The sequence below is a fragment of the Brevibacillus sp. HD3.3A genome, from assembly GCF_013284375.2.
GTDB classification, from domain to species: Bacteria; Bacillota; Bacilli; order Brevibacillales; family Brevibacillaceae; genus Brevibacillus; species Brevibacillus parabrevis.
The window spans coordinates 222,501-278,154 of sequence record NZ_CP085874.1 but is presented as its reverse complement, the minus strand read 5'-3'; the positions used below and the strand labels follow the sequence as shown (position 1 = coordinate 278,154).

Annotated in this window: 69 protein-coding genes, 1 rRNA gene and 2 other annotated features (2 of these 72 only partly in view); of the genes, 2 read left to right on the top strand and 68 right to left on the bottom strand. The window is 49.7% G+C overall.

Features of this window, described 5'->3' with window-relative positions:
• From HP435_RS01635 to rpsJ, 32 genes are all read right to left on the bottom strand, one after another.
• Positions 1-581, bottom strand: partial view of an energy-coupling factor transporter ATPase gene (locus tag HP435_RS01635; RefSeq protein ID WP_173599893.1) — the 5' portion only. The gene continues 292 nt to the left of window position 1, outside the view; the window shows 581 of its 873 coding nt (coding positions 1-581); its start codon is at positions 579-581; its stop codon lies off the left edge, out of view.
• Positions 557-1,408, bottom strand: a complete 852-nt coding sequence (locus HP435_RS01630; protein WP_122966798.1) for an energy-coupling factor transporter ATPase — start codon at positions 1,406-1,408, stop codon at positions 557-559. Before HP435_RS01630 ends, HP435_RS01635 begins: the two co-directional genes overlap by 25 nt.
• Positions 1,409-1,589: 181 nt before the next feature.
• Complete coding sequence (rplQ, locus tag HP435_RS01625) at positions 1,590-1,949, bottom strand: 50S ribosomal protein L17 (RefSeq protein ID WP_063231097.1); 360 nt, start codon at positions 1,947-1,949, stop codon at positions 1,590-1,592.
• 127 nt (positions 1,950-2,076) lie between these two features.
• Positions 2,077-3,021, bottom strand: coding sequence for a DNA-directed RNA polymerase subunit alpha (locus tag HP435_RS01620; RefSeq protein WP_005828801.1), 945 nt, complete (start codon positions 3,019-3,021; stop codon positions 2,077-2,079).
• 156 nt (positions 3,022-3,177) lie between these two features.
• Positions 3,178-3,579 carry a 30S ribosomal protein S11 gene (gene rpsK, locus HP435_RS01615; protein ID WP_005828803.1) on the bottom strand — a complete coding sequence of 134 codons (402 nt, stop codon included), beginning with the start codon at positions 3,577-3,579 and terminating at the stop codon, positions 3,178-3,180.
• Between the two features lie 16 nt (positions 3,580-3,595).
• Entirely contained in the window at positions 3,596-3,964 is a 369-nt protein-coding gene (gene rpsM / locus HP435_RS01610) for a 30S ribosomal protein S13 (protein ID WP_063231098.1), read from the bottom strand.
• Positions 3,965-3,985: 21 nt separating this feature from the next.
• Positions 3,986-4,099 (bottom strand): 50S ribosomal protein L36, encoded by a 114-nt coding sequence (gene rpmJ, locus HP435_RS01605; protein WP_003333770.1) that lies wholly within the window; start codon positions 4,097-4,099, stop codon positions 3,986-3,988.
• A gap of 34 nt (positions 4,100-4,133) precedes the next feature.
• On the bottom strand, positions 4,134-4,352 hold the full coding sequence (gene infA / locus HP435_RS01600; protein ID WP_003333772.1) for a translation initiation factor IF-1: 219 nt from the start codon (positions 4,350-4,352) through the stop codon (positions 4,134-4,136).
• 117 nt (positions 4,353-4,469) lie between these two features.
• Complete coding sequence (map, locus tag HP435_RS01595) at positions 4,470-5,216, bottom strand: type I methionyl aminopeptidase (protein ID WP_005828809.1); 747 nt, start codon at positions 5,214-5,216, stop codon at positions 4,470-4,472.
• A 7-nt stretch (positions 5,217-5,223) separates the two neighbouring features.
• Positions 5,224-5,868: an adenylate kinase gene (locus HP435_RS01590; RefSeq protein ID WP_063231099.1), complete on the bottom strand. Its 645-nt coding sequence runs from the start codon at positions 5,866-5,868 to the stop codon at positions 5,224-5,226.
• A 61-nt stretch (positions 5,869-5,929) separates the two neighbouring features.
• Positions 5,930-7,225 carry a preprotein translocase subunit SecY gene (gene secY / locus HP435_RS01585; protein ID WP_122966799.1) on the bottom strand — a complete coding sequence of 432 codons (1,296 nt, stop codon included), beginning with the start codon at positions 7,223-7,225 and terminating at the stop codon, positions 5,930-5,932.
• Entirely contained in the window at positions 7,225-7,665 is a 441-nt protein-coding gene (gene rplO / locus HP435_RS01580; RefSeq protein WP_007716272.1) for a 50S ribosomal protein L15, read from the bottom strand. The genes secY and rplO overlap by 1 nt, the downstream gene beginning before the upstream one ends.
• Positions 7,666-7,698: 33 nt before the next feature.
• Complete coding sequence (rpmD, locus tag HP435_RS01575; RefSeq protein WP_007716270.1) at positions 7,699-7,884, bottom strand: 50S ribosomal protein L30; 186 nt, start codon at positions 7,882-7,884, stop codon at positions 7,699-7,701.
• Positions 7,885-7,900: 16 nt separating this feature from the next.
• The gene (rpsE, locus tag HP435_RS01570) at positions 7,901-8,398 is read right to left on the bottom strand and encodes a 30S ribosomal protein S5 (RefSeq protein WP_047074695.1); all 498 of its coding nucleotides are present in this window, start codon (positions 8,396-8,398) and stop codon (positions 7,901-7,903) included.
• An 18-nt stretch (positions 8,399-8,416) separates the two neighbouring features.
• Positions 8,417-8,779 carry a 50S ribosomal protein L18 gene (gene rplR / locus HP435_RS01565; RefSeq protein WP_063231101.1) on the bottom strand — a complete coding sequence of 121 codons (363 nt, stop codon included), beginning with the start codon at positions 8,777-8,779 and terminating at the stop codon, positions 8,417-8,419.
• 32 nt (positions 8,780-8,811) lie between these two features.
• Positions 8,812-9,348, bottom strand: coding sequence for a 50S ribosomal protein L6 (rplF, locus tag HP435_RS01560; RefSeq protein WP_063231102.1), 537 nt, complete (start codon positions 9,346-9,348; stop codon positions 8,812-8,814).
• Between the two features lie 35 nt (positions 9,349-9,383).
• Positions 9,384-9,782, bottom strand: a complete 399-nt coding sequence (gene rpsH / locus HP435_RS01555) for a 30S ribosomal protein S8 (RefSeq protein WP_047074701.1) — start codon at positions 9,780-9,782, stop codon at positions 9,384-9,386.
• 27 nt (positions 9,783-9,809) lie between these two features.
• A complete protein-coding gene (locus HP435_RS01550) occupies positions 9,810-9,995 on the bottom strand; it encodes a type Z 30S ribosomal protein S14 (protein ID WP_005828830.1) in 186 nt (61 codons plus the stop codon).
• Positions 9,996-10,019: 24 nt separating this feature from the next.
• Positions 10,020-10,562 (bottom strand): 50S ribosomal protein L5, encoded by a 543-nt coding sequence (rplE, locus tag HP435_RS01545; protein WP_063231103.1) that lies wholly within the window; start codon positions 10,560-10,562, stop codon positions 10,020-10,022.
• A 26-nt stretch (positions 10,563-10,588) separates the two neighbouring features.
• Positions 10,589-10,903: a 50S ribosomal protein L24 gene (gene rplX / locus HP435_RS01540; protein ID WP_005828833.1), complete on the bottom strand. Its 315-nt coding sequence runs from the start codon at positions 10,901-10,903 to the stop codon at positions 10,589-10,591.
• Positions 10,904-10,952: 49 nt separating this feature from the next.
• On the bottom strand, positions 10,953-11,321 hold the full coding sequence (rplN, locus tag HP435_RS01535; protein WP_005828835.1) for a 50S ribosomal protein L14: 369 nt from the start codon (positions 11,319-11,321) through the stop codon (positions 10,953-10,955).
• Positions 11,322-11,362: 41 nt separating this feature from the next.
• Positions 11,363-11,629 (bottom strand): 30S ribosomal protein S17, encoded by a 267-nt coding sequence (gene rpsQ, locus HP435_RS01530; RefSeq protein ID WP_005828837.1) that lies wholly within the window; start codon positions 11,627-11,629, stop codon positions 11,363-11,365.
• 22 nt (positions 11,630-11,651) lie between these two features.
• Positions 11,652-11,849: a 50S ribosomal protein L29 gene (gene rpmC, locus HP435_RS01525; protein WP_005828838.1), complete on the bottom strand. Its 198-nt coding sequence runs from the start codon at positions 11,847-11,849 to the stop codon at positions 11,652-11,654.
• Entirely contained in the window at positions 11,839-12,273 is a 435-nt protein-coding gene (gene rplP, locus HP435_RS01520; RefSeq protein WP_063231104.1) for a 50S ribosomal protein L16, read from the bottom strand. Before rplP ends, rpmC begins: the two co-directional genes overlap by 11 nt.
• A gap of 2 nt (positions 12,274-12,275) precedes the next feature.
• Complete coding sequence (gene rpsC, locus HP435_RS01515; RefSeq protein WP_063231105.1) at positions 12,276-12,938, bottom strand: 30S ribosomal protein S3; 663 nt, start codon at positions 12,936-12,938, stop codon at positions 12,276-12,278.
• A gap of 13 nt (positions 12,939-12,951) precedes the next feature.
• Positions 12,952-13,284, bottom strand: a complete 333-nt coding sequence (gene rplV, locus HP435_RS01510; RefSeq protein WP_063231106.1) for a 50S ribosomal protein L22 — start codon at positions 13,282-13,284, stop codon at positions 12,952-12,954.
• Between the two features lie 29 nt (positions 13,285-13,313).
• On the bottom strand, positions 13,314-13,595 hold the full coding sequence (rpsS, locus tag HP435_RS01505) for a 30S ribosomal protein S19 (RefSeq protein ID WP_005828846.1): 282 nt from the start codon (positions 13,593-13,595) through the stop codon (positions 13,314-13,316).
• Between the two features lie 48 nt (positions 13,596-13,643).
• Positions 13,644-14,474 (bottom strand): 50S ribosomal protein L2, encoded by an 831-nt coding sequence (gene rplB / locus HP435_RS01500; RefSeq protein WP_063231107.1) that lies wholly within the window; start codon positions 14,472-14,474, stop codon positions 13,644-13,646.
• Between the two features lie 32 nt (positions 14,475-14,506).
• Positions 14,507-14,797, bottom strand: a complete 291-nt coding sequence (gene rplW, locus HP435_RS01495; protein WP_007716243.1) for a 50S ribosomal protein L23 — start codon at positions 14,795-14,797, stop codon at positions 14,507-14,509.
• Complete coding sequence (gene rplD / locus HP435_RS01490; RefSeq protein ID WP_063231108.1) at positions 14,797-15,420, bottom strand: 50S ribosomal protein L4; 624 nt, start codon at positions 15,418-15,420, stop codon at positions 14,797-14,799. Before rplD ends, rplW begins: the two co-directional genes overlap by 1 nt.
• A 17-nt stretch (positions 15,421-15,437) precedes the next feature.
• Positions 15,438-16,067 (bottom strand): 50S ribosomal protein L3, encoded by a 630-nt coding sequence (rplC, locus tag HP435_RS01485; protein WP_173599892.1) that lies wholly within the window; start codon positions 16,065-16,067, stop codon positions 15,438-15,440.
• A 150-nt stretch (positions 16,068-16,217) separates the two neighbouring features.
• A complete protein-coding gene (gene rpsJ / locus HP435_RS01480) occupies positions 16,218-16,526 on the bottom strand; it encodes a 30S ribosomal protein S10 (RefSeq protein ID WP_005828858.1) in 309 nt (102 codons plus the stop codon).
• A 352-nt stretch (positions 16,527-16,878) separates the two neighbouring features.
• Between rpsJ and HP435_RS01475 the strand changes: the two genes are divergently transcribed.
• On the top strand, positions 16,879-17,277 hold the full coding sequence (locus HP435_RS01475; RefSeq protein WP_122966802.1) for a globin domain-containing protein: 399 nt from the start codon (positions 16,879-16,881) through the stop codon (positions 17,275-17,277).
• A gap of 8 nt (positions 17,278-17,285) precedes the next feature.
• Here HP435_RS01475 and HP435_RS01470 read toward each other — a convergent pair whose 3' ends face one another.
• From HP435_RS01470 to HP435_RS01345, 26 genes are all read right to left on the bottom strand, one after another.
• Positions 17,286-18,218, bottom strand: coding sequence for a DMT family transporter (locus tag HP435_RS01470; RefSeq protein WP_173599891.1), 933 nt, complete (start codon positions 18,216-18,218; stop codon positions 17,286-17,288).
• A 161-nt stretch (positions 18,219-18,379) separates the two neighbouring features.
• A complete protein-coding gene (tuf, locus tag HP435_RS01465; protein ID WP_122966804.1) occupies positions 18,380-19,570 on the bottom strand; it encodes an elongation factor Tu in 1,191 nt (396 codons plus the stop codon).
• A gap of 119 nt (positions 19,571-19,689) precedes the next feature.
• Complete coding sequence (gene fusA, locus HP435_RS01460) at positions 19,690-21,768, bottom strand: elongation factor G (protein ID WP_063231113.1); 2,079 nt, start codon at positions 21,766-21,768, stop codon at positions 19,690-19,692.
• Between the two features lie 71 nt (positions 21,769-21,839).
• Positions 21,840-22,310: a 30S ribosomal protein S7 gene (gene rpsG / locus HP435_RS01455; RefSeq protein ID WP_063231114.1), complete on the bottom strand. Its 471-nt coding sequence runs from the start codon at positions 22,308-22,310 to the stop codon at positions 21,840-21,842.
• Between the two features lie 54 nt (positions 22,311-22,364).
• Positions 22,365-22,808, bottom strand: coding sequence for a 30S ribosomal protein S12 (gene rpsL / locus HP435_RS01450; RefSeq protein WP_005828873.1), 444 nt, complete (start codon positions 22,806-22,808; stop codon positions 22,365-22,367).
• A gap of 120 nt (positions 22,809-22,928) precedes the next feature.
• Positions 22,929-23,183 (bottom strand): 50S ribosomal protein L7ae-like protein, encoded by a 255-nt coding sequence (locus HP435_RS01445; RefSeq protein ID WP_122966806.1) that lies wholly within the window; start codon positions 23,181-23,183, stop codon positions 22,929-22,931.
• 138 nt (positions 23,184-23,321) lie between these two features.
• Complete coding sequence (gene rpoC, locus HP435_RS01440; RefSeq protein WP_063231116.1) at positions 23,322-26,948, bottom strand: DNA-directed RNA polymerase subunit beta'; 3,627 nt, start codon at positions 26,946-26,948, stop codon at positions 23,322-23,324.
• A gap of 29 nt (positions 26,949-26,977) precedes the next feature.
• A complete protein-coding gene (gene rpoB / locus HP435_RS01435) occupies positions 26,978-30,517 on the bottom strand; it encodes a DNA-directed RNA polymerase subunit beta (protein WP_122966807.1) in 3,540 nt (1,179 codons plus the stop codon).
• Positions 30,518-30,824: 307 nt separating this feature from the next.
• The gene (locus HP435_RS01430; protein ID WP_122966808.1) at positions 30,825-31,421 is read right to left on the bottom strand and encodes a class I SAM-dependent methyltransferase; all 597 of its coding nucleotides are present in this window, start codon (positions 31,419-31,421) and stop codon (positions 30,825-30,827) included.
• A gap of 97 nt (positions 31,422-31,518) precedes the next feature.
• A complete protein-coding gene (gene rplL / locus HP435_RS01425; RefSeq protein WP_063231119.1) occupies positions 31,519-31,881 on the bottom strand; it encodes a 50S ribosomal protein L7/L12 in 363 nt (120 codons plus the stop codon).
• A gap of 55 nt (positions 31,882-31,936) precedes the next feature.
• A complete protein-coding gene (rplJ, locus tag HP435_RS01420; protein ID WP_063231120.1) occupies positions 31,937-32,452 on the bottom strand; it encodes a 50S ribosomal protein L10 in 516 nt (171 codons plus the stop codon).
• Between the two features lie 25 nt (positions 32,453-32,477).
• Positions 32,478-32,641, bottom strand: a sequence feature (ribosomal protein L10 leader region).
• A gap of 42 nt (positions 32,642-32,683) precedes the next feature.
• On the bottom strand, positions 32,684-33,367 hold the full coding sequence (rplA, locus tag HP435_RS01415) for a 50S ribosomal protein L1 (RefSeq protein WP_122966809.1): 684 nt from the start codon (positions 33,365-33,367) through the stop codon (positions 32,684-32,686).
• A 90-nt stretch (positions 33,368-33,457) separates the two neighbouring features.
• Positions 33,458-33,883 (bottom strand): 50S ribosomal protein L11, encoded by a 426-nt coding sequence (gene rplK / locus HP435_RS01410; protein WP_005828886.1) that lies wholly within the window; start codon positions 33,881-33,883, stop codon positions 33,458-33,460.
• 183 nt (positions 33,884-34,066) lie between these two features.
• A complete protein-coding gene (gene nusG, locus HP435_RS01405; protein ID WP_063231122.1) occupies positions 34,067-34,603 on the bottom strand; it encodes a transcription termination/antitermination protein NusG in 537 nt (178 codons plus the stop codon).
• A 45-nt stretch (positions 34,604-34,648) separates the two neighbouring features.
• The gene (gene secE, locus HP435_RS01400) at positions 34,649-34,897 is read right to left on the bottom strand and encodes a preprotein translocase subunit SecE (RefSeq protein ID WP_063231123.1); all 249 of its coding nucleotides are present in this window, start codon (positions 34,895-34,897) and stop codon (positions 34,649-34,651) included.
• Entirely contained in the window at positions 34,897-35,046 is a 150-nt protein-coding gene (gene rpmG, locus HP435_RS01395; RefSeq protein ID WP_003392018.1) for a 50S ribosomal protein L33, read from the bottom strand. The genes secE and rpmG overlap by 1 nt, the downstream gene beginning before the upstream one ends.
• Before the next feature lie 293 nt (positions 35,047-35,339).
• A complete protein-coding gene (sigH, locus tag HP435_RS01390; RefSeq protein ID WP_005828894.1) occupies positions 35,340-35,990 on the bottom strand; it encodes an RNA polymerase sporulation sigma factor SigH in 651 nt (216 codons plus the stop codon).
• Between the two features lie 82 nt (positions 35,991-36,072).
• A complete protein-coding gene (locus HP435_RS01385; RefSeq protein WP_122966810.1) occupies positions 36,073-36,597 on the bottom strand; it encodes an NYN domain-containing protein in 525 nt (174 codons plus the stop codon).
• A gap of 1 nt (position 36,598) precedes the next feature.
• The gene (rlmB, locus tag HP435_RS01380; RefSeq protein WP_063231125.1) at positions 36,599-37,354 is read right to left on the bottom strand and encodes a 23S rRNA (guanosine(2251)-2'-O)-methyltransferase RlmB; all 756 of its coding nucleotides are present in this window, start codon (positions 37,352-37,354) and stop codon (positions 36,599-36,601) included.
• 3 nt (positions 37,355-37,357) lie between these two features.
• On the bottom strand, positions 37,358-37,759 hold the full coding sequence (locus tag HP435_RS01375) for a Mini-ribonuclease 3 (RefSeq protein WP_063231126.1): 402 nt from the start codon (positions 37,757-37,759) through the stop codon (positions 37,358-37,360).
• A gap of 17 nt (positions 37,760-37,776) precedes the next feature.
• Complete coding sequence (cysS, locus tag HP435_RS01370) at positions 37,777-39,183, bottom strand: cysteine--tRNA ligase (RefSeq protein WP_173599890.1); 1,407 nt, start codon at positions 39,181-39,183, stop codon at positions 37,777-37,779.
• Positions 39,164-39,829, bottom strand: a complete 666-nt coding sequence (cysE, locus tag HP435_RS01365) for a serine O-acetyltransferase (RefSeq protein ID WP_063231128.1) — start codon at positions 39,827-39,829, stop codon at positions 39,164-39,166. Before cysE ends, cysS begins: the two co-directional genes overlap by 20 nt.
• Positions 39,830-39,917: 88 nt before the next feature.
• Positions 39,918-40,179: a binding site (T-box leader), on the bottom strand.
• 25 nt (positions 40,180-40,204) lie between these two features.
• On the bottom strand, positions 40,205-41,671 hold the full coding sequence (gene gltX / locus HP435_RS01360) for a glutamate--tRNA ligase (protein ID WP_122966812.1): 1,467 nt from the start codon (positions 41,669-41,671) through the stop codon (positions 40,205-40,207).
• 82 nt (positions 41,672-41,753) lie between these two features.
• On the bottom strand, positions 41,754-42,227 hold the full coding sequence (gene ispF, locus HP435_RS01355; RefSeq protein WP_063231130.1) for a 2-C-methyl-D-erythritol 2,4-cyclodiphosphate synthase: 474 nt from the start codon (positions 42,225-42,227) through the stop codon (positions 41,754-41,756).
• A gap of 3 nt (positions 42,228-42,230) precedes the next feature.
• Positions 42,231-42,917, bottom strand: a complete 687-nt coding sequence (gene ispD / locus HP435_RS01350; protein WP_173599889.1) for a 2-C-methyl-D-erythritol 4-phosphate cytidylyltransferase — start codon at positions 42,915-42,917, stop codon at positions 42,231-42,233.
• Positions 42,918-42,955: 38 nt separating this feature from the next.
• A complete protein-coding gene (locus HP435_RS01345; RefSeq protein WP_173599888.1) occupies positions 42,956-44,044 on the bottom strand; it encodes a PIN/TRAM domain-containing protein in 1,089 nt (362 codons plus the stop codon).
• A gap of 287 nt (positions 44,045-44,331) precedes the next feature.
• Here HP435_RS01345 and HP435_RS01340 point away from each other — a divergent pair, with 287 nt between their 5' ends.
• Positions 44,332-44,727: a nucleoside triphosphate pyrophosphohydrolase family protein gene (locus tag HP435_RS01340; protein WP_063231133.1), complete on the top strand. Its 396-nt coding sequence runs from the start codon at positions 44,332-44,334 to the stop codon at positions 44,725-44,727.
• Positions 44,728-44,820: 93 nt separating this feature from the next.
• On the opposite strand, the gene pssA is transcribed toward HP435_RS01340, so the two are convergent.
• From pssA to HP435_RS01290, 10 genes are all read right to left on the bottom strand, one after another.
• The gene (pssA, locus tag HP435_RS01335; protein ID WP_063231134.1) at positions 44,821-45,549 is read right to left on the bottom strand and encodes a CDP-diacylglycerol--serine O-phosphatidyltransferase; all 729 of its coding nucleotides are present in this window, start codon (positions 45,547-45,549) and stop codon (positions 44,821-44,823) included.
• Between the two features lie 117 nt (positions 45,550-45,666).
• On the bottom strand, positions 45,667-46,743 hold the full coding sequence (gene disA / locus HP435_RS01330; protein WP_122966815.1) for a DNA integrity scanning diadenylate cyclase DisA: 1,077 nt from the start codon (positions 46,741-46,743) through the stop codon (positions 45,667-45,669).
• A gap of 9 nt (positions 46,744-46,752) precedes the next feature.
• Positions 46,753-48,120 carry a DNA repair protein RadA gene (gene radA / locus HP435_RS01325; protein WP_063231136.1) on the bottom strand — a complete coding sequence of 456 codons (1,368 nt, stop codon included), beginning with the start codon at positions 48,118-48,120 and terminating at the stop codon, positions 46,753-46,755.
• 102 nt (positions 48,121-48,222) lie between these two features.
• Positions 48,223-50,673, bottom strand: coding sequence for an ATP-dependent Clp protease ATP-binding subunit (locus HP435_RS01320; protein ID WP_122966816.1), 2,451 nt, complete (start codon positions 50,671-50,673; stop codon positions 48,223-48,225).
• Between the two features lie 73 nt (positions 50,674-50,746).
• Entirely contained in the window at positions 50,747-51,817 is a 1,071-nt protein-coding gene (locus HP435_RS01315; RefSeq protein WP_122966817.1) for a protein-arginine kinase McsB, read from the bottom strand.
• Between the two features lie 20 nt (positions 51,818-51,837).
• Positions 51,838-52,356 (bottom strand): protein-arginine kinase activator protein McsA, encoded by a 519-nt coding sequence (locus HP435_RS01310; RefSeq protein ID WP_063231139.1) that lies wholly within the window; start codon positions 52,354-52,356, stop codon positions 51,838-51,840.
• A 33-nt stretch (positions 52,357-52,389) separates the two neighbouring features.
• Positions 52,390-52,854 (bottom strand): CtsR family transcriptional regulator, encoded by a 465-nt coding sequence (locus tag HP435_RS01305; protein ID WP_063231140.1) that lies wholly within the window; start codon positions 52,852-52,854, stop codon positions 52,390-52,392.
• Positions 52,855-53,117: 263 nt separating this feature from the next.
• Positions 53,118-53,792, bottom strand: a complete 675-nt coding sequence (locus HP435_RS01300; protein WP_173598084.1) for an HAD-IA family hydrolase — start codon at positions 53,790-53,792, stop codon at positions 53,118-53,120.
• A 31-nt stretch (positions 53,793-53,823) separates the two neighbouring features.
• Positions 53,824-54,945: an MGDG synthase family glycosyltransferase gene (locus HP435_RS01295; protein ID WP_063231142.1), complete on the bottom strand. Its 1,122-nt coding sequence runs from the start codon at positions 54,943-54,945 to the stop codon at positions 53,824-53,826.
• Between the two features lie 259 nt (positions 54,946-55,204).
• Positions 55,205-55,654 (bottom strand): 23S ribosomal RNA (locus HP435_RS01290) (it continues 2,478 nt past the right edge of the window).

Here is a 55,654-nt window from a genome sequence, read left to right as displayed (position 1 = left end):
TGCTCCTGATGAATGCGGTAGATCGCTTCGAGGATCAAATTGCGCCCTTCTGGGTCCAAACCGGCTGTCGGCTCGTCCAAAACGAGAACTTTCGGCTGCATGGCCAGAACACCCGCCAGCGCTACACGCCGCATTTGCCCTCCGCTCATGTGAAACGGGGAGCGATCCTTGACTTTTTCGTAATCCAGACCAACGATCTCAAGAGCTTCCCGCACCCTGGCATCCACCATCGCTTCCGGCAATTCAAAGTTTGAAGGCCCAAAGGCAACATCCTTCGCTACCGTTTCCTCAAACAATTGATGTTCCGGGTACTGGAAAACAAGACCGATATCCCGCCTTTGCTCATGCGGCAATCGCTGCTTCGCGGTGATTACCGTGTCACCCAAGGTTATTTTCCCGGCGCTTGGCAAAAGCAAGCCGTTCAAATGCTGGATCAATGTCGACTTGCCGGAGCCTGTTTGCCCGATAATCCCTACAAAAGCCCCCGATGGAATCGTAAACGAGATGTCGTGCAAGGCTATACGCTCAAACGGTGTTCCTTTTCCGTAAACATGGCTTACCTGGTCAAAAGTAATCTGCATACGTGCTCCACCAGCTCCTCTTGGTGCAGTACAAACGGGAGATCAATTCCTTTGGAAGCCAGCACATGCCGAATCCGGACAGCGAATGGAACATCCAGTCCGACTTTCTTCAAACGCTCGACCTGATTAAACACCTCTTCAGGCGTTCCTTCCATCAGAACTTCTCCGGCATTCATCACGACGACCCGGTCTGAGTAGATCGCTTCATCCGGGAAATGCGTAATATTGATGATGGTAATCCCTTCGTCACGATTCAAGGTCTTCACCAGTTGCAGCACTTCCTGTCTGCCCTGGGGGTCCAGCATAGCTGTCGCTTCATCCAAAATGATGACCGATGGCCGCATTGCCATGATTCCGGCAATCGCCACGCGCTGCTTTTGTCCCCCTGACAAGCGGTGCGGCTGTGCCAGCAAGTACGCCTCCATCCCTACCGAAGCCAATGCCTCATCAATACGCTGCCGCATCTGCTCGGGATCAACCCCCATGTTTTCAAGCCCGAAGGCGACATCATCCTCCACGGTAGCCCCGACAATCTGATTGTCAGGGTTTTGGAAGACCATGCCTACATGACGGCGTATCTCCCAGACCATCTCTCCCTTGGCAGTATCCATGCCAGCGACAAGCACCCTCCCGCCTTCAGGAAGCAATAAGGCGTTCATCAGCTTCGCCATCGTAGACTTGCCGGAACCGTTATGGCCCAGTACGGACACAAAGGAACCTTTTTGAATGGTCAGATCGACATCCTTCAATACAAGAACGTGACTGCCATTCTCTCCATCGTAGGAATACGAAACATCTTGCAGTGCCAGCAGGCTCTCTTCATTCATGAGGTGTTTCCTCCCCAGCCTTCAACAGACCAGCAGGATTTCTCCAGACAGAAAGAAAAAAAGGGTTGAATCAGAGTCCAGCCTATGACCAGATCTGCCCCCACCCTTTTCACGGTCAATTACCACCGGTGCCGAGGTTGTGTCTCGCTCCCAATGTCAAACGACCAATTTCTATCCACTATTAAACAAATTCGATGTACGCCATTGGAGCAGCGTCGCCGCGGCGAGGGCCGGCTTTCAGGATACGAGTGTATCCACCGTTGCGCTCTTTGAAGCGTGGCGCGATTTCATCGAACAGTTTTTGTACAGCATCGCGACCTTCTGCGTTCGCAACTTCTTTACGAACGTAAGCAGCCACTTGACGACGAGCATGCAGATCGCCGCGTTTCGCGAGCGTGATCATTTTCTCAGCGATTGGGCGCAGTTCTTTCGCCTTCATCTCTGTAGTTTCGATACGCTCGTTGATGATCAGGTCAGTTACCAAGTCGCGGAACAACGCTTTACGAGCTGAACTACGACGACCCAATTTACGGTATGCCATTGTCTTTACCTCCCTTTTCAAGCTGGCAACACTACGTAGAAACCTCTACTGTCGGGAAGCCAGATCTGTAATCCCCCTAAAGGGACTGACTTGAGAGAACAAAAGCTTGCCTTTTGGAATTGCTACTCTAGTCGTCGCTACGCAGGGAAAGTCCCAGCTCAGCCAGCTTTTCCTGCACTTCTTCCAGAGATTTGCGACCCAAGTTGCGCACTTTCATCATGTCCTCTTCGGTCTTCTGCGTCAGCTCTTGCACGGTGTTGATACCGGCACGCTTCAAGCAGTTGTAGGAACGAACAGAAAGGTCCAGCTCTTCGATAGTCATCTCCAAAACTTTTTCCTTTTTGTCTTCCTCTTTTTCAACCATGATTTCAGCATCTTTCGCCTCATCGGTCAGACCGACAAACAGGTTCAAGTGCTCCGTCATGATTTTGGCGCCGAGACTTACGGCTTCTTCCGGACTGATACTGCCGTTTGTCCAAACCTCAAGTGTCAATTTATCATAGTTGGTCATTTGCCCTACGCGGGTATTTTCCACTTGATAGTTAACGCGCTTGATCGGCGTGTAGATCGAATCAATCGGAATCACACCAATAGGCAGATCCTCGGATTTGTTTCCATCTGATTGAACATAACCACGACCACGTCCAGCTGTCATGCGGATATGCAGACGACCGCCATTGGCCAACGTTGCAATATGAAGATCAGGGTTTAAGACCTCCACATCACTGTCAGCACGGATATCTCCCGCTTTGACAACGCCTTCGCCTTCTGCATCGATCTCGATTACTTTTTCTTCATCGGAATGGATCTTCAGCGCCAAGCCTTTGATGTTCAGGATGATCTCGGTTACATCTTCAACGACGCCTTCCACTGTCGAGAACTCGTGAAGAACCCCATCGATTTGAACAGTACGAACTGCCGCGCCTGGCAAGGACGAAAGAAGAATTCGTCTCAGCGAGTTGCCAAGGGTAGTTCCGTATCCGCGCTCCAGAGGTTCTACAACAAATTTCCCATACGAGTTGTCGTCGCTTACTTCCACAACCTCGATTTTTGGTTTTTCTATTTCTATCATTAAACAAACCCTCCTTCAAAACGTCGAAATCCTTGGGTGGGCCGCATACGTGCCCACTCAGGAATTTCCCCGGCGGTTTACCGTTTGCGTGCATGACAAGCTATAAATCAGAATTTACCATTCTAGTATGGACATGTTCTGAACAATATAAACCAGTTACACGCGGCGACGTTTTGGTGGACGGCAACCGTTGTGCGGAATTGGCGTCACGTCTTTAATCATGTTCACTTCAAGACCAGTTGCTTGCAGGGAACGGATCGCTGCTTCACGACCAGCACCTGGGCCTTTTACCGATACTTCAAGGGAACGCATGCCATGTTCCATAGCAACACGTGCAGCCGCTTCAGCAGCCATTTGTGCAGCAAATGGAGTGCTTTTACGGGAGCCTTTGAAGCCGAGGGAACCAGCGCTGGACCAAGAGATCGCGTTACCGTGTGGATCTGTAATGGTTACGATCGTGTTGTTGAAAGTAGAGCGGATATGTGCTACGCCGACTTCAACATTTTTACGATCACGACGACGGGTACGAGTTGCTGTAGCCTGTTTTCTTTTCGCCATGTCAGTTTACCCTCCTTTACTTCTTCTTGTTTGCTACCGTACGACGTGGACCTTTACGTGTACGAGCATTTGTTTTAGAGCGTTGACCACGAACTGGCAGTCCACGACGGTGACGGATTCCACGGAAGCATCCGATTTCCATCAAACGTTTGATGTTCAGGGAAATCTCACGACGGAGATCGCCTTCCACCTTAACGGTTTTGTCGATGTACTCACGCAGTTTGCTAACTTCATCTTCTGTCAGATCGCGAACACGAGTGTTCACGTCTACGCCAGTGGCAGACAGAATTTTTTTAGACGTGGGGCGGCCAATACCAAAAATGTAGGTAAGAGCAACTTCAACGCGTTTTTCGCGCGGCAAGTCTACGCCTGCAATACGTGCCATGTGTCAGAAGCACCTCCTTGTTTACCCTTGTTTTTGCTTATGCTTAGGATTTTCACAAATAACCATTACGTTACCTTTACGACGGATAACCTTGCATTTCTCGCAGATCGGTTTAACCGAAGGTCTCACTTTCATGGTTCTTGCCTCCCTTTTCTAGGGGTTTTGCTTACTATTTATAGCGGTACGTAATACGTCCGCGGGTCAAGTCGTACGGCGACAGTTCAACAGTTACTTTATCCCCCGGCAGGATACGGATAAAGTGCATGCGGATTTTTCCGGACACGTGAGCAAGGACTTTGTGTCCATTCTCCAATTCTACTCGAAACATAGCATTCGGCAAAGGCTCAATTACTGTGCCTTCTACCTCAATTACATCATCTTTTGCCATGGTAAACTCTCCTTTCTTCTGCTCTTCAGTCGGACCATGAGTTTTGCGAAATGATCACACAACGAACTTATCGTCGACACGTTGGACGACAATCCCGAATCACTCGGAACTCCCGCTTTATGTTCGTGTAAAAATCTCATAGCCATCTTCCGTAATCGCGATGGTGTGTTCAAAATGAGCACATGTTTTCCGATCCAATGTTACTACCGTCCAATTGTCCTCCAATGTGCGGACATAACGTTCGCCGGCATTTACCATTGGCTCAATTGCCAACACCATGCCTGGTTTTAACCTCGGCCCCCGATCAGGAGGACCGTAGTTAGGAACCTGCGGATCTTCGTGCAAGTTTTGCCCAATCCCATGCCCCACATACTCGCGGACGAGTGTGAAGCCGGCAGCTTCTGCATGAACTTGAATCGCATGTGAGATATCAGACAATCGTCCACCAGGAACAGCTTTTTCAAGCCCCTTGAAGAGCGATTCTTCCGTTACCCGCAACAGCTTTTCATTCTCTGCTGAAATCTTGCCGACCGGATACGTCCAAGCGGAGTCTCCATGGTACCCTTGGAACTGAGCACCGATGTCGATACTGATGATGTCTCCCTCTTGCAACGCCCGTTTCCCTGGGATCCCGTGTACGAGTTCTTCATTGACTGAAGCACAGATACTACCTGGAAAGCCACCGTAGCCTTTAAATGATGGAACTGCTCCCATGCTGCGAATAAATGTCTCGGCAATTTCGTCTAGCTGCTTTGTCGTGACACCAGGCTTAATTGCCTTGGCCAGTTCTTGATGGGTGAGTGCGACGATACGACCAGCTTCGCGCATAACCTCAAGTTCTGCTTTCGACTTCAGGATAATCATTCGGCAATTACCCTCTTAGCAATGACTTAATTTCCGCAAACACTACCTGGATATCTTGTTCCCCATTGATATCTCGCAGGAGTTCCTGTGCGGAGTAGTAGTCGATGAGTGGCTGAGTCTGCGCGATGTTGACGTCAAGACGTTGTGTTACCACTTCGATCTTGTCATCTTCACGCTGATACAGCTTACCACCATCTTTGTCACACACGCCAGCCTCTTTTGGAGGATTGAACATCGTGTGATAGCTAGCTCCACATACAGGGCAGATCCAGCGACCGGTCAGACGTTCAATCAATTGCTCGCGATGAACGTTGATATTAATCACATGATCAATTTCGCGTCCCAGCTCTTTTACGGTAGCTGTCAACGCTTCCGCCTGTGGAACTGTGCGCGGAAATCCATCCAACAGGAAACCCTTTGCGCAGTCTTCCATCGAGAGGCGCTCCCGCACAATTCCGATGACTACTTCATCGGGAACAAGCAAACCTTTATCCATAAAGGATTTGGCTTGCAGTCCGAGCGGCGTTTCGTTTTTAACCGCAGCCCGGAACATGTCGCCAGTCGAAATGTGCGGGATATCAAACTCTTTTACGATACGTTCTGCCTGTGTTCCTTTACCGGCACCAGGCAGCCCCATCAGAATTATATTCACGTCCATTCCCTCCGTCCCATAAAGAAAAGCTACAGAGGCTTTTCTGTAAACATCTAAGTCATTACTTGATAAACCCTTGGTAATGGCGTTTGATCATCTGGCTTTCGATCTGCTTCATTGTATCAAGGGCTACCCCGATCACAATCAAGAGCGAAGTGCCGCCGATGTAAATCTGCTGCGGCAAGTTAGCCAGCTTACTGAAGAAGAATGGCAAGATAGCAATTGCCATCAAGAACAAAGCGCCAGCCAATGTAAGGCGGTTTAGTGTACGAGTAATGTAAACCTCAGTGTTTTTACCGGGTCGGATACCAGGAATGTAACCGCCATTTTTTCTCATGTTCTCTGCCATTTGCACAGGATTGATCTGAACAAATGTGTAGAAATAGGTGAACCCGAGAATCAAGATAGCGTACAACGTCATTCCCAACGGTTCATTGACTTGGAAGTTGCGATAGATCCAGTTGGCGAACCCTGTACCGGATGAATCCACCCAGAACTGTGCGATTGTCGAAGGGAACAGTACGAGCGAGACCGCAAAGATTACAGGAATAACACCCGCAGAGTTGATTTTCAGTGGAATGTGTGTGGATTGACCACCGTACATTTTACGTCCAACCACTCGCTTCGCGTATTGCACTGGAATTTTACGAATCCCTTGCTGCATAAAGATAACCCCGACGATAATAGCGAGGATCACCAGCAGAATGATCACAACTTTGACGATGCTGAAGAATACGTTTTGAGAAGGGTCAGCGAATTGCGTAGTGTAAATCGTCGTGATTCCGTGTGGAATGTTCGCGACGATACCAGCAACGATCAGAATCGAAATCCCGTTACCGATACCCTTTTCCGTAATCTGTTCCCCCATCCACATCATGAATGCGGTCCCAGCCGTCAGTGTCAACGCAATGAGTGCATAGCTGCCAACGGAAGTGTCCTTGAGCAAGCCAGGCGCCATATTATTAAAACCGATCGTCATACCAACAGACTGAATCAAGCCGAGGATGATCGTAGCGTAACGGGTAACAGTAGCAATCTTGCGACGGCCAACTTCCCCTTCGCGTGCCCATTGCGTCAGCTTAGGCACTACATCCATCGACATCAGCTGCATGATAATCGAGGCCGTAATGTATGGCATGATACCCATGGCAAAAATCGAGAAGTTTTGCAGTGCTCCACCAGAGAAGGTGTTCAACAAGCCCAACAAGTGGTTTGTGTTCTGCTGAAACAGCTCGACGTTTACGTTAGGAACGGGTACAAAGCTTCCGATCCGGAAGACGACCAACATCATGAGAGTAAAAAGGATCTTACGACGTAAGTCGCCAATCTTAAAAATGTTAGTTAAGGACGCTAACATTAGATCACCTCGGTTGTTCCACCGACTTGAGCGATCTTCTCAGCAGCAGCTCCGGAGAACTTGTGAGCTTTAACGGTCAGCTTCACAGTCAGTTCACCGTTAGCAAGAACCTTAACACCGTCGCGCAGCGCGCTGATAACACCTGTTTCTTTCAACAGTTCAGGCGTTACTACAGTACCCTCTTCGAAACGGTTCAGCGCGTCCAGGCTAACAATCGCAAATTCTTTGCGGCTGATGTTAGTGAAACCACGCTTAGGCAGACGACGGTACAATGGGTTTTGACCACCCTCGAAACCTGGGCGTACACCGCCACCGGAACGAGCGTTTTGACCTTTGTGACCTTTACCAGCAGTTTTGCCAGTACCGCTACCGATACCGCGACCGATGCGCTTACGAGTGTGACGGGATCCTTCTGCAGGTTGCAGTTCATGCAATTTCATACGTTGCACCTCCTAACTGATTGAGATGTTCAATTATGCTTCTACTTCTTTCACTTCAACCAAGTGCTTCACTTTGAAAACCATTCCACGAATTGCAGCGTTGTCTTCCTTCACTACAGTGGAGTTGATTTTGCGAAGACCAAGAGCTTTTACAGTATCTTGTTGGTCTACAGTGCGACCGATCAGGCTACGTTTGAGGGTGATTTGCAATTTTGCCATGTTCATTCCCTCCTTATTAACCCAACAACTCGTCAACAGTCTTACCGCGCAATTTCGCGACATCTTCCGCTGTTTTCAGGCGACCAAGGCCTTCCAGCGTAGCGTTGACCATGTTGATAGGATTGTTGGAACCAAGAGACTTACTCAAGATATCGCCTACACCAGCCAGTTCGAGTACGGCACGAACAGGTCCGCCGGCGATAACACCTGTACCAGGGGCAGCAGGTTTGATGAGAACTTTACCAGCACCGAATTGGCACATAACTTCGTGTGGAACAGTTGTTCCTCTCATCGGTACACGGATCAATTTTTTCTTAGCGTCGTCAATCGCTTTGCGAATGGCGTCTGGAACTTCTTGAGCTTTACCCATACCAGCACCTACGTGGCCGTTACGGTCTCCCACAACAACCAGGGCGCTGAAGCTCATACGACGTCCACCTTTAACCGTTTTAGCTACGCGGTTAACAGCGACTACTTTTTCTTCGAGCTCTAATTTGCTAGGGTCGATACGCATTCCTTACCCTCCTTGTTGTTAGAATTGCAGACCAGCTTCACGAGCTGCTTCTGCCAGTGCTTTAATACGTCCATGATAGATGTAACCACCGCGGTCAAAAATCACTTCAGTCGCACCTTTTTCTTGTGCACGCTTAGCGATCAGTGTGCCAACAGCTGTAGCAGCTTCCACGTTAGCGCCATTTTTCAGGCCCAGCTCTTTATCCAAAGAAGATGCAGATGCCAGTGTTACGCCAGTTGCATCATCAATCAGTTGAGCGTAGATGTGCTTAGAAGAACGGAATACGTTCAGACGTGGGCGAATGGCAGTACCAATCACACGTTTGCGGATACGCAGGTGACGTTTTTTCCGAGCTTTGTTTTTATCAGCTTTCGTAAACATTAAGCGGCCTCCTTTCTCATGAAGCTAGAAGCTTATTTACCTTTTTTACCTTCTTTACGACGAACCACTTCATCACTGTACTTAATACCTTTACCTTTGTAAGGCTCAGGTTTACGCAGCGAACGAATTTCAGCAGCAACTTGACCTACGCGCTCTTTGTTGATGCCTTTAACCACCAGAGTGGTTTGGTTTGGTACATCGATTTCGATACCCGCTTCTGGAGTAACTTCCACTGGGTGGGAGAAACCAAGAGAAAGAGTAACGCCGTTGCCAGTTTTGGCAGCACGGTAACCTACACCGACCAGTTCCAAGGTACGAGTGAAGCCTTCGGATACGCCTTTTACCATGTTGGCAACAAGCGCACGAGTTGTACCGTGCAGGGAACGGTGAAGTTTGTTATCGCTTGGACGCTCTACTACTACTTCGTTTTCAGCGATGTTGATTTTAATATCTTCATGGAAGTTACGAACGAGTTGACCCTTAGGGCCCTTTACCGTCAGCTCAGTTCCGTTCAGAGTGAGGGTAACGCCTGCAGGTACCACGATCGGTTTTCTACCGACACGAGACATGTGGTGCACCTCCTGTGCTTTTTACATTCTGTTGATTACCAAACGTATGCAAGAACTTCTCCACCAACATGAGCTTGACGAGCTTGCTTGTCAGTCATAACGCCAGTGGATGTAGAGATGATCGCGCAACCGAGGCCACCCAAAACCTTAGGTACTTCATTGTTTTTTGCATAAACACGAAGTCCTGGTTTGGAGATACGTTTCAGACCTGTGATGACGCGCTCGTTGTTCGCACCATATTTCAGGAATACGCGGATGATTCCTTGTTTGTTGTCTTCAACAAACTCCGCATCGCGGATGAAGCCTTCTTCTTTCAGAATGCGCGCGATTTCCTTCTTGATGGTGGACGCCGGGATTTCCACTTTCTCGTGGCGAACCATGTTGGCGTTACGAATACGTGTCAACATATCTGCGATTGGATCAGTCATAACCATGAGAGAAAACCTCCTTCCCGTTTCAAATTACCAGCTTGCTTTTTTCACGCCTGGAATTTGACCTTTATAAGCAAGTTCACGGAAGCAAATACGGCAGAGTTTGAATTTGCGCAATACGGAGTGAGGACGTCCGCAACGCTCGCAACGAGTGTACGCGCGTACTGCAAACTTCGGCTGCCGCTGTTGCTTGATGATCATAGATTTCTTTGCCACATTCTTCCCTCCTTACGAGTGGGTTTATTTACGGAATGGCATACCCATTTGAGTCAGCAACTCACGAGCTTCCTCATCCGTTTTCGCGGAAGTAACAATTACGATGTCCATACCGCGAACTTTGTCGATTTTATCGTACTCGATCTCAGGGAAGATCAGTTGTTCCTTCAGACCAAGTGTGTAGTTACCGCGACCGTCAAATGCCTTGGAAGAAATTCCACGGAAGTCACGAACACGCGGGAGAGATACGTTCATCAATTTGTCGAGGAAGTGGTACATACGCTCGCCGCGCAGGGTAACCTTCGCACCGATCGGCATACCTTCACGCAATTTGAAGCCAGCGATGGACTTCTTAGCGCGAGTTACTACAGGCTTTTGACCAGCGATAATTTGCAGGTCTTCAACCGCAGTATCCAAGGATTTAGCGTTGCCTACCGCTTCGCCAACACCCATATTGATGATGATCTTTTCTACTTTCGGCACTTGCATGATGGAAGTGTAGTTGAACTTGCTCATCAAACCAGGCACGATTTCGTTAGTGTACTTTTCTTTCAATCTTGTTGCCATCTAGGATATCCTCCTTTCCAACCTGACTACTTGTCGAGTACTTCGCCAGACTTTTTCGCATACCGTACTTTCTTACCGTTATCCAAAACTTTGTAACCGATGCGAGTAGCTTTTCCGGACTTCGGATCGATCAAAGATACGTTGGAAACGTGAATCGCTGCTTCTTGAGTCACAATGCCACCTTGCGGGTTAGCTTGGGACGGACGGCTGTGTTTCTTCACGAGGTTGATACCTTCAACCAGTACGCGTTCTTTCTTCGGATAAGCAGCGAGAACGCGACCTTTTTTGCCTTTATCTTTGCCCGCAATTACGATAACAGTGTCGCCTTTTTTAACGTGCATCGCTTGGTGCACCTCCTATCGAACAAACTGCCTGAGTTTTTCCGTTCAATTAGATAACCTCTGGAGCCAGAGAGATGATCTTCATGAAATCTTTGTCGCGGAGCTCACGAGCTACTGGTCCAAAGATACGAGTACCACGTGGGGACTTATCTTCTTTGATGACTACAGCTGCATTTTCATCAAAACGAATGTAAGAACCATCTTGACGACGAACGCCACTTACAGTACGAACTACAACTGCTTTAACTACTTGACCTTTCTTGACAACGCCGCCGGGTGTAGCGGATTTTACGGAGCACACGATAACATCACCGATGTTCGCCGTTTTGCGACCGGAACCACCCAGAACCTTGATGCACATGAGTTCCTTTGCACCGGAGTTGTCAGCAACAGCCAATCTCGTCTGAGTTTGGATCATTTACTGTTCCTCCTTTCGGATTTGATATCCGAAAATCTGACTTATACGATTACTGCCTCTTCGACGATACGTACCAAACGGAAACGTTTATCTTTGGACAAAGGACGAGTTTCCATCAATTCTACGATGTCGCCCACTTTTGCCGTGTTGTTCTCGTCGTGAGCCTTGAACTTTTTGGAGTATTTCACGCGTTTGCCGTACAACGGGTGTGTCTTGTAAGTTTCAACAAGCACAACAATGGTTTTATCCATTTTGTCGGAAACAACGCGACCTACAACGGATCGACGCATATTGCGTTCTGCGGTCATCGTTCAAACCTCCTTCCTTTAATTAGCCGATTCCCAATTCTCTCTGGCGCAGGATGGTTTTCGCACGAGCAATATCCTTACGCACTTGTTTAATGCGAGATGTGGTTTCGAGTTGACCCGTAGCCAACTGGAAACGAAGGTTGAACAACTCTTCTTTCAAAGAAGCGACGTTTTGTTCGATCTCGGCAGTGGTCAAATTACGGAACTCATTAGCCTTCATGTGCGTCACCACCCACTTCTTCACGCTTCACGAATTTGCACTTGATAGGCAGCTTGTGCATAGCAAGGCGCATAGCTTCGCGAGCGACTTCTTCAGGTACGCCAGCAAGTTCAAACATGATCTTGCCTGGCTTCACTACCGCTACCCATTTCTCAGGAGAACCTTTACCGGAACCCATCCGTACTTCGAGCGGTTTTTGTGTAATTGGCTTGTCAGGGAAGATTTTAATCCATACTTTACCGCCACGTTTGATGTAACGAGTCATCGCGATACGAGCAGCCTCGATCTGACGGTTAGTTACCCAAGATGGCTCCATTGCTTGCAATCCGTATTCACCGAACGCAACAGTAGTACCGCCTTTTGCGTTACCAGCCATTTTCCCGCGGTGTTGTTTACGGTGTTTCACGCGTTTTGGCGTCAACATGATTACTTGCCTCCTTCCTCAGTAGCGACGTTCTTTCTCGCTGGAAGGACTTCTCCACGATAGATCCATACTTTTACACCGATACGACCATAAGTGGTATGTGCTTCAGCAGTACCGTAGTCGATGTCAGCACGCAGCGTATGGAGCGGAACAGTACCTTCGCTGTAACCTTCAGAACGTGCGATGTCCGCGCCGCCAAGACGACCGCTTACCAAAGTTTTGATACCTTTTGCACCAGCGCGCAGCGTACGAGTGATCGATTGCTTTTGCGCACGGCGGAAGGAAATGCGGTTTTCCAGTTGACGTGCGATATTTTCAGCTACCAGAGTAGCATCCAGATCCGGACGTTTTACTTCGTTGATATTGATATGAACGCGTTTGCCAGTCAGATCAGTCAAGGATTTGCGCAGAGTTTCAACCTCAGCTCCACCTTTACCAATTACCATACCAGGCTTAGCGGTGTGAATCGTAACGTTCACGCGATTAGCTGCGCGTTCGATTTCGATAGTGGATACAGCAGCGTCTTTCAGACGCCCTTTTACAAACTTGCGGATTTTCAAGTCTTCGTGCAACAGAGTTGCGAAGTCCTTGTCAGCGTACCATTTGGACTCCCAGTCACGAATGACACCGATCCGAAGTCCTACCGGGCTTACCTTTTGACCCACACGTAATCCCTCCTTATTTCTCGTTTAGTACCACTGTGATGTGGCTTGTGCGTTTATGGATGCGGCTTGCGCGACCCATAGCGCGCGGACGGAAACGCTTCAACGTAGGACCTTGGTCTACGAAGATTTTGCTCACTACGAGGCTGTTAGGATCCATTTCGTAGTTGTGCTCAGCGTTTGCAATAGCCGACTTCAGGAGCTTTTCAACAACTGGAGAAGCTGCTTTTGGCGTGTGTTTCAGGATCGCCAACGCTTCACCTACTTGCTTGCCTCTGATCAAGTCAACAACCAGGCGGACTTTACGAGACGCGATGCGAATATTGCGAGCAACTGCTTTAGCTTCCATCTTTGTACCTCCTCTCTGTCAAGAGAAATTTAGCGCTTCTTGGATTTCTTGTCGTTGTCGACGTGACCCTTGAAGGTACGAGTTGGTGCGAATTCACCCAATTTATGACCAACCATGTCTTCCGATACGTATACTGGTACATGTTTGCGGCCATCGTATACTGCAAACGTGTGTCCTACGAACTCAGGGAAGATGGTGGAACGGCGAGACCAAGTTTTGATCACGCGTTTCTCGTTCTTTTCATTTTGCTCGTCAACTTTTTTCATCAAGTGGTCATCCACGAAAGGACCCTTTTTTAAGCTACGTCCCATTAGTGAACCTCCCTTCGCCAAAGGCGTTCGGTATTATATCAGCCTACCTTATTTCTTGCGGCGGCGGATGATGTATTGGTCGGACTTGTTCTTCTTCTTGCGAGTCTTGAGACCCAGGGTTGGTTTACCCCAAGGAGTAACAGGTGCTTTACGACCGATTGGAGCGCGACCTTCACCACCACCGTGTGGGTGATCGTTAGGGTTCATTACGCTACCGCGTACAGTTGGACGGATACCCAACCAGCGGGAACGTCCTGCTTTACCGATGTTCAGCAGTTCGTGATCCAGGTTACCTACTTGACCGATGGTAGCGCGGCATACGTTATGGATGCGGCGAGTTTCACCGGAAGACAGGCGAACGATTACGAACTCACCATCACGACCGAGCAGTTGAGCAGAAGCACCAGCTGCACGCACCAGTTGTCCACCTTTACCAGGTTTCAACTCGATGTTGTGGATGGTAGTACCTACCGGGATTTTCTCCAGTGGCAGCGCGTTACCGATTTTGATGTCGGCATCTGCTCCGGATACGATCTCGTCGCCCACTTTCAGGTTGTGTGGAGCGAGGATGTAACGTTTTTCACCGTCAACATAGTTGATCAGCGCGATGTTAGCGGAACGGTTTGGATCGTACTCGATAGTAGCTACGCGACCTACGATACCATCTTTGTTACGCTTGAAGTCGATAATACGGTATTTACGTTTATGACCGCCACCTTGATGACGAACGGTAATTCTACCTTGGTTGTTGCGACCAGCTTTTTTGCTGAGAGGCGCCAACAAGGATTTTTCGGGAGTCGATGTGGTGATCTCCTCGAAAGTAGAAACCGTCATTTGGCGACGACCAGGAGAAGTCGGTTTAAACTTTTTGATACCCATGTTATTACCCTCCTTTTCGGTAGTCGTCGAGGTTATACTCCCTCGTAGAAGGCCAATTCTTTGCTGTCATCAGTCAGCTTAACGATTGCTTTCTTCCACTCGGATGTGTAACCGGAGTATTTTCCGTAGCGTTTTGGTTTCGCAGGAACACGAACAGTGTTTACTGCTTCTACTTTTACGCCAAATACTTTTTCAACAGCTTGCTTGATTTCTGTTTTGTTAGCTTTGAGAGGTACTTCGAAAACGTACTTCTTCTCAGCCATCATGTCAGTGGTGCGCTCGGTAATGACAGGGCGTTTAAGGACATCATGAAGGCTCTTCATTATGCGAGCACCTCCTCTACTTTCGCAACCGCTTCTTTCGTCACGATTACTTTGTCATGCGCTACCAGATCCAGAACGTTAATGCCTGCAGCATCTACGAATTTGGCACCTGGGATGTTACGGGAAGAGAGAGCTACGTTTTGATCGTACTCGGAAGTCACGATCAGAACTTTGCGATCTGCTTTCAAGCTGTTCAGAACAGCTGTCATTTCCTTAGTTTTAGGAGCTGCGAAGTTCAGAGCTTCCAGAACCAGGAGTTCGTTGTTTTGTACTTTCGCGGACAGTGCGGATTTCAGAGCCAAACGGCGAACTTTACGGTTCAGTTTGTAACCGTATTTGCGCGGAGTTGGACCGAATACAACACCGCCACCTTTCCATTGCGGAGAGCGAATGGAACCTTGGCGTGCGCGACCTGTACCTTTTTGGCGCCATGGCTTGCGGCCACCACCACGTACTTCAGAGCGGTTCTTTACATCGTGTGTTCCTTGACGTTGGGATGCTTGTTGCATCACGATCGCATCGTACAGAACAGCGTTGTTAGGCTCAATCCCGAACACGCTATCTGCCAATTCGATTTCGCCAACTTGAGAACCAGTTTGGTTATAAAGAGCTACTTTCGGCATGTCAGTTCCTCCTTTCCTTAGTGTTTCTTGACTGCCGTCGATACGAGCACGCAACTGTTTTTCGGGCCAGGCACGGAGCCTTTAACGAGAATCAGGTTGCGAGTAGCATCTACTTTAACTACTTCCAGGTTTTGAATGGTTACGTTGTCGCCACCCATTTGACCTGGCAGGGTTTGACCTTTGAAAACGCGGTTTGGAGCGACAGCACCCATGGAACCAGGACCGCGATGGTAACGCGAACCGTGAGCCATAGGACCGCGGGATTGGTTGTGACGTTTGATCGCACCTTGGAAACCTTTACCCTTGGTTACGCCCGATACGTCAACGATTTCTCCCTCGGCAAAAATGTCTACTTTCAACTCTTGACCAACCTCATAATCAGCGAGGTTAATTCCGCGAATTTCGCGAATGAAGCGCTTAGGAGCAGTGTTAGCTTTTGCTGCATGGCCTTTTTCCGGCTTGTTAGCGCGCTGTTCTTTTTTGTCTTCGAAGCCGATTTGGATCGCTTCGTAGCCGTCGTTCTCCACGTCTTTCTTTTGAAGAACCACGTTAGAACCTGCTTCGATAACCGTTACAGCGATCGCTGTTCCGTTTGGACCAAAAACTTGAGTCATTCCAAGTTTTTTCCCTAAGATTCCTTTGGTCATTTGTGCCACCTCCTGTGCTTATTTCAGTAAAACGTTTTTTATGTTGTATCAAGTCCCCATCGATGCGCAGGGGTGCCATTTTAAGGGTTTGTTGCTTGGTATAACACGCTTATCAAGACAACGTCTGCGCGTGTATCGCTTTTTGGGACCTTACAGTTTGATCTCGATATCTACACCAGACGGCAGATCCAGACGCATCAAAGCATCTACTGTTTGTGGTGTAGGGTTCAAGATGTCGATCAAACGCTTGTGAGTACGCATCTCGAATTGCTCACGAGAATCTTTGTACTTATGCACCGCACGCAGGATCGTATAAACTGCTTTCTCGGTAGGAAGCGGAATTGGACCGGATACGTTTGCACCGGAACGCTTCGCTGTGTCCACGATTTTCTCCGCGGATTGATCGAGGATTTTGTGATCATACGCCTTCAAACGAATACGAATCTTTTGCTTTGCCATTTTAGTCCCTCCTTTTTCGCCCATTTATTAAACAGACATTTCTCCGTGGAAATATCCTGCACCCCGGTCATGGCAAAGGGGCCGGGTGTGTCAGCAACCTCCCACATCATCGCAAGTCCATGACCAACATTCAATATTGTACTAAAAATATTTGGGCTACGCAAGTGATTTCTTAGTTTCCCGCACATTTTTTTGTACACGCGAGCCTACTGAAAGACTCACCTTGAACATCTTACTGATTTCTGAGCAGAAAGGCAAGCGGGATTCCCTGCCAACTCGCCACTGTTCTATCTATAATAGAAAGAACACGTTATACTTAAAAGGATTCGTCATTGCAAAGGAGGTTATTTGTATGTCTGAGACCATGCGCACTCCCTATGAGATGATCGGCGGGGCTGATACTTTGTCCCGTCTGGTTGATACATTTTACGACCTGGTTGCCCGGCACCCTGACCTTGCTCCGCTCTTCCCCGAAGACTTTACGGAAGTGAAAGAGCGCCAATATATGTTTCTTACCCAGTTTCTCGGTGGGCCTACCCTCTATTCAAATCGCCACGGACATCCGATGCTGCGTGCACGCCACATTCGTTTCCCCATTGGCCCTGTACAGGCAGAAGCCTGGTTGGCTTGCATGAAAACGGCGATGGACAAAACCGGACTTGAGGGCGAGATACGCGAGCAAATTTTTGAGCGTCTGCGTTTGACCGCTTATCATATGGTGAACAAGTGGGACCAAGAAGAAAAAGCGTAGGGATCTCCCTACGCTTTTGTTATTTTAGCCATCGTTTTTGCTGAGCTGGACTTCGTCTTGACGAGGTTTCTTGATCCGAGGTACACCCCGGCCACAATCATTAACAGCGCGAGCATGTGGACCAGCTTTAATTGTTCCCCCAGGAACAGCGCTGCAAAGAACAGGCTCGCCATTGGCATTCCGTTCAAGAACAAGGCAGTTCGGCTTGCTCCCAGTTGGCGAATACCATAATTCCAGCCTACCGAACCCAAAGCTGTAGAAAGCGCCCCGGAAATGAAGATCACCAGCCATTGGAACGCAGACACTTCAAGCGACAAGTAGTAGGATGCCGGTTGCAGCGTGAGAGCTGTCGCCCACAAAAACGCGATTCCGAACATTTGCGACAAGGCTGTGATCAGCAGCACAGGAACTCCCCGGACGACAAGCTTGCGAATCAGCAAGCCGCCAGTGACGTACATCAGCATGGAGAAAAACATGATCGCATCTCCCCAGCCGTTCATATGGATTCCGCCATGTTGCGAAATGACGACAATCAACACTCCAGCAAACCCTACGCCAATGCCGAGTCCTTTTTGCCACGACATGTGTTCTCCGAGGAAAAGCATAGCCAGCAGAGCTGTTGCCAGTGGGTTCAATCCGAGGATCAGCGACGCATTGCCTGCTGTAGTCGTCTGCACGCCTGCTGCCAATGTGATCTGGTGCAACGCAATAGAGCTGGCCCCTACTCCGGCAATCAACAGCCAATCTGTTTTTTTCAGCCGCAAGTTCGTTCTGTATTTATAAATGATTGGCGCCAAGCAAATTCCTGCGACCGTCATGCGAATAGCTGCTACATACAGCGGCGGAAACGACGTGAGATACTTTACCATTACCACGTTCAAGCCCCAAAGTATGACTACGCCAGCCAGCATGAAAAATAACAGCTTTTCATTGTTTTTCATTTCTCTATCCCCCATCCGCTGATCGTATTGTAGCACACGGTCATCTATTGGCTTATTGAATCATTTTGATGGGAGCCATGCAGAAAATCGATGAGAGTAAACAGGCAAAAAGAAAAACCCGACAACATATGCTGTCGGGTTTTTGTACGTATCAGTAAATCCTACGCGTCGATAGAAGCTACAACGCCAGCGCCTACTGTACGGCCACCTTCGCGGATCGCGAAGCGAGTACCTTGTTCCATCGCTACTGGAGCGATCAGTTCAACGGTGAACTCAGTGTTGTCGCCAGGCATGATCATTTCAACGCCTTCTGGCAGTTGGATGATACCTGTAACGTCAGTTGTACGGAAGTAGAATTGTGGACGGTAGTTAGCAAAGAAAGGAGTGTGACGTCCGCCCTCTTCTTTGGACAGAACGTAAACTTCTGCTTTGAACTTGGTGTAAGGCTTAACGGAACCTGGTTTCGCCAAGCATTGTCCACGCTCGATGTCTTTACGGTCTACACCGCGCAAGAGAGCACCGATGTTGTCACCAGCTTGAGCTTGATCCAGCAATTTGCGGAACATCTCAACACCAGTTACAGTGGAAGTTTTTGTTTCTTCAGCCAGACCGATGATCTCAACTGGGTCACCAACTTTAACGATACCGCGCTCTACACGACCAGTAGCAACTGTACCACGGCCAGTGATTGTGAACACGTCCTCAACTGGCATCAGGAAAGGCTTGTCAGTTGCGCGCTCAGGAGTTGGGATGTAGCTGTCAACAGCGTCCATCAGTTCAACGATTTTCTTAGCCCAGTCACCAGTTGGGTTGTCCAAAGCTTCTTTAGCAGAACCTTTGATTACTGGAGTGTCGTCACCTGGGAACTCGTATTGAGACAGCAGGTCACGGATTTCCATTTCAACCAGTTCGAGCAACTCTTCATCGTCTACCATGTCGCATTTGTTCATGAATACTACGATGTAAGGTACGCCTACTTGTTTGGAGAGCAGGATGTGCTCGCGAGTTTGTGGCATTGGGCCATCAGCTGCGGATACAACCAGGATAGCTCCGTCCATTTGAGCAGCACCAGTAATCATGTTTTTCACATAGTCCGCGTGACCAGGGCAGTCAACGTGTGCATAGTGACGGTTGTCAGTTTCGTACTCAACGTGTGCTGTGTTGATTGTGATACCGCGCTCTTTTTCTTCTGGAGCAGCGTCAATCGCAGCATAGTTCATTGCTTTTGCTTTACCTTGTGTTGCCAATACAGTAGTGATGGCAGCAGTCAGGGTAGTTTTACCGTGGTCAACGTGACCAATAGTACCGATGTTAACGTGTGGTTTATTACGCTCAAATTTTTCTTTTGCCATGAGAGCTAAAGCCTCCTTAAATGATAAGGGTTTTATAGGTAAGAAAGGTTTACCCTACCAAGGGTTGTACCTTAAATATTGTAAACCTTTCCTGATTCAAGATAAAGCGGAACCGTAAATTATTCGCCTTTAGATTTCTTAACGATTTCTTCAGCGATGAATTTAGGTACTTCTTCGTAGTGGTCGATCACCATGGAGTAAACGCCACGGCCTTGGGTACGGGAACGAAGAACTGTGGAGTATCCGAACATCTCGGACAGTGGTACCATTGCACGGATTACTTGTGCGTTTGCACGAGCTTCCATACCTTCGATACGACCGCGGCGGGAGTTCAGGTCACCCATTACGTCGCCCATGTACTCTTCAGGCATTGTAACTTCTACTTTCATGATTGGCTCAAGCAATACAGCGCCACATTTTTTCGCAGCTTCTTTCAGAGCGAGAGAACCTGCTACTTTAAATGCCATCTCGGAGGAGTCGACATCATGGTAGCTACCGTCTACGATAGTAGCTTTGATATCAACCAGCGGGAAGCCGGCGATAACACCATTTTTCATCGCTTCTTCGATACCCGCTTGTACAGCAGGGATGTATTCGCGCGGTACCACACCACCGACGATTTTGTTTTCGAATTGGAAGCCTTGACCTGGTTCGAGAGGAGCGAACTCCACCCAAACGTGACCGTATTGACCACGACCACCGGACTGGCGAACGAATTTACCTTCCACTTTCGCTTCTTTCCGGAATGTTTCACGGTAAGCTACTTGTGGTGCACCTACGTTCGACTCGACTTTAAATTCGCGTTTCAGACGGTCAACAATGATCTCCAGGTGAAGCTCACCCATACCGGAGATGATCGTTTGACCAGTCTCTTCGTCTGTGCGGGTTCTGAACGTTGGATCCTCTTCAGCCAGTTTGGACAGGCCGATACCCATCTTGTCTTGGTCTGCTTTGGATTTTGGTTCGATCGCAACAGAGATAACTGGCTCTGGGAACTCCATAGACTCAAGGATTACTGGAGCCTTTTCATCACACAGAGTATCACCAGTTGTTGTATCTTTCAAACCTACAGCTGCAGCAATGTCACCGGAGTAAACGATTTGAATCTCTTCGCGGTGGTTTGCGTGCATTTGCAGGATACGACCTACACGCTCACGTTTACCTTTTGTGGAGTTCAGAACGTAAGAACCGGAGTTCAGTACGCCGGAGTAAACGCGGAAGAAAGTCAGACGGCCAACATACGGGTCAGTCATGATCTTGAAAGCAAGAGCAGAGAACGGACCGTTGTCGTCAGCTGGACGTTCAACTTCATCTTCAGTGTCAGGCAAAGTACCTTTGATTGCAGGAATGTCTACTGGAGATGGCAGATAACGAACAACGTTGTCCAGCATAGGCTGAACACCTTTGTTACGGTAAGAAGATCCGCACATTACAGGAGTCAGTTTGCACTCAATTGTACCTTTACGCAGAGCTGCGCGGATTTCGTCGTTGGTCAGCTCTTCGCCTTCCAAGTACTTCATCATGAGCTCTTCGTCTTGTTCCGCAGCTGCTTCAACCAGTGCAAGACGCAGCTCTTCGCATTTGTCTTTCAGGTCAGCTGGGATTTCGGTAGCGTCAGAAGTTTTGCCCAGGTCATCGGTATAGATGATTGCCTTCATTTCGATCAGGTCAACCATACCTTTGAATTGGTCTTCAGCACCGATTGGATATTGAACTGCTACAGGATTTGCACCCAGACGAGATTTGATCTGTCCCAAGCACATATCGAAGTTAGCACCCAAGATATCCATTTTGTTGATGTAGCACATACGCGGTACGCCGTAGCGGTCAGCTTGGCGCCATACGGTTTCGGTTTGCGGCTCAACGCCACCTTTTGCGTCAAAAACGGTTACAGCACCGTCAAGAACGCGCAGGGAGCGCTCAACTTCTACAGTGAAGTCTACGTGGCCTGGCGTGTCGATAATGTTGATACGATGGCCATCCCATTGAGCAGTAGTAGCAGCCGAAGTGATGGTGATACCGCGCTCTTGCTCTTGTTCCATCCAGTCCATGGTTGCTGCACCTTCGTGCACCTCACCAATTTTGTGAACGCGACCGGTGTAGAACAGAATACGCTCAGTCGTTGTCGTTTTACCAGCATCGATGTGAGCCATGATACCGATATTACGCGTATTCGGCAAAGAGAACTCGCGAGCCATTCAGGTATGCTCCTTCCATACTCGAGTTTTTGAATAAACGGGTATCCAAGACGGACACCCGATTCAATTTCCTACCAGCGATAGTGAGCAAACGCTTTGTTCGCTTCAGCCATCTTGTGCGTGTCTTCACGCTTTTTAACTGCTGCACCGGTGTTGTTAGCAGCGTCCATGATCTCGTTAGCCAGGCGTTGTTCCATGGTTTTCTCTCCACGGTTACGGGAGTAGTTAACCAACCAACGCAGACCAAGAGTGGTACGGCGCTCCGGTTTTACTTCGATCGGTACTTGGTAGTTAGCACCACCTACACGGCGAGCTTTAACTTCCAGTACAGGCATTACGTTTTTCAGTGCTTCTTCAAACACTTCCATCGGGTTGCGGCTTGTGCGCTCCTGAATGATGGTGAATGCGTTGTAGAGAATATTTTGCGCTACACCGCGTTTGCCATCCAACATCAGACGGTTAATCAAGCGAGTAACCAGCTTGCTGTTGTAAATAGGATCTGGCAACACGTCACGACGGGTTACAGGACCTTTACGAGGCATCGTATTCCCTCCTTCTTTTCGGTATAAATTCACGCCACTTCAAAGGCGCTTTTCTTATTTCTTTTTCGCTGCTGCAGCTGCTTGACCTGGTTTTGGACGTTTTGTACCGTATTTGGAACGACCTTGTTTACGGTTGTTTACGCCAGCAGTGTCAAGTGCACCACGAACGATATGGTAGCGTACCCCTGGCAAGTCTTTTACACGACCGCCGCGCACCAGCACGACGCTATGCTCTTGCAGGTTGTGGCCAATACCACCGATGTAAGCTGTTACCTCGATTCCGTTTGTCAAACGCACACGAGCGTATTTACGCAACGCGGAGTTCGGTTTTTTCGGAGTCATGGTACCTACACGAGTGCAAACACCACGTTTTTGAGGAGAGCTTTGGTTGGTTTGGCTTTTCTTGAAGCTGTTGTACCCTTTTTGCAAAGCTGGGGACTTAGACTTCACAACCTTGTCCTCGCGACCTTTACGCACCAATTGGTTAATTGTAGGCATGATGTTACCTCCCTTCTTAATACCCAATCTTCAAGACCACAGATCCAGGTGAGTCATTTTTAGGCCAAATAGAAAGTTCTTGTCCATCTTTTACGCATCGCGCAACAGACAAAAACATCGTTAACCACTTTTCTTAATCGCAGCGGTAGCCGCTCCCACTTCAATTCCGCACGCTTTGCCTAGACGGCGCATGGAATCTACATGAATGACTGGAACACCCTTCTCTTTGCAAAGGAGCTCGACTTTTTGGGTCAAACGTCTATCAGCATCAACCGCGATGTACACTGCTTCAACCTGCTGGTTTTCTACAGCTTTCATCGTTTGCTTAACACCGATCGTCAACTCCTTGGCCCGCTCTACTTTTTCATAAGACATGATTCTCATATCCTCCAAAGTACAGATATCAGGCACACTTGAATATAATATCAGCTGGGTTCGCTGTTGTCAACGCCCAACTCATATTTTTTATTCAGGAAGGCGCCCGCCAAAATCTGGCGGACGCCACCCCCACAATTACTCTACAGAAACCGCTTCTTGCTCAGCTTTGAGAGCTTCGAGTTCTGCTTCGTAATCAACCTGACTTGCTACTTTTACATTGCGATAGCGAGACATACCGGTACCTGCCGGAACAAGTTTCCCGATAATCACGTTTTCTTTCAGACCGAGCAGGCGATCCACTTTTCCTTTGATCGCTGCGTCTGTGAGAACGCGCGTTGTCTCCTGGAAGGAAGCCGCCGACAGGAAGGAGTCGGTTTCCAGGGATGCTTTTGTAATCCCCAAAAGAACCGGACGACCCACTGCTGGATTTTTGCCTTCGATGAGAACTTTTGCGTTCGCCTGCTCAAACTCAGGAACTTCCACATAGGAGCCTGGCAAGAGGTCTGTATCTCCGCTGTCGATGACGCGCAGCTTGCGGAGCATCTGACGGATCATAACCTCAACGTGCTTGTCGTTAATTTCTACACCCTGCATGCGGTAAACTTTTTGTACCTCTTGCAAAATGTAGTTGGAAACGCCGCGCATGCCGCGAACTTTGAGCATTTCTTTCGGGTCGACGGAACCTTCCGTGAGCTCGTCACCAGCGCTCAGCTTGACACCAACAGATACTTTGATGCGCGAGCCGTATGGAGCAGCGTACACTTTGTTTTCCGCTTCACCGCGAACTTCGATTTCACGACGGTCTTTACCTTCACGAATGTCGACAACTTCCCCGTCGATTTCAGAAATAACGGCTTGACCTTTCGGATTGCGCGCTTCGAACAACTCTTGAATACGCGGCAAACCTTGGGTAATATCGTCTCCCGCAACCCCACCGGTATGGAAGGTACGCATGGTCAGCTGGGTACCCGGCTCACCAATGGACTGAGCGGCAATAATACCAACCGCTTCCCCAACTTCCACTTCGGCTCCTGTTGCCAGGTTGCGTCCGTAGCAAAGTTTGCAGACACCATGGCTGGTGCGGCAAGCAAGTACGTTACGGATGTAGACACTTGTGATGCCCACTTTTTCGATATACTCGGCAACCTCTTCGGAAATTTCCTCGTTGCGGCCGATGATGACTTCTTTTGTTTCCGGGTGGCGGAGAGTCTCGAAGCATGTACGTCCAACCAGACGGTCAGACAGCTTCTCGATTTCTTCACGGCCATCCTTGATCGCTGTAACACGAATACCTTTATCTGTACCGCAATCTTTTTCGCGGACGATCACGTCTTGGGCAACGTCTACGAGACGACGGGTCAAGTAACCCGAGTCCGCAGTACGCAGCGCCGTATCGGCGAGACCTTTCCGCGCACCGTGCGTGGAGATAAAGTACTCCAATACAGTCAGACCTTCACGGAAGTTGGATTTGATCGGCAACTCGATGATTCGACCGGATGGGTTCGCCATCAGACCGCGCATACCAGCGAGCTGAGTGATCTGGGATACGTTACCGCGGGCACCGGAGTTCGCCATCATGAAGATCGCATTGAACTTATCCATGGACTTCATGAGTACCTCGGTTACCTCATCCTTGGCTTTGGACCAGATGGAGATAACGCGGTCATAACGCTCATCCTCAGTAATCAGACCACGGCGGAACTGCGTCATGACAGTTGCAACCTTTTGATCCGCTTCATCGAGAATGTCTTTCTTCTTGCCAGGTACGGCAATGTCCGCTACCGCGATTGTGATACCCGCTTTAGTGGAGTACGTGAAGCCAAGCTCTTTGATTCTGTCGAGAATCATGGAAGTTTTCATCGTGCCGAAGCGACGGAAGCACTCGGAAATGATCGTTCCCAGGAAGCCTTTTTTCACTGCACCCGGATCTGGCAGGTTGCGCACAAACTCGGTTACGTTGGTACCTTTGTCAAAAATAAAGTATTCGTCAGGAACCATGTTTTGCAGGTTCGATTTGGTCGGAACGTTGATGAACGGCAAATCTGGAGGGAAGATCTCGTTGAAGATCACTTTCCCTACTGTCGTTACGATGAGCGCGTTCTGTTGGCGTTCAGTAAAGCTGGTTTTGTTCAGGCGTCTCGCTGGCAAAACGATGCGCGTATGCAAGCTGATGAAGCCTTGCTGGTAAGCAGCGATCGCATCATGAGGATCGCGATAGATCGTACCCTCGCCTTTGTCGCCTTCACGTTCCAGTGTCAGATAGTAAGAACCAAGCACCATGTCCTGGGATGGCGTTACTACTGGTTTACCGTCTTTCGGGTTCAAGATGTTTTGCGCTGCCAGCATGAGGATACGGGCTTCTGCCTGCGCCTCTGCGGACAACGGAACGTGAACCGCCATTTGGTCACCGTCGAAGTCGGCGTTGTACGCTGTACAAACGAGCGGGTGCAAACGGATCGCACGGCCTTCAACCAATACTGGTTCGAAAGCCTGGATACCCAGACGGTGCAAGGTGGGGGCACGGTTCAGAAGCACCGGATGCTCGCGAATCACGTCTTCGAGAACGTCCCATACTTCAGGCTGAACGCGCTCTACCTTGCGTTTGGCGCTCTTGATGTTATGAGCGAGTCCTTTGGAAACGAGCTCTTTCATCACGAACGGTTTGAAGAGTTCCAATGCCATTTCTTTTGGCAAACCGCACTGGTACATCTTCAGATTAGGTCCTACAACGATAACGGAACGACCGGAGTAGTCAACGCGCTTACCGAGCAAGTTTTGGCGGAAACGTCCTTGTTTACCTTTCAGCATGTGGCTGAGAGATTTCAGCGGACGGTTACCTGGTCCAGTTACCGGACGGCCGCGACGACCGTTGTCGATAAGTGCGTCTACTGCTTCCTGCAGCATCCGTTTTTCGTTTTGTACGATAATGTCAGGAGCACCCAGTTCAAGCAGGCGCTTCAGACGGTTATTCCGGTTGATTACGCGACGGTACAGGTCATTCAAGTCGGAAGTGGCAAAACGTCCACCATCGAGTTGAACCATTGGGCGAAGCTCTGGCGGGATTACCGGCAGTACGTCCAGAACCATCCAATCCGGGTGGTTTCCGGAGTTGCGGAATGCCTCAAGCACTTCCAGACGTTTGATCGCACGGTTGCGACGTTGGCCTTGTGCTGTTTTCAGGTCTTCTTTCAACGTTTCCACATCTTTGTCCAGATCGATTTCCGCGAGCAGGCGTTTGATCGCCTCAGCTCCCATCATCGCTTGGAAAGAGTGGCCGTACTTCTCACGATAGTTGCGGTACTCTTTTTCCGAGAGCAGCTGCTTTTTATCGAGTGGTGTATCACCTGGATCAGTTACTACATAAGAAGCGAAGTAAATAACTTCTTCCAGGGAACGCGGGGACATGTCGAGCACCAAGCCCATGCGGCTTGGAATCCCTTTGAAATACCAGATGTGAGAAACTGGGGCAGCCAGTTCAATATGCCCCATGCGCTCACGCCGTACTTTGGCGCGGGTCACTTCCACGCCGCAACGGTCGCACACTACACCTTTATAACGTACACGCTTGTACTTACCGCAATGGCACTCCCAGTCTTTGGTCGGTCCAAAGATGCGTTCGCAGAACAAGCCGTCTTTTTCCGGTTTCAGTGTGCGGTAGTTGATCGTCTCTGGCTTTTTCACTTCCCCGAAAGACCACGAACGGATCTTATCGGGGGAAGCCAAGCCGATCTTCATATATTCGAAGTTGTTCACGTCTATCACAGGGCGTTACCTCCCTTTGTACCGGAATCTTACTCGTCGTTCAAGCTTCCACCTTCGAGAACGAGGTTCAGTTTTTCACCGTTGCCTTCATCCTCATCTTCCATTTCACGCATTTCAATCTCCTGCTCGTCGCCGGACAGGATTTTCACGTCCATACCCAAGCTTTGCAGTTCCTTGATCAGAACCTTGAACGATTCAGGAACACCTGGCTCTGGCACGTTTTCACCTTTGACAATCGCTTCGTACGTCTTCACGCGACCCACGACGTCATCCGACTTGACGGTGAGAATTTCCTGCAAGGTGTAGGCTGCACCGTAAGCTTCCAATGCCCAAACCTCCATCTCCCCGAAACGCTGTCCGCCGAATTGAGCTTTACCACCCAATGGCTGTTGAGTAACGAGAGAGTATGGACCGGTAGAACGGGCGTGAATCTTGTCATCTACCAAGTGAGCCAGTTTCAGCATGTATACGCATCCGACCGTTACACGACGATCGAACGGTTCACCTGTACGTCCATCGTACAAGATGGTTTTACCATCACGGTCGAGGCCAGCCTCTTCCAAAGTCTCGAATACTTCTGCCTGACGGGCACCGTCGAATACAGGTGTCGCCACATGGATGCCGAGAAGCTTCGCTGCCATACCCAAGTGAGTCTCCAATACCTGACCGATGTTCATACGGGAAGGTACGCCCAACGGGTTCAGTACGATTTCAACAGGAGAGCCGTCTGGGAGGAATGGCATATCCTCTTCTGGCATGATCCGGGCAATAACCCCTTTGTTACCATGTCGTCCGGCCATCTTGTCACCCACGGAGATTTTCCGTTTTTGGGCGATGTAGACACGAACCAGTTGATTCACGCCTGGAGGCAGCTCGTCGCCGTTCTCACGCGTAAATACTTTCACGTCTACGATAATACCGGAACCACCATGCGGTACGCGCAGGGATGTATCGCGAACTTCACGGGCTTTTTCCCCGAAAATGGCGTGCAAGAGGCGTTCTTCCGCAGTCAGCTCGGTAACCCCTTTTGGCGTTACTTTACCAACGAGAATGTCGCCGTCTTGAATCTCAGCGCCGACGCGGATAATACCGCGCTCATCCAGGTTTTTCAGAGCGTCTTCCCCGACGTTTGGAATATCGCGGGTGATCTCTTCTGGGCCCAGCTTGGTGTCGCGAGCTTCGGACTCGTATTCTTCAATATGGATCGACGTATAAACGTCATCCTTCACAAGCTTCTCACTCAGGAGAATCGCATCCTCGTAGTTGTAACCTTCCCACGTCATAAACGCGACGATTACGTTACGACCCAATGCCAATTCACCTTTTTCGGTGGAAGGACCGTCACCAATGATGTCGCCTTTTTCAATCCAGTCTCCGCGGCTTACGATCGGACGCTGGTTGATGCAGGTTCCCTGGTTGGAACGGATGAACTTGTGCATTTTGTATTTGTCGATATCGCCAGCAACTTTCTTGCCGTCGATTTCTTTATAGCGGCGAATCCAGATTTCGCGAGCCGTTACACGCTCAACTTGACCCGGATGCTTGGCAACGATCGCCACACCGGAGTCTTGCGCTGCTTTGTGCTCCATACCCGTACCGACGAACGGTGCTTGTGGAATCAAAAGCGGAACGGCCTGCCGCTGCATGTTTGAACCCATCAGCGCGCGGTTCGCGTCATCGTTCTCAAGGAACGGAATGAGCGCCGTCGCAACGGATACAACTTGCTTAGGCGATACGTCCATGAAGTCTACCTTGTCGCGAGGCACGCTCAAGATCTCGCCTTTACGACGGCAGATAACCATGTCGTTCACGAAGCGTCCATCATCATCGAGAGGCTGGTTCGCCTGCGCCACGTTGAAAACATCCTCTTCATCCGCAGTCAGATAGACGATGTCCCTCAGCACAAAGCCTGTTTCCGGGTCTACCTTGCGGCGTGGCGTTTCAATGAAGCCGTAGTCGTTAATGCGCGCAAAGGACGACAGCGAGTTGATCAAACCGATGTTTGGTCCCTCTGGCGTCTCAATTGGACACATACGGCCGTAGTGAGAGTGGTGAACGTCGCGCACTTCAAAGCCCGCGCGCTCACGCGTCAAACCACCAGGTCCGAGAGCGGACAGACGGCGTTTGTGCGTCAGCTCAGCCAATGGGTTTGTTTGGTCCATAAACTGAGACAGCTGGGAGCTTCCGAAGAACTCTTTCAGCGACGCAATAACAGGACGGATGTTAATCAGAGCCTGCGGCGTGATTTGGTTCTGATCCTGAATGGACATACGCTCGCGAACCACGCGCTCCATACGGGACAAACCGATACGGAACTGGTTCTGCAAAAGCTCACCCACGGAACGGAGACGACGGTTGCCCAAGTGGTCAATATCGTCAGTGGAACCAACGCCATGAAGCAGGTTCATGAAATAGTTGATCGCCGAAACGATATCCGCCGGCGTAATATGCTTGAAGGATTTATCCACATTTCCGTTTCCGATGACTTTGATGATCTTGCCATCTTCAATCGGAGAGAAAATATTAATGGATTGCAGATGAATCGTCTCTTCTTCCAAAACGCCGCCATGCGTACGAACATCAAGGAAACCAATGTTGGTTTCCAACGCAGGCACAATGCGATCCAGTACGCGGCGGTCAATCATTTGTCCCGCCTCGGCAAAAATTTCGCCGGTTTTGGTATCGACCAATGTTTCAGCCAAGCGTTGGTTGTACAGACGGTTTTTCAGATGAAGCTTTTTGTTCATCTTGTAGCGACCTACAGAAGCCAGGTCGTAACGTTTTGGATCGAAGAAACGAGAGATCAAGAGGCTCTTCGCGTTTTCGACTGTTGGCGGCTCACCCGGACGAAGGCGCTCGTAAATCTCGATCAGCGCTTTTTCCGTAGAGTCGGTGTTGTCTTTTTCCAGCGTGTTCTTGATGTACTCATCTTCACCCAGCAAGTTGAGAATCTCGATGTCGGAACCGAAGCCCAGTGCACGCAAAAGAACCGTTACCGGGATTTTTCGCGTACGGTCGATGCGGACATAAATTACGTCTTTCGCATCGGTCTCCAGCTCCAGCCACGCACCCCGGTTCGGGATTACCGTAGCTGTAAACGTCTGCTTGCCGTTTTTGTCCACTTTGGTGTTGTAATATACACTGGGGGAACGAACAAGCTGGCTGACGATTACGCGCTCAGCACCATTAATAATGAAGGTTCCCGTTTCGGTCATGAGCGGGAAATCCCCCATGAAGACTTCTTGTTCCTTCACTTCTCCCGTCTCTTTGTTCAACAAACGTACCTTCACACGCAGAGGCGCCGCATAGGTGACGTCACGTTCTTTCGACTCGTCAACATCGTACTTTGGCTCTCCCAAGCTGTAGTCGATAAACTCCAGCACGAGATTGCCAGTGAAGTCCTGGATTGGCGAAATGTCTTGGAACATCTCACGGAGCCCCTCATCAAGGAACCATTGGTAGGACTTTTGCTGAATCTCGATGAGATTTGGAAGGCCCAGCACTTCGTTAATACGTGAATACGTACGACGCTGGCGGTGTCGGCCACTTTGAATCACTTTACCTGCCAACTTATTCACCCCTCAGGTTGTGTTTTCACACATAGAAACTTGGCATTCGGCAATCTTGCAATTGCAGGCGAACACCTTAAAATAAAAATGGGTTAAAGCAGCATCAACCATTTTTAACCCAGAGAAACTCTATTTTAAAAGAATTCCCATGTTTTTACACAAACATTCCTCTTTCAGGAAAAAAGTAGAAACGCTTGACAAACAGGGAATTACTGAAAAATAGACATTTATCCCATATTGACATTTTATAATGCTACCACAATCAAATATTCACGTCAAGAAAAGTTTTCTAATGATTGTCGCTTGACTATTTGATTGCGCGAAAAATGGAGTAGCCCTTTTCCCGATCCACTTCTATCACTTCACGGTAGGTTTCTTGCAGCTTTTTCAATGCAGACGGGGCGCCTTGCTTTTTCTGAATAACCACCCACATCTCTCCACCTTCAACGAGCAGCTCATGTCCTTCAGTAAAAATGCGATGTACAATTTCTTTGCCCGCCCGAATCGGCGGATTGGTCAAAATGACGTCGTACTGCTCACCTTGCACGGCACTGTAAACATCACTGACCCGCACTTCGATATTTTTGATTCCGTTTCTTTCGGCATTCCGACGAGCCAGGTCAACCGCACGCTCGTTCACATCGATCATCGTCACTTTTCCCTGGTCAGCCAGCGTGGCAGCCGTCAAGCCAATCGGCCCGTAGCCGCACCCCACATCCAAAACCCGAGCGTGACTGCCGATCTCCATGTTTTCGATGAGCAATACACTGCCAAAATCAATCCGGTCCCGGGAAAAAACACCGGCGTCAGTGGTGAAGCGAAGCTCCCTCCCGCGAAGCACAAACGAAAATTGCTGTTCGTCATGCGCCGTTCCCGGTTGACTGGTGTAATAGTGATCTCCCACGTGTGATTCACCCTTCCTCATCGATTGAAAAAACTCGCCGTCCTCTTACAGAAAAACCCCCTGCCGCAGGCAAGGGGAATTTCTAAAGAAAGCTAACTTACTTCACTTCTACTTGTGCGCCAGCTTCTTCGAGTTTTGCTTTGAGAGCTTCTGCTTCGTCTTTGGAAACGCCCTCTTTGAGTGTTTTTGGAGCGTTGTCTACCAGGTCTTTTGCTTCTTTCAGACCCAGACCAGTCAGCTCGCGAACAACTTTAATAACGTTGATTTTGGAAGCTCCGCCGCTTACCAGGTTTACAGTGAACTCAGTTTGCTCAGCAGCAGCTTCAGCAGCGCCACCAGCAACTACAGCTACAGGAGCAGCAGCAGTTACACCGAATTCTTCTTCAATTGCTTTTACCAAGTCGTTCAGTTCGAGAACGGACATGCCTTTGATGGCTTCCAAGATTTGCTCTTTAGACATTTTGAAATCCTCCATTCAATGGATAGTTTTATTGAAACATCAGCCGATCAGACGATTAAGCGCCTTGACCTTCTTTTTGCTCGGCCACTGCTTTGACTGCCAGTGCAACGTTGCGCATTGGAGCTTGCAGGACGGAGAGAAGCATGGACAAGAGACCTTCGCGGGAAGGAAGAGTTGCCAGTGCATGAATTTGTTCAGCACCAACTACTTTGCCCTCGATCACGCCACCCTTGATTTCCAGCTTGTCGTTTTTCTTCGCGAATTCAGCAATAACTTTCGCTGGAGCGATGATATCGTCTTTGGAGAACGCCAAAGCGTTCGGGCCAGTCAGATATTGATCCAGTTCAGTCAAGCTTTCTTTTTCAGTAGCCAGACGAGTCAGGGAGTTTTTCAACACCTGGAACTCAACACCAGCTTCACGCAGTTGTTTGCGGAGCTCGGTAACTTGGGCTACAGTCAGACCGCGGTAGTCAGCCACCACTGTGGTTTGGCTCTCGCGGAGCTTGGCTGCGATTTCGTTGATCGCTTGTACTTTCTCTTCACGAATAACGGTTGGACGAATTTCTGCCATTGTTTACACCTCCCGTGCTCTAATCCTAGAAAATGAAGAATGCCCTCGCAGACATCACGAGGGCATAATGCTCTATCGTCAAAGGAAATCAATGTTTCCTCTTTCGTACATTACACGCCTCGGAGGGATATTAAGCGTTACTCTCGCAAGTACCGCACCTTCTGTCTACGGCATATTCTTTTCATCAACAGGGACTATCTTAACAACTTCCCAAAAGGAAGTCAAGTGTCATTATTTTACAGCTACGCGTACGCCAGGACCCATAGTGGAGCTCAGGGTTACATTTTTCATGTAAACGCCTTTAGCCGCAGCTGGTTTCGCACGGTTCAGTGCTTCAGTCAGAGCTGCCAGGTTCTCAGCCAGCTTATCAGCATCGAAGGATGCTTTTCCGATAGGAGCGTGGATGTTACCTGCTTTGTCTACGCGATACTCAATTTTACCTGCTTTGATTTCGTTAACCGCTTTTGTTACGTCGAAAGTAACAGTTCCGGTTTTAGGGTTTGGCATCAGGCCTTTTGGACCGAGTACACGACCCAATTTACCTACTTCACCCATCATGTCAGGAGTAGCTACTACGACGTCAAAGTCGAACCAGCCACCTTGAATTTTCGCGATCATGTCTGCATCGCCTACGAAGTCAGCGCCAGCAGCTTCTGCTTCTTTTGCTTTTTCGCCTTTAGCGAATACGAGAACGCGTTGTACTTTACCAGTACCGTGTGGCAGTACTACAGCGCCACGGATTTGTTGGTCAGCACGTTTAGGGTCTACACCCAAACGGAATGCTGCTTCAACTGTTTCGTCGAATTTAGCAGTAGCTGCTTTTTTAACCAGCTCAATGCCTTCAACTACTTCGTATACTTTGTTTTTATCAACGAGCTTTACAGCCTCTTGATATTTCTTACCTTTTTTTGCCATGATTTAAATCTCCCTTCAATGTGGTCGTAGCGGTTAATCCTCCCACAGACAGGGGGGCACAACGTCTGTGCCCCCTTGCACTCAAGACAATTAGTCTTCGATTACGATACCCATGGAACGTGCAGTACCTTCCACCATGCGCATAGCCGCTTCCACGGATGCAGCATTCAGGTCAGGACGTTTCAGTTCAGCGATTTCGCGAACTTTATCACGTTTCAGCGTAGCAACTTTTGTTTTGTTCGGTACGCCGGATCCGGACTCGATACCAGCAGCTTTCTTCAACAGAACTGCAGCTGGAGGAGTTTTTGTAATAAAAGTGAAAGAGCGGTCTTCAAACACGGTGATTTCCACCGGAATGATCATGCCAACTTCGCTTTCTGTACGTGCATTGAATTCTTTACAGAACCCCATGATGTTTACACCAGCTTGACCGAGTGCCGGACCTACTGGAGGTGCAGGATTCGCTTTACCTGCTGGGATTTGTAATTTAATTACGCGGATAACCTTCTTAGCCACGTAAGACACCTCCTTACTTCACATGTGGTTATTACGGGGGAATGCCCCCTCCCACCTTATTAAGAAAGTCTCGTAAAAGACTTTCGATCTATAGTGAGAGTGCAAGAAACCCCAGATATTGTTGTGGGATTGTTAAAACAAAATGAAATGTACCACATAGCGCGATACTTTTCAAGTTGAATCCTAATCCAATTTTTGAACTTGTGTAAAGTCTAGCTCCACCGGTGTTTCGCGACCGAAGATGTCCACCAATACGCGAACCTTCTGTCTGTCCGGGTAAATCTCGATAATCTCCCCGGTGCGATTAGAAAATGGACCATCTGTGACGCGCACCATATCGCGGAGAGCAAAATCGACTCTGATCTTGGGAATTTCGATCCCCATTTGCTTGAGAATCGTATCGGCCTCTTCAGGACGCAGCGCTGTCGGCTTAGAGCCAGCGCCCGTGGATCCGACAAAGCCGGTAACCCCAGGAGTGTTTCGCACGACATACCAAGAGTCGTCCGTCATCACCATTTCAACAAGGACGTATCCAGGAAAAACCTTTTTCGTGACGGTGCGCTTTTTGCCATCCTTAGTCTCCACTTCTTCCTCAGTGGGAACGAGAACGCGAAAGATCTTGTCTTCCATGCCCATCGACTCGACGCGCTTCTCCAGGTTCGTCTTAACCTTGTTTTCGTAACCTGAGTACGTATGAACGACATACCATGCTTTTTCCATATCCACCAGGACGTTAACCGTCCGTCCCTCCTAAGACTTGCAAAATTACTTTCCTAGAATCAAATCGATCAAGCGCGAGATTCCCAAATCAACGACGAAGAAGAATATTGCCAGAAGCACAACCGTAATGAGAACAACCAGCGTATACGTGGTCAATTCCTTGCGGTTCGGCCAACGGACTTTCTTTAGTTCGGACATTACGTCGCCAAAGAAATCACCGGTACGGCGAAAACTGGCTCCGATTCGTGCTAAAAAACCCACTTTGCCACCCCCTGACTTCGTCGCATCAACCATTACTTCGTCTCGCGATGAAGGGTTTGCTTCTTGTCACGGGAGCAATACTTTTTCAGCTCAACACGTTCAGTAGTGGTTCGCTTGTTTTTTGTGGAGATATAGTTACGCTCGCCACACTCGGTGCACGCCAACGTGATGTTTACTCGCATTTATTGCCACCTCCATCTCATTTCAAACCTGCTATTCGTTAAATGTACTCAATGACAAATAGTACGGGAAAACCGCTACTTTTTCCTGACCATTTCATTCATCAAAGTAACCATAGAACAGAGAGATAAGAGTCTATGGCTACCTAAATAAATTTATCATACCGAAATACCCATGTCAAACAAAATGACTTGACAAAAAGAAGGGCTTTTGCTTCCATATTCACCCGAAGTCTCGTTATGTACAAAGCTTTTTGGCCCCAATGACGCGAAAAAACAAAAAGAGATTCCCTGTTTTACAGATGAATCTCTCTGCCTTCCAGATAGCGTTCCAGCTTGCGCTTGACGCGTTGCAACGCATTATCGATAGATTTGACATGGCGCTTTAGCTCAACGGCAATTTGCTGATAGGATCGTCCATCCAAATAGAGCATCAGCACCTGCCGCTCCAAATCACTTAAAATTTCACTCATTTTCCCTTCGATGTCATCAAACTCTTCGCGATTGATGAACAGCTCTTCGGGATCGGTTACTTTAGTTCCAGAAATCACATCAAGCAGCGTACGGTCAGAATCCTCGTCGTAAATAGGCTTGTCCAGCGAAACGTACGAATTGAGCGGAATGTGCTTCTGCCTGGTCGCCGTTTTGATCGCCGTGATGATTTGACGGGTAATGCAAAGCTCGGCAAATGCCTTGAACGACGTGAGCTTGTCGCCTCTGAAGTCGCGAATGGACTTGTACAGACCAATCATGCCTTCTTGTACAATGTCTTCGCGGTCAGCCCCAATAAGAAAATAGGATCTCGCTTTGGCACGCACAAAGTTCTTGTATTTGTTGATCAAATACTCCAGAGCTTCGGCATCATTATCGCGAACCAGGTCGACTACTTCTTCGTCGGTCATTAGTTCATATTGGGCATGTTTTAACTCCTTGAGGTCAACGCTCACAAATGATCCCTCCGCCAACCGGTTTCTCCATAGATGACGCTATTATACATGATGCCATAAAAAAGCGTCAACCGAATCCAAGTTATTCCCTTCTCCATTTTTCGAATATTTTCGCTATTTCGTCATTCAGCACAACCCGTTTGGAGAAGCGTTCTTCATGCGTTTTTTGAACCTGTTGCTTGATTTCCTTGCCTGCGTTTTCCATGTCCAGCAATAACTCCCTCGCGGATTTGCGCAAGGCTCCCTGTCCAAAAATAACACGTTGGGATGTGTAGTCAGAAGTCGCTACATAAATTTGTCGATTTTTTTGGTTAAATTCGGAGACAAGCTGTTCAATTTTCTCGTCAGCCGTCTCCTTTTTCTTCGTGAAATAAATTTCAACCAGAAAGTCTTCCATCTGCCGACCGATACCCGGGACGTTGTACGCGTCGAACACGATAATCACTTTTGTCCCGGTATAGCTTTGGTACTCTGCCATTTGGGAGATTAACAGATCGCGCGCCTCAGCCATCCGTTCCTGATCCTTCAAAACGCGCAGCTCTGGCCAGGCACCGATGATATTGTAGCCGTCTACGATCAACAGCTGCTTGGCTTTTCTTTTTGCCATTTTACTTCACCCGCGTCGGAAGTGGACTCCTGGAGCGATATACTTCATACATCAACAAAGCAGCAGCTACAGAAGCGTTCAGAGAGGTCACATTTCCCGCCATCGGAAGGCTGTAAAGGAAATCACAGTTTTCCCGTACGAGGCGACTCATCCCTTTTCCTTCGCTGCCGATGACGATTGCGAGCGGCATCGTGTAATCGCCCTGGCGGAAGTCCTGCTTGGCACTCGCGTCTGTTCCTGCAATCCAGACTCCCCGTTCTTTCAATTCCTCCATCGTGCGCACGAGATTGGTGACGCGCGCAACCGGCACGTAATTGATTGCTCCAGCAGAAGCTTTTGCCACTGTTGCGGTCAGGCTGACCGATCTGCGCTTCGGAATGACTACTCCATGCGCTCCCACAGCATCCGCCGTACGCATGATCGAGCCGAGGTTATGCGGGTCCTCCAGCTCGTCCAGCAGCAAAATAAACGGCTGCTCGCCTTTTTCCTCTGCCCGTTTCAAAATATCGTCCACTTCCACATAATCATAAGCAGCTACCGATGCCACAACTCCCTGATGGTTGTCCGTCGATACGAGCTGATCCAACTTTTTGCGGTTGGCTGTCGTCACGATGACCCCGTTCTCTTTTGCCAAAGCAAAAACGGGTGCCATCAGATTTTTGTTGGTCCCTTCCGCAACCCAGATTTTATTGATAGTGCGCCCGGACCGCAGCGCTTCAATGACGGGGTTTTTCCCCAAAATCCACTCTTCACTCATGCCTTACTCTCCTTCCACAATAGCAAACGCCTGTTGCACAATTTCTGCGATCCGCTCTTCTTTTCCGCACAAATACAAGTAGCCAATCAGCGCTTCAAAGGCCGTGGCATGCCGGTAGTCGATAATGTCGGCATTTTTGGCGGTAGAACCAGACTTCGCATTCCGTCCCCGCTTCACCACATTCAACTCATCCTCCGGCAATGTCGGCATCAGCGTAAGTAGCACATTGGCCTGTGCCTTGGCTGACACGTAACGATTGGCCGCCTTGTGGAGCTGGTTAGGTTTAACCAGCCCCTTGGCGATTAGATGGTACCGCACGCAATGCGCATAGGTAGCATCGCCCAGAAAGGCGAGCACGAGTGGATTTGTCAGGTTGGGATCTCGGGTCAATTCTTCTTTTTGCATCTTGTTTCTTCGGCCCCTTATTTTCGGCGCCAGCGAACACCTTGTGGCGTGTCCTCAAGCACGATTCCTTTTGCCGCGAGCAAATCGCGAATTTCGTCAGAACGAGCAAAGTTTTTCGCTTTGCGCGCCTCTGTGCGCTCTGCGATCAATGCGTCAATCTCGCTGTCCAACAGCTCTTGCTCTTCTGCAACGATCAGCCCAAGAACCTCTGTCAACTCCACGATCAGCTCCATGTAAGCGCGCACCTCGGCCGCCCCTACATTTTGATGGCGCAAGTACAGGTTCGCTTCCTTCACCACGTCGAAAACGACAGTGATCGCGTTCGCTGTATTGATGTCGTCGTCCATTTCGGCAATGAACCGATCCCGCAATTCCGAAATGATACGCGCCTGCTCCCCGGATTGTCCGTTCGGCTCTTCTTCCCTTGCCGTATCCAGACGGTGGGAAAGGTTTGTATACGCTGTTTTGATGCGATCAAGGCCGTTCGCCGCTTGTTCAAGCAATTCGTAGCTGAAATTGATCGGGTTGCGGTAGTGCCCCTGGAGCATGAAAAAGCGGATCAGCTGGCCTCCGAACTTCCCTACCAGATCGCGGGCAAGCAAAAAATTGCCGAGGGATTTGGACATTTTTTCGTTGTCGATGTTGAGCATCCCGTTGTGCAGCCAGTAGCGGGCAAACACTTTTCCGGTAAAGCATTCGGATTGGGCAATCTCATTTTCATGGTGCGGGAACACAAGATCGGTTCCACCAGCGTGGATGTCAATTTCCTCGCCCAAGAACTTCAGCGCCATAGCCGAGCATTCGATGTGCCAGCCTGGTCTGCCGTCGCCCCACGGGCTGCTCCACGTAACTTCTCCTGGCTTGGCAGCTTTCCAGAGCACGAAGTCGAGCGGATGTTCCTTTTTCTCGTTGATCTCGACGCGAGCGCCTGCCTGCAAATCGTCCAGCGGCTGGTGAGAAAGTTTTCCGTATTCCTGAAAACGTCCGGTGCGGAAGTACACGTCTCCCTCACTCTCGTACGCATAGCCTTTTTCGATCAGCCCTTCGACAAACGAAATGATTTCCGGGATCGTTTGCATCACGCGCGGCTGAATGTCAGGCGGCAGAACATTCAATGTGCCGAGGTCTTGGTTGTATCCATCTGTGTAACGGTCAGCCACTTCCTTGACGGTCGTTCCTTCCTCGTTCGCCACCCGAATCAGCTTGTCGTCCACATCCGTGATATTTTGTACAAAAGTCACTTCATAACCGCGATACTTCAAATAACGGCGAAGCGTGTCGAAAACAATAGCCGGACGAGCATTTCCGATGTGAATGTAATTGTACACGGTCGGGCCGCACACGTACATTTTCACCTTGCCCGGCTCCAAAGGAACGAACGGTTCCTTTCGGCGTGTCATTGTGTTAGTCAGCTGAATGCCCATGGTTCTTTTTATCCTCCCTCAAAAGATCCAATTCTTTGCGCAAATGATCAATTTCCTTTTGCATGAGACGAATCGTGTCTGCAACCGGGTCAGGCATGTTGACGTGGTCCAGATCGTGTTTGACGCGTTTGCCATCCTGAATGACGATGCGCGCCTTGATTCCTACTACGGTCGAATTGGGCGGCACTTCCTGCAAAACGACTGCGCCAGCCCCTATCTTTGAATTATCGCCAATTTTGAAAGACCCCAAAACTTTTGCACCCGTCGCGATAATCACATCGTTGCCGATGGTGGGATGGCGCTTGCCTTTTTCCTTGCCGGTTCCTCCGAGCGTGACACCTTGGTAGATCGTAACATTGTCGCCGATTTCGCATGTTTCCCCGATGACCACGCCCATACCGTGATCGATAAACAATCCGCGGCCAATGCGTGCGCCTGGGTGAATTTCGATCCCTGTGAAAAAGCGAGCGACCTGCGAAACAATCCGCGCGAGTGTACACCACTCGGCCTTCCAGAGCTTGTGAGCAATCCGGTGCCCCCAAATGGCGTGCAAACCTGAATAGGTCATGACAACTTCCAATGCACTGCGTGCTGCCGGGTCTCTTTCAAATACAGCCTGAATGTCATCTTTCATCTGTGCGAACATAGTTGGGTGGCACCTCCTGCCTGGATTTTCTGCTAGATCTAAGGTCGGAAAAATAAAAAACGCCCCTACCCCTTCATCAACACGAAGGGACAGAGACGGGTTATACCGCGGTTCCACTCTGCTTAGATCGCTGTGGCCTCTGGCTAAAAACGGCCAGACAAACGATCTCGCTCTACATCCCGATAACGGCGGGAACCGATGTCACCTACTGGTGTCGTCCGAAGAGTCCGACATGTTCAGCTCACTGCTCACAGGCGCATTTCCGAACAGGGCACGCTGGATGGTTCTCACCCCACCATCCTCTCTGTAAACGTGTAACCTGACGTACTTCTCCTGATCGTCGCATTCGTTTTATATCATGTGCCTTGTTACAGGCTATTTTCCGTTTTCAATCACACGCTGCGCGCGCGCCAATACTTTGTCACGTCCGAGCAGGAATAAAGTCTCAGCCAAATCGCGGCCATGCGCCTGACCTGTTGTGCCAACGCGTACAGGCATGAACAGCGCCTTTCCTTTGTGGCCTGTTTCCTTTTGCACTTCCTTCAACGCCGCTTTGATGACATCCACATTATATGCATCTTGGGCTGACAGGTGTTTCACAAAAGAAGCGAGGACTTCCGGAAGCTGCGGTTCTTTCAGCACCATTGTCGCTTCTTCATCGTACACCACTTCGTCCAGGAAGAAAAGAGCAGCCAGCGGAACGATTTGTGCACAGTAGGACATTTGCTCCTGGTACAGGGCGACAATGCTGCGTACCCATTCCCGTTTGGCGTCAGACAGCGTCTCTTCGATGAAGCCCGCTTTTTGCAGGTGCGGCACGCACATATCTGTAATCAGATCGAGCGGTTGACGCTTCAGGTAGTAGTTGTTCATCCAGTTCATCTTGGTTGCGTCGAATACAGCCGGCGACTTGCTCACGCGCTCCATGGAGAACAGCTTGACCAAATCATCGATGAGGAAAATTTCCTCTTCGCCGCCTGGCGACCAGCCCAACAGGACGAGGAAGTTCACAATCGCCTCCGGCAAGAAGCCGAGATCGCGATATTGCTCGATGAACTGCAAAATGCTCTCATCACGCTTGGACATCTTCTTGCCGTCCTGATTGAGAATCAGCGCCAAGTGAGCAAAGTCAGGAGCTTCCCAACCGAAAGCTTCGTAGATCATCAGTTGTCGAGGCGTGTTGGACAAATGCTCTTCGCCGCGAATGACGTGGCTGATTTTCATCAGGTAGTCGTCGATTACGACAGCGAAGTTATAGGTAGGGATTCCGTCAGGACGACAGATGACGAAGTCTCCCATTTCGTTCGAGTTGAATATCACCTGTCCGCGGATCAGGTCGTTTACTACGTATTCGCGGTTGTCCGGCACAAGGAAATGAATGGACGGCACGCGGCCTTCCGCTTCATACTGCGCGCGCTGTTCTTCCGTCACATGGCGATGCTTCTCCAAAATCCGCGGAGTCTCCCCGCGCGCCAGTTGCTCTTCGCGCTCTGCATCCAGCTCTTCCTTCGTCGCGTAACAGTAGTAAGCCTTGCCTTCCGCAAGCAGTTGATCGATATATTGGCGGTAAATATCCAATCTCTCGGTTTGGCGGTACGGGCCATAAGGGCCGCCCACATCCGTGCCTTCTTCCCATTCGACTCCGAGCCACTTCAAGTTTTTCATTTGCTCTTCATCGGCATTTTCTTTATTGCGCGTTTGGTCTGTATCCTCGATCCGGACAATAAACGAACCGCCGTGATGTTTGGCAAACAGATAGTTAAAAAGCGCTGTGCGCGCACCGCCGATGTGCAAATGCCCCGTAGGACTCGGCGCATAACGCGTGCGGATTTCTTTCGCCATTGATAGCACCATCCTTGTGAATGTAAAAGGCTATGATCTTTCATGAATACGTTTCTAAGGCTTTATGTTACACCTTGCCCCTTTACTTGACAAGCAAGCATACAGCCTGGGCCGCGATTCCTTCTCCTCTGCCTGTAAAACCGAGCTTTTCCGATGTTGTCGCCTTCACGTTAACCTGGGAAGCATCTTCTGCCTCCAGTACACGAGCGATGACTTCGCACATTTGCGGTATGTAAGGTGCCATTTTGGGAGCTTGCGCGATGATAGTCGCATCGACGTTGCCCAGGCGATAGCCGCGCTCTTTTGCCAGCTTCCACACATGCTCAAGCAACACGACACTGTCCGCTCCTTTGAACGCAGGATCTGTATCAGGGAAATGGCGGCCGATATCGCCTTCGCCAATCGCACCGAGAATCGCGTCACTGATCGCGTGAAGCAGCACATCGGCGTCAGAATGGCCGAGCAGCCCCTTTTCGTACGGAATGGTGATGCCGCCGATAATGCACGGACGGCCTTCTACCAGTTGATGCACGTCAAATCCTTGTCCAATACGCATGAATTACTCTCCCCTTCGCTTTCGCATAATCTCTTCACCCAGCCACAAGTCATCCGGCGTAGTGATCTTGATATTCTCATAGCTTCCCTGCATGACTGAAACCGGATGGCCGAGCCATTCGACCAGCATGGCATCATCCGTACCGAGCTTGCCCGCCTTTTTCGCCGCCTCATGCGCTTCTTGCAGCAAAGACATACGAAAAGCTTGTGGGGTTTGAACCGCCCACAAGCTTTCCCGTGCCGGGGTATCTTCCACAAAGCCTGATGCCCCCACCACTTTTATCGTATCTTTGACAGGTACAGCCATGATCGTAGCCTGATCGCGCTGCACCTGTCTGATCATGTCACTGATCTGCTGCTTGGTAACGAATGGCCGTGCCGCATCGTGAACAAGCACGTAGGTACAGGAGGTTTCCAAGGCAGCCAAACCGTTTCTGACGCTGTCCTGCCGCTCATTGCCGCCCAAGGCGACCGTTACTGGCAAGTTTTCGGCCTTGAGCAAGGCCAGCACGTCAGCGTAGTCCGGCTCGCTCACTACCAGTACGATCTGGTCGATGTCCTGATGCGAGGCGAAAAGGCGAACTGTGTGAGCCAAAATCGGTTCTCCGGCAAGCGGCAACCATAGTTTGTTCCGTTGGCCGCCCATTCTTTTCCCCGAACCGGCAGCAACGATCACGACACCCGTACTCACTTTTTCATTCTCTCCCGTCTTGTGCTTCTCGTCTCTTCTTACAGTGCTCTTTCCAAGAGCTTCGGCTTCGCGAAAATCATTCGTCCCGCAGACGTTTGCAGTACACTGGTGACCAGTACATCCACGTCGTTGCCAATGTATTCGCGTCCGCCTTCCACGACGATCATCGTGCCGTCATCGAGATACGCGACGCCCTGACCGTGCTCTTTTCCATCCTTGATGACCTGCACGTTCATTTCTTCCCCTGGCAAGACGACAGGCTTCACGGCATTCGCCAAATCGTTGATGTTCAATACAGCCACGCCTTGCAATTCGCATACTTTGTTCAGGTTGAAATCGTTGGTGACGACTTTCCCGTTCATGACCTTCGCCAGCTTGATCAGCTTGCTGTCCACTTCGGATACTTCTTCAAAGTCGCCTTCCCAGATTTGAACCTTGACCTTCATTTCCTTCTGAATCTTGTTGAGAATATCCAAGCCTCGACGGCCGCGATTTCGTTTCAGTACATCAGAAGAATCGGCAATGTGTTGCAGTTCCTCCAGGACAAAGCCCGGAATGACCAGTACGCCCTCCAAAAAGCCCGTACGGCAAATATCTGCAATGCGTCCGTCAATAATGACGCTCGTGTCCAAAATTTTGTGCTCGACATTTGTTGCTGTTGCAGTCTGTTCCTTTTTCTTATCCTTGCGTCCAATCGAGAAAACCGACATAATCTCGTCCCGCTTGCGAAATCCTACCTGAAAGCCCAGATAGCCAAGCAACCCGGAAACAACCAGCGGCAACAGATCACCTATTACCGGAAACGGAATTTTACTGATGGGCAGGAATAATAAAAAGGCAACAATAAGACCACTAATCAACCCCATCGCTCCGAACATCACGTCAACAATCGGCATTTTGACGAGAGTCTCTTCTCCCCAGCGAACTACTTTCAAGACGTAGTCCAAAAGCCAATTAGCTAAAAAGAAGAACAGAATGGCACCAAGTACCGCCCCAATATATTGCGCTCCACCAACTACTCCAAAATTCAAAAGCGGGTTAAGCAGCGAAAACAGTTCGGCACCGTATTGGTAGCCCAAGCCACCGCCAACCAAGACAAAAAAGATTTTTCCTATGCGGCGTACCATGCCTTCACCTCCTTTTATTAATATAGACAGAAGCCTTTGAGTAAAACCCTGTAACTTTCCAAATAGCGAAATTGCTTCATTGTCGCTTTCCCTCACTATAGCAAAAATGATTTTACCATGTCAAATAGCCAAAAATTTTAACATAGTTGTCATTTTCCCGTCAACCTCAAACACCTGTTTCCTTCTCGGGCAAATTGACAGCGACCAGACTCCCTTCTTATAATGGCAGTAACACAATGAGCGAAAATTGTGACGATACGATCAGCCTAAAGCAGAGGTGAATTGATATGGACAAACGAAATGTAGACGACTTTCAAACGCAAGTATCAGAGCTTTTGATCCGACATCGAAGCGTACTGGACGTCATGTCCAAAGTTCAGGAGACGGCATCTCGCATCAATCGCTCCCTGACCAAAGCCATCACCGAATGCGGTTGTGTTGAAGTGGTAGCCAAAAAGCAAAGTTACGATTCCAGCAAAAACCTGGAGGAGAACAAGTCCCACCTGGACACTCACTTTAACGGCCCACTATGCGAGCATTGTCGCGATGTAGTCACAGCAGAGCTTGGCAAAAATCTTTTTTACCTGACCGCCTTGTGCAACATCACAGACATCAAACTGGAAGACGTCCTGCAAAAAGAGGCAAACCGGCTGAATACCCTGGGCGTGTTCAATCTTTCTTAACCCCACACTCGTATTACGAATGAACCCTACGAAAAGTTGCATACAAAAACGAAAAACCCGCACATCGAAGTGCGGGTTTTTTCATTGCCTGGCTTATTCAAATGGCACAGATTCTTCTTCTTTGTTTTTCCGCTTGCGTAATTTTTTGACGAGAAAGTCAACGTTTTTTTTTATTCCGTACAGGGCGTAAAAGGCAAGCGGCAAGAAGACGATCTTCGGAAACTGTTGCGGATACTTGATCGCAACAACGACGACGATGGCGATAATAATGGGCGTAATCCAGTAAGCGGATTTTGGAATCCCGACCTTTTTGAAGTTGGGATACTTGACCTTCGATACCATGAGGAAGGCGAGGAGCAGCATGCTCACTGCAAGCAGTACCGGGTTGAAAACCTGGTGATAAAGCGCAAGAGTCGCCAGCACACCGCCGGCAGCTGTGATTGGCAATCCGATGAAATATCCCGGAACCCCGGCCTGGACGTTGAATCTCGCCAGACGGAGCGCCCCACAGATCGGGAAGATGGCCGTAATGAGAATCCCCAGCAGATCGAAGTGCTGAAGGACAACAACATACATGATGAAAGCCGGAGCTATCCCAAACGTAATGACGTCAGAAAGCGAATCGAGTTCCTTTCCAAACTCACTTTGCGCATTCAACATACGAGCGACGCGTCCATCCAACCCGTCGGCCAGCATGCCGATGATCACCGTGATCGCCGCATAATCGACGTAATGATCTCCTCGAAACGCAAGAATAATTGCCAAGACTCCCAGAAACAAGTTGCTTACGGTTAGCATGTTCGGCAACGATTTCACGAACATAGACTACCTCCTGATTTCTTTTGCAGAGGAGACAGTGTATCCTGTCAAGCTGACTTTCGCTTTCAAGTCCCCTGGGCAAATGTTGAATAACAAATAATGCCTTTATCCTATTCTACTTTAAATGTGCCTGTCAATGAACACTTGTTCCTGAATCCGTTTCAGACCCTCTTTGATCGCCCTGGCCCGCACCTCTCCAATCCCCTCTACTTCGTCTAATTCCTGAATCGTTGCCATCATAATTCTGGGCAAATAATGGAAATGTGCGACGAGGTTTGTGATGATAGAAATTGGCAATCTGGGGATTTTGTACAAAATTCTGTAGCCCCTGGGCGACACCGACTCCTCCAGCATGCTGGCGCTTGCCGAAAATCCGAGAACGCGCAGGAAAGACCCCAACTCCAGCACTTCCTCCGAGCTTAGCTTTTTCATTTCGCCCAGTACAAGCTCAGGAGCGTAAGACGAATCTTTGGCGTAATCGCGAATAAGCATGTGCGCTTCTTCGCCAATATTCGACACAAGCTCCTCCAATTGCATGCTGACAAGTCTGCCTTCGACACCAAGTTCACATATGTACTTGGAAACTTCCGTCTTGATCCGAAGCACCATCTCGATCCGCTGCAGCACAGAAGCAACTTCATGCAGGGTGACCAGTTCCTCAAATTCCAGAGCGCCCAGGTTGGTCATCGTCTGATCCAGCACGGCCTTGTATTTTTCCAGGGTGGACACAGCCTGATTGGCTTTGGCTAAAATGACGCTGATTTCATTCAGCACATAGCGGAAATTCCCTTGATACAACGTGATAACATTGCGTCGTTGCGATATGGCGATGACCAGGTAGTTGGTGTGGATGGCCGTTCGTTGCGCCGTCCGATGTCGCGTCCCTGTCTCGCTGGTATGGATGGATGCCGGCGGGAACAGTTGCGTATTGGCGTACAAAATTCGCTTGGCGTCTTCACTTACTATAATCGCCCCATCCATCTTCGCCAATTCATACAAATGGGCAGGAGAAAAATCGCAATTGATGGAAAAACCGCCATCGACGATTTGCTTCATTTCCGGTCCGTAACCGACGACGATCAGGCCGCCGGTTTTTGCGCGCAAAACATTTTCCAGCCCTTCACGAAGCTGCGTTCCGGGTGCGACCAAACGAAGCACATCGCCGAACAGCGGAGTTCTTTTGGTGTTCTCCTGCATATCCCGCCCTTACCTCCTTATCACCTCGTTCAAAGCATCTGCGATATTGCTGACCCCGATCACCTGAATATCGTCAGGAGCATCCAGGCCGCGAATATTTTTCTCCGGGATGATTACGCGTTTGAAGCCGAGCTTATGCGCTTCCCGCACGCGCTGTTCGATGCGCGATACGCCACGCACCTCTCCCGTCAGACCGATCTCCCCGATCACCACATCATGCGGATTCGTGGCGTGGTCGCGGAAGCTGCTGGCAATGCTGACCGCGATCGCCAAGTCGACAGCCGGCTCATCCAAACGAACGCCCCCTGCGACATTGACATACGCGTCCTGATTTTGCAGCATCATCCCCATGCGCTTTTCCAAAACAGCCATGATCATCGCCACACGCTGATGGTCGACGCCTGTAGCCATTCTGCGCGGCGTAACGAAGCTGGTTGGGGCTACGAGTGCCTGAAGCTCGACCAGGACGGGACGAGTGCCCTCCATGCTCGCTACGACGGTGGAGCCTGCCACGCCAAAAGGACGTTCGGCCAGAAAAATTTCCGAAGGGTTTGCCACCTCTTCCAGACCGCGATCTTTCATCTCGAAAATGCCGATCTCGTTTGTCGAACCGAATCGATTTTTGACAGCACGCAGGATTCGGAACGTATTGTGGCGCTCGCCTTCAAAATAAAGGACCGCGTCCACCATATGCTCAAGCATGCGCGGACCTGCAATCGAACCTTCTTTGGTCACGTGGCCGACAATAAAGGTCCCGATCCCTTTGCCTTTGGCGATGCGCATCAGTTGAGCGGTAGCCTCACGCACCTGTGCGACACTTCCGGCTGCGGATTGAACCGTGGGATGGAAGACTGTCTGGATCGAGTCAATGATCAATACGTGAGGGTCTACTTGATTAATATGCTGCTCGATCAAATCCAAATCATTTTCTGCCAACACAAACATCGGGGGTGTTTGCATATGCAGGCGATCAGCGCGAAGCTTGATTTGTTTTGCCGACTCCTCGCCTGATACGTACAGCACTTTGGCCCCTTTATGAGCCAAGGCAAAAGAGGTCTGCAACAGCAATGTAGATTTCCCGATACCCGGATCGCCGCCGACCAGTATAAGGGAGCCTGGTACCAGCCCGCCGCCGAGAACACGGTTCAACTCTCCGATCGTCGTGTCCATGCGCGGTTCTTCTGCACTGGCGACCTGCGTCAAAGGAATAGCCGCCTGACGCGTACCGCCGCTGATTCCTTCATGACGAGGGGCTGCTTTCACTGTCACTTCCTCGACCAACGTGTTCCAGCTGCCGCAGCCAGGGCATTTTCCCATCCACTTAGGCGATTCATAGCCACATTCTTGACACGCGTATTTCGTTTTATACTTTGACATAATCGCACCCTCACTTGGAATTTCTTTTCTACTTTTATCATAGTTACGCATTGAAAAAAAGAATACCTCCCAGAACAGGAGGCATTCTCTGCTATTTTGTGCTTACGATTTGGTTTTTTCCAGTCGCTTGACAACCAGCTTGCCATCTTCGGCTTCGATGTTGACCGTATCGCCTTTGCTGATGTTGCCTTTGAGCAGTTCTTCCGACAAATTGTCTTCGATATGGCGCTGGATGGCGCGACGCAACGGACGCGCACCGTATGCCGGGTCGAAGCCCTCTTTTGCCAGCAGCTTTTTGGCTTCCTCGGTCAGTTGGAAGTCGATGCTCTGCTCTTTCAAACGCTTGCGCAGCTCGTCGGTCATCAAGGACACGATTTGCTCGATGTGCTCCTGCTCCAGAGAGTGGAACACGATCACTTCATCAATACGGTTCAGAAATTCAGGGCGGAAGCTCTTTTTCAGCTCATCCATGACTTTGTCTTTCATATCCTGATATTTCTTCTCGGTGTCGTTGGTAGTGAAACCGAGTGTCGTATTTTTCTTGATCATGCTGGCACCTACGTTGGAGGTCATGATCACGACGGTGTTGCGGAAGTCTACTGTGCGTCCTTTGGAATCAGTCAATCGGCCGTCGTCCAGCACCTGGAGCAAAATGTTGAATACATCCGGGTGCGCTTTTTCGATCTCATCCAGCAGGATGACCGAGTAAGGCTTGCGGCGCACTTTTTCCGTCAGCTGACCGCCCTCGTCAAAGCCTACATACCCTGGAGGAGCCCCTACGAGACGTGCTGTAGAGTGTTTTTCCATGTACTCGGACATGTCGACGCGGATCATGGCGTCTTCATCTCCAAACAGTGTCTCAGCTACAGCGCGAGCGAGTTCGGTTTTCCCTACACCTGTAGGGCCGAGGAAAATAAACGAACCGATTGGACGTTTCGGGTCCTTCAAGCCAGCGCGGGCACGGCGGATCGCTCGGGAAATCGATTTGACCGCTTCGTCCTGGCCGATAACACGGTCGTGCAAAATATCTTCCATTTTCAACAGGCGCTCTGTTTCTTCTTCCTTCAGCTTCAGCACCGGAATACCAGTCCAGCTGGCTACCACAGTGGCGATGTCCTCAGGAGTTACTTCCATGTTCAACTGGCCTTGACGCTCTTTCCAGTCTTTTTTCGTTTTGTCGAGTTCCTCGCGCAGCTTCTGCTCCTGATCACGGAGTGCAGCAGCCTCTTCAAACTCCTGCGATTGCACGGCAGCGTCTTTTTCCTTGCGCACTTCTTCCAGACGCCCTTCCAGCTCCTTGAGGTTAGGCGGGACGGTGAACGATTGCAAGCGCACTTTGGAAGCCGCCTCATCGACGAGGTCGATGGCTTTGTCAGGGAGGAAACGATCGGTAATATAACGGTCAGACAGCTTCACTGCCTGCTCGATAGCTTCGTCGGTAATTTTCACACGGTGGTGGGCTTCGTAACGGTCGCGCAAGCCGTGCAAGATGCGAATCGCGTCCTCGGCAGTCGGCTCATCCACCTGAATCGGTTGGAAGCGACGCTCCAGCGCAGCGTCTTTTTCGATGTACTTGCGGTATTCGTCCAGGGTGGTTGCCCCTACGCACTGGAGTTCACCACGAGCCAGCGCCGGCTTGAGAATATTGGAAGCGTCGATTGCGCCTTCCGCCCCGCCAGCCCCGATCAGCGTGTGCAGCTCATCGATAAACAGGATGATGTTTCCTGCCTGGCGAATTTCGTCCATGATTTTTTTCAGGCGGTCTTCAAACTCACCGCGATATTTGGTTCCCGCCACTACTGTTCCCATATCCAGCGTCATGACGCGCTTGTCGCGGAGAGTTTCGGGAATCTCGTTGTTCACGATTTTTTGAGCCAGACCTTCTGCAATGGCCGTTTTCCCCACACCAGGCTCCCCGATCAAGACAGGGTTGTTCTTGGTGCGTCTGCTAAGTACCTGAATCACACGCTCGATTTCTTTTTGGCGGCCAATGACAGGATCAAGCCCGCCATCGCGTGCAATCGCAGTCAAGTCCCGTGCCAGACCGTCCAGAGTAGGCGTATTCGCTGCCGGATTGCCGCCGGAAGGCTGATGCGACGCCATCATTTCGGAGCTTCCCAGCAATTGCAGCACCTGCTGGCGCGCCTTGTTCAGACTGACTCCCAAGTTGTTCATGATTCTCGCAGCGATGCCTTCGCCTTCGCGGATCAGGCCGAGCAAAATGTGCTCTGTTCCTACGTAAGTATGGCCGAGCTTGCGCGCTTCATCCATGGACAGTTCAATTACTTTTTTCGCACGAGGTGTATAGTTTGGGGTGTAATTACTACCGGACTGCTCTGTTCCCCGTCCGATCAACGACTCCACTTCGCTCTGGATTTTATCGAGACCAAGCCCGAGCGATTGCAATGCCTTGGCAGCAATACCCTCGCCTTCCCGAATCAGTCCCAGCAGTACATGCTCAGTCCCAATATCCTTGTGGCCGAGACGCACCGCCTCTTCCAGGGCAAGCGCCAGTACCTTTTGTGCTCGTTCTGTAAAACGTCCAAACATCATATCGTACACCTCCGTGTAACCATGTTTTTTCTCTATAGGTTAACTGCTGTGATGCCTTATGTCTGAGAAACAATCAAGCTGAGCCCGTCGTACTGAGCCTCTCCCGAATCAGCCGAGCCCTTCTCTCGTCCCGCTGGTCTGGCGTCAACTTTTGCCCTGCATGCTGCTGCAAGAAGCCAGGCTGGGTTGTTACCAACAGCTCGTTCATCACCAGTGGCGATACTCCCGAGATAATGCCCAGGTCAATGCCAAGGCGCACATCGGAGAGGCGCTGAGCTGCTTCCTTGGACTCCACAGTGCGTGCATACATCAAGATGCCGTAGGAACGGAAGATGCGGTCTTCCAAAGATATGCGTGTATGCTCCAGCAAATAAGTACGGGCAACGCGTTCTTGCTCGATAATTTGTCTGGCTACGCCATACAGGTTGGAGAGAATATCGCTTTCCGACATCCCGAGCGTGACTTGGTTGGACAACTGAAACAGGTTTCCTAGTGCTTCGCTGCCTTCCCCGTAAATTCCTCTAACAACGAGGCCAACCTGATTGATGGCCTGCAAAATTCTGCTGATTTGCTGCGTCATCACCAGTGCTGGCAGATGCAGCATGACGGAAGCCCGGATGCCTGTGCCGACGTTGGTCGGACAGCTTGTAAGGTAGCCTCTCGTCTCATCGAACGCGAAGTTTAAATTTTTCTCGAAAACATCATCTATTTTTGTTCCTATTTCCCATGCTTCGTTCAGGCGAAACCCCGGCAGCAGCACCTGGATTCGAATATGATCCTCTTCGTTTACCATGATGCTGACCGACTCGTCAGGACTCAACAGCACAGCACCTTTTCGCGATTCCTCCGCCAAGTGAGGGCTAATCAGATGCTTCTCCACCAGCACCCGCTTTTCCAACGGGTTGATCTGGTCCATGTTGAGGACTTGAAGCTGCTGGAGCTTGCGCATGGCCTCCGATTCGCTCACTTCCGTCACCTTTCTGACGACTTCTTCCCCTTGCGAGTCTGTCGCCAGTAACGGAAAAGGGTGCTGGCGCAGGTTTCGGGCGATGCGCAGCCGTGTGCTGATGACGATATCGGAATCAGGACCTTCTCCTTTCATCCAATTGCTCCACGGGTTTTGCATAAACTGCTGTTGTGACATGACCAGCTTACCTCCCCTTGTTACGATTGAGCGATTTTTTGTTCCAGCGCACGTATCCGGTCACGCATCTCTGCCGCTTTTTCAAACTCTTCACTGGCGACATGGTTTTGCAACGCACGCTTTAGTTGTTCCAGCTCTTTGCGGATTTTCAACTGTCCGCCTGTGCGCTCCGGAACCTTGCCGCTATGCTGCGTATTGCCATGGATACGGCGGAACAACGGATCGAGTCGATCGCCCAGGAAGGTGTAGCAATCACTGCAACCGAAGCGGCCGCTTTTGCTGAACTGGGCATACGTGAGTCCGCAAGTTTCGCAACGGAGCGGCTTACTGGTGGCAGGCTCGCGTCCGTTTTTTTGCATGGGGTCAAATTTTAACAGTCCTGAAAGGAGATTGTTGATGCTGAAATTGTGAAATCCGGTAAAGACGTCCCCTTTTTCGGAAGCGCATTGCTCACAAATATGGTATTCGGTTTTCTCGCCGTTGACGATTTTCGTCAAGTGCAGTGTCGCCGGTCGTTTTCCGCATTCCTCACAGTTCATTACATCCTACCCCCTAACACATACATGCTTCGCTTACTTCAACAAGATAGCCGCAATCATCTGCTTTAAAATATTTGCCCGCAAACGATCTCGCAATTCAGCATCCAGAGTCAAAACATTTCGTGAGGTTGCGATTTTCATCAAGGTCGCTTCCCTGACATTGACCAGTCCTTCTTCGAACAGCCTTTCCACAATCGCGTTCCCCACACTCTGCGAAATGCTTTCTCCAATCAGTTCCTCGGTCAGCAATTCCTGCAATCGCGCCTTGCTCACAATCTGTACCTTGCGAATGCGGATGTAACCCCCGCCTCCACGCTTGCTTTCTACAATGTACCCTTTTTGTACAGTAAATCGCGTGTTGATGACGTAATTGATTTGCGACGGTACACATTGAAATAAGTCGGCAAGCTCACTACGCTGGATCTCGACCGAGCCATTAGGACTTTGTGTCAAAATGCCTTTCAAGTGCTGTTCAATGATGTCCGAGATGTTACGCAAGTCATCGCCTCCTATTCCATATGTGTCATCTACTGACTTTGACTATCTTTGACTTTAATTATAATGGGTTTATGGCGCCCTTGCAAGTGATCCATACACTTTCTAGTGTGGGCAAAATCCGGTCGCTTGAAACCATGCAAAACAGTCAGGTGGCGAGCCTTTTGTCGGGCATAAGCGACAAGCGTTGCACTCTTTTTACGAAAAATGTCGGGTTGCTAAGTATGAAAAAAACCACTCCCTAAAGGAATGGTTTATGTCAGGCTCTATGATTTGGTGTCGATCGCTGGCAAATGATCCAGCAATTGCGGGAAATCTGTAATGATCATATCGGCTCCATCCAGCTCTCCCGGTTTGGCAAAACCAAAGTCGCAACCGACTGTAAACAAGCCGTTTGCTGTCCCGGCCTCGATATCCGAGTGACGATCCCCCACCATGTACGCGTGCGCGATGTCATAGTCAGAGAGGAGCTTTGCCACCAGATCATTTTTCGAGCGCGTACGGAACCTTCCTGCGGAGTACAAATCCGTCAACAGCGGTTTTAGTCCATACTCTTGGCATATGGCCTCGATGTACTCCTCTTGTCCGTTGCTCGCGACAAACAGAGGAATCCCCTGGGCGTGAAGCTGTTCCAGAGTTGACCTCACTCCTGGGTATAAATCGGTCACTTTTTCCTTCAGCAAGGCAATTTCATTTTCCAGCAAAAAAGTATCTGCGGCGTGGACTGCTTCTTCACTTGCTCCTGGCAACAGCTTTTGCCAAACTTGCTCGATGGTCATTCCCAGTACATTGACCAGGTCTTCCTCGCTCGGCGTCTCGCCTTGCCACAAGCCTGTTTCTCTCAATCGTTCAAACGTCCGCACAAAGGCGGGCGTCGACAACTTTTCCGTTTGCAGCAATGTGCCATCCATGTCGAAGAAAATAGCAAACGGTATACTCATAGGCAACCTCCTGTCAGTGCTTCCGAGAACATTAGTCTGTTTCAGCCTGCACCATGCTCATGTCGTCCAAAATAAATTCGGCGATGCGCTGAGCGGCATCCGGCTTTGATATTTTTTGTCCCATGCGTCGCATATAGTCAACTTTTGATGGACTGTGCAACAATTCATCGATAAAGTAAATGAGCTGCTCCGACAAATTGGCATGTACAGCACAGCCGTTGTTCAACAGGAAGTGGCTGTTCCGTTCTTCCTGTCCAGGCAACGGGTTGTAAATAATCATCGGCACCCGTTTGCTCATGACCTCGGCTGAGGTCAGTCCGCCAGATTTGGTCACGATTAAATCGGCAACCTCCAGATACTCGTGAAAATTGTTGATAAATTTAAGCGGGACTACCTCGTGACGATAGCTTCTGTTCGTCACTTTTTTGTACAGCTTCTCGTTGGTTCCGGTCAACACAAACGTTTTCAGCGGAAGGTTGATCGCTTCCAGCCCATCGAGGACCTTTTCCATCGAACCAAGGCCAAGACCTCCACCAGAGAGAATAATGCATTTTTGCTCTGGTACAAGTCCAAGCTTTTGCCTGATCTCATTGGCGTCGAGTGGAGTGCGGAATTTATGCATAATAGGAATCCCCATGGGAATGAACTTCTGGTGATCTTGTCGGTAAATATCAACCAGATAGTACAGCTGTTCATGCCCAATGAAGTAGTAATTGATATGATGATTAATCCATGACGGGTGGATCGTATAGTCCGTAATGATTGTATAGATCGGCTCGGTCCAGTCATTTCTGCCCTTCAGTACGGACAGCATACAGCTGGCAAAAGGGTGCGTCGCAATAAACGCGTCCGGCTGAACACTGTTAATCAGTTTCTTCAACTTGTTTGCCAATAACTTATTCATCAGGACGTTCATATCAAAAAAGCGGCTTTTTTCGGTATTATGGTAAATTCTCCCCCACATTTTGGGTGAAAGTCTCAACAAGTTCATGTAACTTTCCAGCAAGATCTTGTGAAATGTGGGACTGATATATTCCAGCGTATCGATGATCATAGATGTACAACCATTCTCAGCCAGGCTTTCCTGCATTGCTCTCGCTGCCTGATTGTGACCGTTACCGATGGAAGCGGAAAAGATTAGAATTTTTTTCATGCCTATTCTCCTTCATAACCTTGCCTCGCCTACTCCAACGCCTGGATCAGGTACCTTCTCATGTTAGTCTACCCCCAGACCGATCTGCAAGAGGGAACTTGTCGGTCGATCGACCTAACTTGTCGACAAAAAATTCACTCGTTACCAATAGGCACTAAAGCTGTCGTATCCTTAAATACAAAAACCTCCTTACCCATTGTTGGGCAAAGAGGTTCGTTTCATTCCCTGAAAACTGAATACGCATGATTGCTAAGCATGTGTGGATAAGTCCTCGACCGATTAGTATTCGTCAGCTCCACGCGTTACCGCGCTTCCACACCGAACCTATCAACCTCATCGTCTATGAGGGGTCTTACCAGCTTGCGCTGTGGGAAGTCTCATCTTGGAGGGGGCTTCACGCTTAGATGCTTTCAGCGCTTATCCCGTCCGCACATAGCTACCCAGCTGTGCCACTGGCGTGACAACTGGTGCACCAGCGGTGCGTCCATCCCGGTCCTCTCGTACTAAGGACAGCTCTCCTCAAACTTCCTACGCCCGCGACAGATAGGGACCGAACTGTCTCACGACGTTCTGAACCCAGCTCGCGTACCGCTTTAATGGGCGAACAGCCCAACCCTTGGGACCTACTTCAGCCCCAGGATGCGATGAGCCGACATCGAGGTGCCAAACCTCCCCGTCGATGTGGACTCTTGGGGGAGATAAGCCTGTT

Excerpts from the sequence above, each read along its gene's own strand:
- HP435_RS01630 (WP_122966798.1), bottom strand. The coding sequence starts at position 1,408 with ATGAATGAAGAGAGCCTGCTGGCACTGCAAGATGTTTCGTATTCCTAC.
- rplQ (WP_063231097.1), bottom strand. The coding sequence starts at position 1,949 with ATGGCATACCGTAAATTGGGTCGTCGTAGTTCAGCTCGTAAAGCGTTG.
- HP435_RS01620 (WP_005828801.1), bottom strand. The coding sequence starts at position 3,021 with ATGATAGAAATAGAAAAACCAAAAATCGAGGTTGTGGAAGTAAGCGAC.
- rpsK (WP_005828803.1), bottom strand. The coding sequence starts at position 3,579 with ATGGCGAAAAGAAAACAGGCTACAGCAACTCGTACCCGTCGTCGTGAT.
- rpsM (WP_063231098.1), bottom strand. The coding sequence starts at position 3,964 with ATGGCACGTATTGCAGGCGTAGACTTGCCGCGCGAAAAACGCGTTGAA.
- rpmJ (WP_003333770.1), bottom strand. The coding sequence starts at position 4,099 with ATGAAAGTGAGACCTTCGGTTAAACCGATCTGCGAGAAATGCAAGGTT.
- infA (WP_003333772.1), bottom strand. The coding sequence starts at position 4,352 with ATGGCAAAAGATGATGTAATTGAGGTAGAAGGCACAGTAATTGAGCCT.
- map (WP_005828809.1), bottom strand. The coding sequence starts at position 5,216 with ATGATTATCCTGAAGTCGAAAGCAGAACTTGAGGTTATGCGCGAAGCT.
- secY (WP_122966799.1), bottom strand. The coding sequence starts at position 7,225 with ATGTTAGCGTCCTTAACTAACATTTTTAAGATTGGCGACTTACGTCGT.
- rplO (WP_007716272.1), bottom strand. The coding sequence starts at position 7,665 with ATGAAATTGCATGAACTGCAACCTGCAGAAGGATCCCGTCACACTCGT.
- rpmD (WP_007716270.1), bottom strand. The coding sequence starts at position 7,884 with ATGGCAAAATTGCAAATCACCCTCAAACGTAGCCTGATCGGTCGCACT.
- rpsE (WP_047074695.1), bottom strand. The coding sequence starts at position 8,398 with ATGCGTATCGACCCTAGCAAATTAGAGCTCGAAGAAAAAGTAGTCGCT.
- rplR (WP_063231101.1), bottom strand. The coding sequence starts at position 8,779 with ATGTTTACGAAAGCTGATAAAAACAAAGCTCGGAAAAAACGTCACCTG.
- rplF (WP_063231102.1), bottom strand. The coding sequence starts at position 9,348 with ATGTCTCGTGTCGGTAGAAAACCGATCGTGGTACCTGCAGGCGTTACC.
- rpsH (WP_047074701.1), bottom strand. The coding sequence starts at position 9,782 with ATGGTTATGACTGATCCAATCGCAGATATGTTGACACGTATTCGTAAC.
- rplE (WP_063231103.1), bottom strand. The coding sequence starts at position 10,562 with ATGGCAACAAGATTGAAAGAAAAGTACACTAACGAAATCGTGCCTGGT.
- rplX (WP_005828833.1), bottom strand. The coding sequence starts at position 10,903 with ATGCACGTTAAAAAAGGCGACACTGTTATCGTAATTGCGGGCAAAGAT.
- rplN (WP_005828835.1), bottom strand. The coding sequence starts at position 11,321 with ATGATCCAAACTCAGACGAGATTGGCTGTTGCTGACAACTCCGGTGCA.
- rpsQ (WP_005828837.1), bottom strand. The coding sequence starts at position 11,629 with ATGACCGCAGAACGCAATATGCGTCGATCCGTTGTAGGTCGCGTTGTT.
- rpmC (WP_005828838.1), bottom strand. The coding sequence starts at position 11,849 with ATGAAGGCTAATGAGTTCCGTAATTTGACCACTGCCGAGATCGAACAA.
- rplP (WP_063231104.1), bottom strand. The coding sequence starts at position 12,273 with ATGTTGACGCCAAAACGCGTGAAACACCGTAAACAACACCGCGGGAAA.
- rplV (WP_063231106.1), bottom strand. The coding sequence starts at position 13,284 with ATGGAAGCTAAAGCAGTTGCTCGCAATATTCGCATCGCGTCTCGTAAA.
- rpsS (WP_005828846.1), bottom strand. The coding sequence starts at position 13,595 with ATGGGACGTAGCTTAAAAAAGGGTCCTTTCGTGGATGACCACTTGATG.
- rplB (WP_063231107.1), bottom strand. The coding sequence starts at position 14,474 with ATGGGTATCAAAAAGTTTAAACCGACTTCTCCTGGTCGTCGCCAAATG.
- rplW (WP_007716243.1), bottom strand. The coding sequence starts at position 14,797 with ATGAAGAGCCTTCATGATGTCCTTAAACGCCCTGTCATTACCGAGCGC.
- rplD (WP_063231108.1), bottom strand. The coding sequence starts at position 15,420 with ATGCCGAAAGTAGCTCTTTATAACCAAACTGGTTCTCAAGTTGGCGAA.
- rplC (WP_173599892.1), bottom strand. The coding sequence starts at position 16,067 with ATGACCAAAGGAATCTTAGGGAAAAAACTTGGAATGACTCAAGTTTTT.
- rpsJ (WP_005828858.1), bottom strand. The coding sequence starts at position 16,526 with ATGGCAAAGCAAAAGATTCGTATTCGTTTGAAGGCGTATGATCACAAA.
- HP435_RS01475 (WP_122966802.1), top strand. The coding sequence starts at position 16,879 with ATGTCTGAGACCATGCGCACTCCCTATGAGATGATCGGCGGGGCTGAT.
- HP435_RS01470 (WP_173599891.1), bottom strand. The coding sequence starts at position 18,218 with ATGAAAAACAATGAAAAGCTGTTATTTTTCATGCTGGCTGGCGTAGTC.
- tuf (WP_122966804.1), bottom strand. The coding sequence starts at position 19,570 with ATGGCAAAAGAAAAATTTGAGCGTAATAAACCACACGTTAACATCGGT.
- fusA (WP_063231113.1), bottom strand. The coding sequence starts at position 21,768 with ATGGCTCGCGAGTTCTCTTTGCCGAATACGCGTAATATCGGTATCATG.
- rpsG (WP_063231114.1), bottom strand. The coding sequence starts at position 22,310 with ATGCCTCGTAAAGGTCCTGTAACCCGTCGTGACGTGTTGCCAGATCCT.
- rpsL (WP_005828873.1), bottom strand. The coding sequence starts at position 22,808 with ATGCCTACAATTAACCAATTGGTGCGTAAAGGTCGCGAGGACAAGGTT.
- HP435_RS01445 (WP_122966806.1), bottom strand. The coding sequence starts at position 23,183 with ATGTCTTATGAAAAAGTAGAGCGGGCCAAGGAGTTGACGATCGGTGTT.
- rplL (WP_063231119.1), bottom strand. The coding sequence starts at position 31,881 with ATGTCTAAAGAGCAAATCTTGGAAGCCATCAAAGGCATGTCCGTTCTC.
- rplJ (WP_063231120.1), bottom strand. The coding sequence starts at position 32,452 with ATGGCAGAAATTCGTCCAACCGTTATTCGTGAAGAGAAAGTACAAGCG.
- rplA (WP_122966809.1), bottom strand. The coding sequence starts at position 33,367 with ATGGCAAAAAAAGGTAAGAAATATCAAGAGGCTGTAAAGCTCGTTGAT.
- nusG (WP_063231122.1), bottom strand. The coding sequence starts at position 34,603 with ATGGAAAAAGCATGGTATGTCGTTCATACGTACTCAGGTTACGAAAAC.
- secE (WP_063231123.1), bottom strand. The coding sequence starts at position 34,897 with ATGGTTGATGCGACGAAGTCAGGGGGTGGCAAAGTGGGTTTTTTAGCA.
- rpmG (WP_003392018.1), bottom strand. The coding sequence starts at position 35,046 with ATGCGAGTAAACATCACGTTGGCGTGCACCGAGTGTGGCGAGCGTAAC.
- HP435_RS01385 (WP_122966810.1), bottom strand. The coding sequence starts at position 36,597 with ATGGCAAAAAGAAAAGCCAAGCAGCTGTTGATCGTAGACGGCTACAAT.
- rlmB (WP_063231125.1), bottom strand. The coding sequence starts at position 37,354 with ATGAGTGAAGAGTGGATTTTGGGGAAAAACCCCGTCATTGAAGCGCTG.
- HP435_RS01375 (WP_063231126.1), bottom strand. The coding sequence starts at position 37,759 with ATGCAAAAAGAAGAATTGACCCGAGATCCCAACCTGACAAATCCACTC.
- cysS (WP_173599890.1), bottom strand. The coding sequence starts at position 39,183 with ATGGGCATTCAGCTGACTAACACAATGACACGCCGAAAGGAACCGTTC.
- cysE (WP_063231128.1), bottom strand. The coding sequence starts at position 39,829 with ATGTTCGCACAGATGAAAGATGACATTCAGGCTGTATTTGAAAGAGAC.
- gltX (WP_122966812.1), bottom strand. The coding sequence starts at position 41,671 with ATGGCGAAAGAAATCCGCACGCGTTATGCGCCGAGTCCTACGGGGCAT.
- ispF (WP_063231130.1), bottom strand. The coding sequence starts at position 42,227 with ATGCGTATTGGACAAGGATTTGACGTGCATCAACTGGTAGAAGGCCGT.
- HP435_RS01345 (WP_173599888.1), bottom strand. The coding sequence starts at position 44,044 with ATGGTACGCCGCATAGGAAAAATCTTTTTTGTCTTGGTTGGCGGTGGC.
- HP435_RS01340 (WP_063231133.1), top strand. The coding sequence starts at position 44,332 with ATGGACAAACGAAATGTAGACGACTTTCAAACGCAAGTATCAGAGCTT.
- pssA (WP_063231134.1), bottom strand. The coding sequence starts at position 45,549 with ATGTTCGTGAAATCGTTGCCGAACATGCTAACCGTAAGCAACTTGTTT.
- disA (WP_122966815.1), bottom strand. The coding sequence starts at position 46,743 with ATGCAGGAGAACACCAAAAGAACTCCGCTGTTCGGCGATGTGCTTCGT.
- radA (WP_063231136.1), bottom strand. The coding sequence starts at position 48,120 with ATGTCAAAGTATAAAACGAAATACGCGTGTCAAGAATGTGGCTATGAA.
- HP435_RS01320 (WP_122966816.1), bottom strand. The coding sequence starts at position 50,673 with ATGATGTTTGGACGTTTTACAGAACGAGCACAAAAGGTACTGGCGCTT.
- HP435_RS01315 (WP_122966817.1), bottom strand. The coding sequence starts at position 51,817 with ATGTCACAACAGCAGTTTATGCAAAACCCGTGGAGCAATTGGATGAAA.
- HP435_RS01310 (WP_063231139.1), bottom strand. The coding sequence starts at position 52,356 with ATGAACTGTGAGGAATGCGGAAAACGACCGGCGACACTGCACTTGACG.
- HP435_RS01300 (WP_173598084.1), bottom strand. The coding sequence starts at position 53,792 with ATGAGTATACCGTTTGCTATTTTCTTCGACATGGATGGCACATTGCTG.
- HP435_RS01295 (WP_063231142.1), bottom strand. The coding sequence starts at position 54,945 with ATGAAAAAAATTCTAATCTTTTCCGCTTCCATCGGTAACGGTCACAAT.